Origin of the sequence: Pseudomonas sp. zfem003 (assembly GCF_032621675.1) — a bacterium.
GTDB lineage: Bacteria > Pseudomonadota > Gammaproteobacteria > Pseudomonadales > Pseudomonadaceae > Metapseudomonas > Metapseudomonas otitidis.
Map to the genome: position 1 here is coordinate 112,435 of NZ_JAVYJG010000012.1, position 56,065 is coordinate 168,499.

54 protein-coding genes, 1 other RNA gene and 1 pseudogene (2 of these 56 running past the window's edge) are annotated in these 56,065 nt (G+C 64.9%); 15 read left to right on the top strand and 41 right to left on the bottom strand.

The features are described 5' to 3' along the window. A protein-coding gene (locus RTK35_RS26420) for a mechanosensitive ion channel family protein (RefSeq protein ID WP_253123313.1) crosses the window boundary here: on the bottom strand, positions 1-15 show its 5' end (the start). The gene continues 810 nt to the left of window position 1, outside the view; the window shows 15 of its 825 coding nt (coding positions 1-15); its start codon is at positions 13-15; the stop codon falls past the left edge of the window. Positions 16-119: 104 nt separating this feature from the next. Further along, positions 120-599 (bottom strand): YajQ family cyclic di-GMP-binding protein, encoded by a 480-nt coding sequence (locus RTK35_RS26425; RefSeq protein WP_044409504.1) that lies wholly within the window; start codon positions 597-599, stop codon positions 120-122. Between the two features lie 215 nt (positions 600-814). On the opposite strand from RTK35_RS26425, the pseudogene RTK35_RS26430 reads away from it, so the two are divergent. From RTK35_RS26430 to RTK35_RS26450, 5 genes and pseudogenes are all read left to right on the top strand, one after another. Further along, a pseudogene (locus RTK35_RS26430) lies at positions 815-1,786 on the top strand (response regulator); the annotation flags it as partial. Continuing rightward, the gene (locus tag RTK35_RS26435; protein WP_316909370.1) at positions 1,783-2,694 is read left to right on the top strand and encodes a putative 2-dehydropantoate 2-reductase; all 912 of its coding nucleotides are present in this window, start codon (positions 1,783-1,785) and stop codon (positions 2,692-2,694) included. The pseudogene RTK35_RS26430 and the gene RTK35_RS26435, both read left to right, overlap by 4 nt. A gap of 49 nt (positions 2,695-2,743) precedes the next feature. Beyond that, complete coding sequence (locus RTK35_RS26440; RefSeq protein WP_074971587.1) at positions 2,744-4,756, top strand: ATP-binding protein; 2,013 nt, start codon at positions 2,744-2,746, stop codon at positions 4,754-4,756. 1 nt (position 4,757) lies between these two features. Then, a complete protein-coding gene (locus RTK35_RS26445) occupies positions 4,758-5,333 on the top strand; it encodes a cob(I)yrinic acid a,c-diamide adenosyltransferase (protein ID WP_074971588.1) in 576 nt (191 codons plus the stop codon). Between the two features lie 73 nt (positions 5,334-5,406). Continuing rightward, positions 5,407-5,871 carry an REP-associated tyrosine transposase gene (locus RTK35_RS26450; protein WP_316909371.1) on the top strand — a complete coding sequence of 155 codons (465 nt, stop codon included), beginning with the start codon at positions 5,407-5,409 and terminating at the stop codon, positions 5,869-5,871. A 92-nt stretch (positions 5,872-5,963) separates the two neighbouring features. Here RTK35_RS26450 and RTK35_RS26455 read toward each other — a convergent pair whose 3' ends face one another. The 5 genes from RTK35_RS26455 to RTK35_RS26475 all read right to left on the bottom strand — a co-directional run bounded on the left by RTK35_RS26455 (position 5,964) and on the right by RTK35_RS26475 (position 12,779). Next, the gene (locus RTK35_RS26455; RefSeq protein ID WP_074971590.1) at positions 5,964-6,911 is read right to left on the bottom strand and encodes a Nudix family hydrolase; all 948 of its coding nucleotides are present in this window, start codon (positions 6,909-6,911) and stop codon (positions 5,964-5,966) included. Next, a complete protein-coding gene (locus tag RTK35_RS26460) occupies positions 6,908-7,549 on the bottom strand; it encodes a glutathione S-transferase family protein (protein ID WP_316909372.1) in 642 nt (213 codons plus the stop codon). Before RTK35_RS26460 ends, RTK35_RS26455 begins: the two co-directional genes overlap by 4 nt. Positions 7,550-7,661: 112 nt before the next feature. Next, a complete protein-coding gene (gene argJ, locus RTK35_RS26465; RefSeq protein WP_160480078.1) occupies positions 7,662-8,879 on the bottom strand; it encodes a bifunctional glutamate N-acetyltransferase/amino-acid acetyltransferase ArgJ in 1,218 nt (405 codons plus the stop codon). 117 nt (positions 8,880-8,996) lie between these two features. Continuing rightward, a complete protein-coding gene (gene secA / locus RTK35_RS26470) occupies positions 8,997-11,738 on the bottom strand; it encodes a preprotein translocase subunit SecA (protein WP_316909373.1) in 2,742 nt (913 codons plus the stop codon). Between the two features lie 117 nt (positions 11,739-11,855). Further along, complete coding sequence (locus tag RTK35_RS26475; RefSeq protein ID WP_316909374.1) at positions 11,856-12,779, bottom strand: M23 family metallopeptidase; 924 nt, start codon at positions 12,777-12,779, stop codon at positions 11,856-11,858. 80 nt (positions 12,780-12,859) lie between these two features. Between RTK35_RS26475 and RTK35_RS26480 the strand changes: the two genes are divergently transcribed. After that, on the top strand, positions 12,860-13,315 hold the full coding sequence (locus RTK35_RS26480) for a DciA family protein (protein WP_044409535.1): 456 nt from the start codon (positions 12,860-12,862) through the stop codon (positions 13,313-13,315). An 84-nt stretch (positions 13,316-13,399) separates the two neighbouring features. Here the strand turns inward: RTK35_RS26480 and lpxC are convergent, their stop codons facing one another. The 18 genes from lpxC to rsmI form a co-directional block, all read right to left on the bottom strand. Then, entirely contained in the window at positions 13,400-14,311 is a 912-nt protein-coding gene (gene lpxC, locus RTK35_RS26485) for a UDP-3-O-acyl-N-acetylglucosamine deacetylase (protein ID WP_044409538.1), read from the bottom strand. Positions 14,312-14,423: 112 nt separating this feature from the next. Next, positions 14,424-15,614, bottom strand: a complete 1,191-nt coding sequence (gene ftsZ / locus RTK35_RS26490; protein WP_044409541.1) for a cell division protein FtsZ — start codon at positions 15,612-15,614, stop codon at positions 14,424-14,426. Positions 15,615-15,657: 43 nt separating this feature from the next. Beyond that, positions 15,658-16,905, bottom strand: a complete 1,248-nt coding sequence (gene ftsA / locus RTK35_RS26495; protein ID WP_044409544.1) for a cell division protein FtsA — start codon at positions 16,903-16,905, stop codon at positions 15,658-15,660. 16 nt (positions 16,906-16,921) lie between these two features. Further along, positions 16,922-17,785: a cell division protein FtsQ/DivIB gene (locus RTK35_RS26500; protein WP_044409547.1), complete on the bottom strand. Its 864-nt coding sequence runs from the start codon at positions 17,783-17,785 to the stop codon at positions 16,922-16,924. A gap of 4 nt (positions 17,786-17,789) precedes the next feature. Then, complete coding sequence (locus RTK35_RS26505; protein WP_044409550.1) at positions 17,790-18,737, bottom strand: D-alanine--D-alanine ligase; 948 nt, start codon at positions 18,735-18,737, stop codon at positions 17,790-17,792. Then, the gene (gene murC / locus RTK35_RS26510; RefSeq protein ID WP_316909375.1) at positions 18,734-20,194 is read right to left on the bottom strand and encodes a UDP-N-acetylmuramate--L-alanine ligase; all 1,461 of its coding nucleotides are present in this window, start codon (positions 20,192-20,194) and stop codon (positions 18,734-18,736) included. The genes RTK35_RS26505 and murC overlap by 4 nt, the downstream gene beginning before the upstream one ends. Beyond that, positions 20,187-21,257 carry an undecaprenyldiphospho-muramoylpentapeptide beta-N-acetylglucosaminyltransferase gene (murG, locus tag RTK35_RS26515; protein WP_316909376.1) on the bottom strand — a complete coding sequence of 357 codons (1,071 nt, stop codon included), beginning with the start codon at positions 21,255-21,257 and terminating at the stop codon, positions 20,187-20,189. The genes murC and murG overlap by 8 nt, the downstream gene beginning before the upstream one ends. Continuing rightward, entirely contained in the window at positions 21,254-22,462 is a 1,209-nt protein-coding gene (ftsW, locus tag RTK35_RS26520; RefSeq protein ID WP_208274702.1) for a putative lipid II flippase FtsW, read from the bottom strand. Before ftsW ends, murG begins: the two co-directional genes overlap by 4 nt. Then, a complete protein-coding gene (gene murD, locus RTK35_RS26525) occupies positions 22,462-23,808 on the bottom strand; it encodes a UDP-N-acetylmuramoyl-L-alanine--D-glutamate ligase (protein ID WP_316909377.1) in 1,347 nt (448 codons plus the stop codon). The genes ftsW and murD overlap by 1 nt, the downstream gene beginning before the upstream one ends. 7 nt (positions 23,809-23,815) lie before the next feature. Next, positions 23,816-24,898, bottom strand: coding sequence for a phospho-N-acetylmuramoyl-pentapeptide-transferase (gene mraY / locus RTK35_RS26530; protein WP_044409566.1), 1,083 nt, complete (start codon positions 24,896-24,898; stop codon positions 23,816-23,818). Positions 24,899-24,900: 2 nt separating this feature from the next. Next, positions 24,901-26,265 carry a UDP-N-acetylmuramoyl-tripeptide--D-alanyl-D-alanine ligase gene (locus RTK35_RS26535; RefSeq protein ID WP_316909378.1) on the bottom strand — a complete coding sequence of 455 codons (1,365 nt, stop codon included), beginning with the start codon at positions 26,263-26,265 and terminating at the stop codon, positions 24,901-24,903. Next, a complete protein-coding gene (locus RTK35_RS26540; RefSeq protein WP_316909379.1) occupies positions 26,262-27,722 on the bottom strand; it encodes a UDP-N-acetylmuramoyl-L-alanyl-D-glutamate--2,6-diaminopimelate ligase in 1,461 nt (486 codons plus the stop codon). The genes RTK35_RS26535 and RTK35_RS26540 overlap by 4 nt, the downstream gene beginning before the upstream one ends. Further along, positions 27,722-29,455, bottom strand: a complete 1,734-nt coding sequence (locus tag RTK35_RS26545; RefSeq protein WP_044409573.1) for a peptidoglycan D,D-transpeptidase FtsI family protein — start codon at positions 29,453-29,455, stop codon at positions 27,722-27,724. Before RTK35_RS26545 ends, RTK35_RS26540 begins: the two co-directional genes overlap by 1 nt. Further along, positions 29,452-29,745, bottom strand: a complete 294-nt coding sequence (gene ftsL, locus RTK35_RS26550; protein ID WP_044409576.1) for a cell division protein FtsL — start codon at positions 29,743-29,745, stop codon at positions 29,452-29,454. Before ftsL ends, RTK35_RS26545 begins: the two co-directional genes overlap by 4 nt. After that, a complete protein-coding gene (gene rsmH, locus RTK35_RS26555; protein WP_316909430.1) occupies positions 29,742-30,683 on the bottom strand; it encodes a 16S rRNA (cytosine(1402)-N(4))-methyltransferase RsmH in 942 nt (313 codons plus the stop codon). Before rsmH ends, ftsL begins: the two co-directional genes overlap by 4 nt. Before the next feature lie 2 nt (positions 30,684-30,685). Further along, positions 30,686-31,141, bottom strand: a complete 456-nt coding sequence (gene mraZ, locus RTK35_RS26560) for a division/cell wall cluster transcriptional repressor MraZ (RefSeq protein ID WP_044409580.1) — start codon at positions 31,139-31,141, stop codon at positions 30,686-30,688. A 315-nt stretch (positions 31,142-31,456) separates the two neighbouring features. Further along, an RNA gene (gene rnpB / locus RTK35_RS26565) (RNase P RNA component class A) lies at positions 31,457-31,814 on the bottom strand. 40 nt (positions 31,815-31,854) lie between these two features. Continuing rightward, the gene (rsmI, locus tag RTK35_RS26570) at positions 31,855-32,733 is read right to left on the bottom strand and encodes a 16S rRNA (cytidine(1402)-2'-O)-methyltransferase (RefSeq protein WP_309041603.1); all 879 of its coding nucleotides are present in this window, start codon (positions 32,731-32,733) and stop codon (positions 31,855-31,857) included. Between the two features lie 122 nt (positions 32,734-32,855). Here rsmI and RTK35_RS26575 point away from each other — a divergent pair, with 122 nt between their 5' ends. Genes RTK35_RS26575 through RTK35_RS26590 form a run of 4 tightly spaced genes read left to right on the top strand, consistent with a single transcriptional unit; the run spans position 32,856 to position 36,182 of the window. Continuing rightward, the gene (locus RTK35_RS26575; RefSeq protein ID WP_316909380.1) at positions 32,856-34,667 is read left to right on the top strand and encodes a penicillin-binding protein activator; all 1,812 of its coding nucleotides are present in this window, start codon (positions 32,856-32,858) and stop codon (positions 34,665-34,667) included. Further along, positions 34,664-35,032, top strand: coding sequence for a YraN family protein (locus RTK35_RS26580; protein ID WP_044409589.1), 369 nt, complete (start codon positions 34,664-34,666; stop codon positions 35,030-35,032). Before RTK35_RS26575 ends, RTK35_RS26580 begins: the two co-directional genes overlap by 4 nt. Before the next feature lie 29 nt (positions 35,033-35,061). Then, the gene (locus RTK35_RS26585; RefSeq protein ID WP_044409592.1) at positions 35,062-35,655 is read left to right on the top strand and encodes a phosphoheptose isomerase; all 594 of its coding nucleotides are present in this window, start codon (positions 35,062-35,064) and stop codon (positions 35,653-35,655) included. Beyond that, a complete protein-coding gene (locus RTK35_RS26590; RefSeq protein WP_074971605.1) occupies positions 35,652-36,182 on the top strand; it encodes a BON domain-containing protein in 531 nt (176 codons plus the stop codon). Before RTK35_RS26585 ends, RTK35_RS26590 begins: the two co-directional genes overlap by 4 nt. A 45-nt stretch (positions 36,183-36,227) precedes the next feature. Here RTK35_RS26590 and RTK35_RS26595 read toward each other — a convergent pair whose 3' ends face one another. The 7 genes from RTK35_RS26595 to rplM form a co-directional block, all read right to left on the bottom strand. Then, entirely contained in the window at positions 36,228-36,653 is a 426-nt protein-coding gene (locus tag RTK35_RS26595; RefSeq protein ID WP_074971606.1) for a ClpXP protease specificity-enhancing factor, read from the bottom strand. 9 nt (positions 36,654-36,662) lie between these two features. Beyond that, entirely contained in the window at positions 36,663-37,280 is a 618-nt protein-coding gene (locus tag RTK35_RS26600) for a glutathione S-transferase N-terminal domain-containing protein (protein ID WP_044409601.1), read from the bottom strand. 83 nt (positions 37,281-37,363) lie between these two features. Further along, a complete protein-coding gene (locus RTK35_RS26605; RefSeq protein WP_044409604.1) occupies positions 37,364-38,146 on the bottom strand; it encodes a cytochrome c1 in 783 nt (260 codons plus the stop codon). After that, positions 38,146-39,357, bottom strand: coding sequence for a cytochrome b (locus RTK35_RS26610; RefSeq protein WP_044409607.1), 1,212 nt, complete (start codon positions 39,355-39,357; stop codon positions 38,146-38,148). The genes RTK35_RS26605 and RTK35_RS26610 overlap by 1 nt, the downstream gene beginning before the upstream one ends. Further along, positions 39,357-39,950 (bottom strand): ubiquinol-cytochrome c reductase iron-sulfur subunit, encoded by a 594-nt coding sequence (petA, locus tag RTK35_RS26615; protein ID WP_044409610.1) that lies wholly within the window; start codon positions 39,948-39,950, stop codon positions 39,357-39,359. Before petA ends, RTK35_RS26610 begins: the two co-directional genes overlap by 1 nt. Positions 39,951-40,202: 252 nt before the next feature. After that, positions 40,203-40,595, bottom strand: a complete 393-nt coding sequence (gene rpsI, locus RTK35_RS26620; RefSeq protein ID WP_044409613.1) for a 30S ribosomal protein S9 — start codon at positions 40,593-40,595, stop codon at positions 40,203-40,205. 15 nt (positions 40,596-40,610) lie between these two features. Next, positions 40,611-41,039: a 50S ribosomal protein L13 gene (gene rplM, locus RTK35_RS26625; RefSeq protein ID WP_074971608.1), complete on the bottom strand. Its 429-nt coding sequence runs from the start codon at positions 41,037-41,039 to the stop codon at positions 40,611-40,613. A gap of 272 nt (positions 41,040-41,311) precedes the next feature. Here rplM and RTK35_RS26630 point away from each other — a divergent pair, with 272 nt between their 5' ends. Then, a complete protein-coding gene (locus tag RTK35_RS26630; protein WP_316909381.1) occupies positions 41,312-42,349 on the top strand; it encodes an NADP(H)-dependent aldo-keto reductase in 1,038 nt (345 codons plus the stop codon). Position 42,350: 1 nt separating this feature from the next. Here the strand turns inward: RTK35_RS26630 and nfi are convergent, their stop codons facing one another. Together nfi and RTK35_RS26640 are read right to left on the bottom strand one after the other, a co-directional pair. Then, positions 42,351-43,061: a deoxyribonuclease V gene (nfi, locus tag RTK35_RS26635; protein WP_316909382.1), complete on the bottom strand. Its 711-nt coding sequence runs from the start codon at positions 43,059-43,061 to the stop codon at positions 42,351-42,353. Positions 43,062-43,146: 85 nt separating this feature from the next. Continuing rightward, positions 43,147-44,283, bottom strand: a complete 1,137-nt coding sequence (locus RTK35_RS26640) for an acyl-CoA dehydrogenase family protein (protein ID WP_044409625.1) — start codon at positions 44,281-44,283, stop codon at positions 43,147-43,149. Positions 44,284-44,522: 239 nt separating this feature from the next. Between RTK35_RS26640 and RTK35_RS26645 the strand changes: the two genes are divergently transcribed. Further along, a complete protein-coding gene (locus RTK35_RS26645; RefSeq protein ID WP_172435049.1) occupies positions 44,523-45,422 on the top strand; it encodes a GlxA family transcriptional regulator in 900 nt (299 codons plus the stop codon). A 128-nt stretch (positions 45,423-45,550) separates the two neighbouring features. Beyond that, positions 45,551-46,516: a hypothetical protein gene (locus RTK35_RS26650; RefSeq protein WP_182851912.1), complete on the top strand. Its 966-nt coding sequence runs from the start codon at positions 45,551-45,553 to the stop codon at positions 46,514-46,516. 64 nt (positions 46,517-46,580) lie between these two features. Here the strand turns inward: RTK35_RS26650 and zapE are convergent, their stop codons facing one another. The 3 genes from zapE to RTK35_RS26665 form a co-directional block, all read right to left on the bottom strand. Beyond that, complete coding sequence (gene zapE / locus RTK35_RS26655) at positions 46,581-47,675, bottom strand: cell division protein ZapE (protein WP_044409635.1); 1,095 nt, start codon at positions 47,673-47,675, stop codon at positions 46,581-46,583. Between the two features lie 93 nt (positions 47,676-47,768). After that, on the bottom strand, positions 47,769-49,115 hold the full coding sequence (locus tag RTK35_RS26660) for a tryptophan--tRNA ligase (protein ID WP_316909383.1): 1,347 nt from the start codon (positions 49,113-49,115) through the stop codon (positions 47,769-47,771). Positions 49,116-49,144: 29 nt separating this feature from the next. Next, positions 49,145-49,774 (bottom strand): alpha/beta hydrolase, encoded by a 630-nt coding sequence (locus RTK35_RS26665; protein WP_282886273.1) that lies wholly within the window; start codon positions 49,772-49,774, stop codon positions 49,145-49,147. Between the two features lie 128 nt (positions 49,775-49,902). On the opposite strand from RTK35_RS26665, the gene RTK35_RS26670 reads away from it, so the two are divergent. Then, entirely contained in the window at positions 49,903-50,343 is a 441-nt protein-coding gene (locus RTK35_RS26670) for a YhcB family protein (RefSeq protein WP_044409644.1), read from the top strand. A gap of 116 nt (positions 50,344-50,459) precedes the next feature. Here RTK35_RS26670 and cysN read toward each other — a convergent pair whose 3' ends face one another. From cysN to RTK35_RS26685, 3 genes are all read right to left on the bottom strand, one after another. Beyond that, a complete protein-coding gene (gene cysN, locus RTK35_RS26675) occupies positions 50,460-52,352 on the bottom strand; it encodes a sulfate adenylyltransferase subunit CysN (RefSeq protein ID WP_236210952.1) in 1,893 nt (630 codons plus the stop codon). Between the two features lie 12 nt (positions 52,353-52,364). Continuing rightward, on the bottom strand, positions 52,365-53,282 hold the full coding sequence (gene cysD, locus RTK35_RS26680) for a sulfate adenylyltransferase subunit CysD (protein WP_044409649.1): 918 nt from the start codon (positions 53,280-53,282) through the stop codon (positions 52,365-52,367). Positions 53,283-53,428: 146 nt separating this feature from the next. Continuing rightward, positions 53,429-54,187 carry a Nif3-like dinuclear metal center hexameric protein gene (locus RTK35_RS26685; protein WP_316909384.1) on the bottom strand — a complete coding sequence of 253 codons (759 nt, stop codon included), beginning with the start codon at positions 54,185-54,187 and terminating at the stop codon, positions 53,429-53,431. Positions 54,188-54,300: 113 nt separating this feature from the next. Here RTK35_RS26685 and algW point away from each other — a divergent pair, with 113 nt between their 5' ends. After that, a complete protein-coding gene (gene algW, locus RTK35_RS26690) occupies positions 54,301-55,458 on the top strand; it encodes a Do family serine endopeptidase AlgW (RefSeq protein ID WP_074971617.1) in 1,158 nt (385 codons plus the stop codon). 66 nt (positions 55,459-55,524) lie between these two features. On the opposite strand, the gene hisC is transcribed toward algW, so the two are convergent. Continuing rightward, positions 55,525-56,065, bottom strand: the 3' portion of a protein-coding gene (gene hisC / locus RTK35_RS26695) for a histidinol-phosphate transaminase (protein ID WP_279802553.1). 512 nt of this gene lie beyond the right edge of the window; only the last 541 of its 1,053 coding nucleotides appear in the window; the start codon falls outside the window, past its right edge — the gene reads right to left on this strand; it ends in the stop codon at positions 55,525-55,527.

Here is a 56,065-nt window from a genome sequence, read left to right on the forward strand (position 1 = left end):
GAGGTTCATGTCCATGCGGACCTCCTTCTATCGACTCGAGAAAACCGCAGCCGCCCTGGCAAGCAGGGCGGCAAGCGGGCCTATGTGCGACGCGGGGAGACCGCGAAGGTTCAACCGGGTCAGTCGCGGAAGTTGGTGTACTGCAGCGGCATGCCGAGGGATTCGCCACGCAGCAGGGCGATGGCTTCCTGCAGGTCGTCGCGCTTCTTGCCGGTGACACGCACCTGCTCGCCCTGGATGGCGGCCTGGACCTTGAGCTTCTTGTCCTTGATCAGGGCGACGATCTTCTTCGCCAGCTCCTTGTCGATGCCCTCGCGGAAGTTCACTTCCTGCTTGACCACCTTGCCGGACGGGTACGGGTCCTTGAGCTCCATGCACTGGATGTCGAGTTTCCGCTTGATCAGGCAGCTGCGCAGAATGTCCAGCACCTGCTCCAGCATGAAATCGGCCTCGGCAGTGATGGTGACGGACTTGTCCTTGCACTCCACGCTGCACTTGCCGCGCAGGTCGAAGCGGCGCTCCAGCTCCTTGGTGGCGTTGTCGAGGGCGTTGGTGAGTTCGTGCTTGTCCAGCTCGGACACCACGTCGAACGATGGCATGGGTTTCCTCCAGATAGACGGCGCGACCCACATCACGTAAGGGATGCGCCTGGCTTGACGGGTGAGAATGGGCGCCCATTATAACGATCAGGATTCCCTTTTTTGCGGGAATGCGTGGCAGCGACACATTCAGCGCTAACCGTCGGCATGAAAACCTGCTGAAATAGGCACTGATATCACCGAGCCATCAACCTCCCCTCTTCTGCCTTTCTTGCGAGCCTGCCATGCCCAACCCTCACCTCAGCATCCTGGTGGTGGATGACGCCAAGTTTTCCAGTGCGATGATCGGCCGGGCGCTGAGCCAGGCCGGCTATCAGGACGTCCGCTTCGCCAACAGTGCGGGCGAGGCCCTGCGCCTGCTGGAAGAGCGACCGGCGAACGTGTTGTTGGCGGACTGGCTGATGCCCGAGATCGACGGCCTGGAACTCACCGCGCGGGTGCGCCAGCTCGACGAGATGATCGACCACTACACCTACGTCATCCTGCTGACCGGCAAGGAAGGCGAGAACGTCCTGGGCGAGGCCTTCGACCGCGGCGTGGACGACTTCATCAGCAAGTCCTCGATGAACGAGCAACTGGTGCCGCGCGTCTACGCCGCCGACCGCCTGTGCAACACCCTGCAGCGCCTGCTCCACGAGAACCGGCTGATGACCCAGAACATCGCCAGCCTGGAGCAGCGCAACCTGGTGGACTCCCTCACCGGCCTCGGCAACCCGCGCTACCTGCGGCAGAAACTGGCCGACAGCCTGCGCCAGGTCGAGTCCCGTGGCGGCGCCCTGTGCTACCTGCTGATCGGCCTGCAGGATGCGCCGCAGCTGCGCAACCAGTACGGCCCGGCGTTCTACAACGAACTGCTGCAGGGCGTTTCCCGCCGGCTGCAGCAGCTGGTCCGCCCGCTGGACGTGCTGACCCGGCTGGACGACAACCATTTCGGCCTGATCACCCTGCTGGGCGACCTGCACGAGTGCTCCCCCAGCAGCTTCAAGCGCCTGCATGAAAGCCTGAACCTCAAGGCCTTCAAGACCAGCGAAGGCTTCATCACCCTCAAGGCCGGCATCAGCCTGGTGGGCCTGGACGCCAAGGCCCTGCCGGTGGAGGTCGAGGCCCTGCTCGAACGGGCCGAGCGTCTCCTGCCGGACTCCTACGCCAGCGGCCGGGTCAGCGCGGTACGCCTGCCCAGCGCATGACCTGGTACATCCTCGGCAGCGGCAGCCTCGGCACACTGTGGGCCTGCCGCCTCGCCCAGGCGGGCCTGGACGTGCGCCTGCTGCTGCGTGACGAAGCCCGCCTGGCCGCCTACCACCAGGCGGGCGGGCTGACCCTGGTGACCCAGGGCCAGGCCCGGACCTGCGCCCTGCCAGCCGAACTCGCCAGCGCCCCTGACCCGATCCAGCGCCTGCTCGTCGCCTGCAAGGCCTATGACGCCGAAGCCGCCGTGGCCAGCGTCCGCGCACGGCTGGCTCCCGGTGCCGAGGTGGTGCTGCTGCAGAATGGCCTCGGTAGCCAGCAGGCCGTGGCGGACAGCCTGCCCCAGGCCCGCTGCATCCTCGCCTCCAGCACCGAAGGTGCCTTCCGCGAGGCGGACTTCCGCGTGGTGTTCGCCGGGCAGGGGTTCACCTGGCTGGGCGACCCACTCGCCTCCGCCCCGCCGGCCTGGCTGGGCGAACTGGAGGCAGCCGGCATCCCCCACGGCTGGACCGCCGACATCGAAACCCGGCTCTGGCGCAAGCTGGCGCTCAACTGCGCGATCAACCCGCTGACGGTGCTGCACCATTGCCGCAACGGCGAACTGTCCGCCGAGCCGGAGGCGGTCAACGGCCTGTGCGACGAGCTCGCCCGGCTGCTCCAGGCCTGCGGCCAGACCGACGCCGCGCGCGATCTGCACCAGGAGGTGTGGCGAGTGATCGACGCCACCGCCGCCAACTACTCCTCCATGTACCAGGACGTGGCGCGCGGCCAACGCACCGAGATCCGCTACCTGATCGGCCACGCCAGTGCCGAGGCACGGCGCCTGGGCGTGTCGCTGCCACGCCTGGAACAGCTGCTGGACGCCCTGCGCCAGCACCTGGCCGCCCACGGATTGCCCCAGGACTGAGCCCCGCGCTAACCTGCCGCCTTCCCCGCGCCCTGCCTGGACTCTGCCCGTGAACAGCCTGCGCCAACGCCTCGAGAACCTGTCCGTCGGCCGCAAACTGCTGGCCGCCCTGCTGGTCCTGCTGGCCACCGTGCTGCTGATCGCCAACCTGGCCTTCATCAGCGCCGCCTACTGGATCTCCCAGGAGAGCATGGCGCCCCAAGCCCTGCAGACCCTCGGCCGGCTCATCGCCACCCCGCAACTGGCCGGCGAGGCCTTGTCCTCGGCGAAGGCCGCCGAGCATCTGCTCATCCAGCTGGAGGGCTACGGACCGCTGCGCGCTGCGGCAATCTACGACAGCCAGGGCCAGCGCCTGGCCGAACGGATCAGCGGCAGCGGCCTAAAGCTCCCGCAGCACGCCGACGCCCTGAAGCGCTGGCGCCTGCATGAATTCCGCACCACCCAGGTGGTGGAGCTGCCGCAGCCGGCAGGCCCACCGGGCCACCTGCTGCTGGTGGCCTCCAGCGAACTGCCCGGCGCCTTCTACACCGGCACCCTCAGCGCCAGCCTGGCGATCCTCGCCTGCAGCGTCCTGATGTGGATGCTGGTGGCCCGGCAGATCCGCCGTCTGATCACCCGGCCGATCCACGAACTGGAAGAACTCTCGCGCCAGGTGACCCGGGAAGAGAACTACTCCCTGCGTGCCGAGCGCGGCCACCGCGACGAGATCGGCAGCCTGGCCGACGCCTTCAACACCATGCTCAGCCGCATGGAAGCCCGCGAACAGCAGCTCAAGCGCGCGCGGGACGAGTCCCAGGCGGCCTTCAACCAGGCCCAGGCCCTGGCCGAGGAGACACGCCACTCCAACCGCAAGCTGGAGCTGGAAGTGCAGGTGCGCAGCAAGATCGAAAAGAAGCTGACGGGGTTCCAGAACTACCTCAACAGCATCATCGACTCGATGCCGTCGGCGCTGATCGCCCTCGACGAGCAGCTCTATGTCACCCAATGGAACCAGGAAGCCACCGCCCTCTCCGGCACACCGCTGGACGACGCGCTCAACCAGCCGGTGTTCCTCGCCTTCCCCTCGCTCAAGCCCTTCCTGCCGCAGATCAAGCGCACCGCCGAGTATCACCGGGTGGAGAAGGTCGAGCGGGTCAGCTGGCTGATGGGGGAAGAGGTGCACCACTACGCCCTGACCTTCTACCCGCTGATGGGCGGCACCGGGCGTGGCGTGGTGATCCGCATCGACGACATCACCCAGCGCCTGTCCATGGAGGAGCTGATGGTGCAGTCGGAGAAGATGCTCTCCGTCGGCGGCCTCGCGGCCGGCATGGCCCACGAGATCAACAACCCCCTCGGCGCCATCCTGCACAACGTGCAGAACATCCGCCGCCGCCTCTCCCCCGAGCTGGAGAAGAACCGCGAGCAAGCCGAGGCCACCGGCATACGCCTGGAGGCCGTCAACCAGTACCTGGAGGCACGCGAGGTGCCCAAGCTGCTGGACGGCATCCACCAGGCCGGCAGCCGCGCGGCCAAGATCGTCACCCACATGCTGGCGTTCAGCCGCCGCAGCAACCGTCAGATGGAGCCCTGCCAACTGCCCCAGTTGCTGGACCAGGCCGTGGAAATCGCCAGCAACGACTTCGACCTCACCGAGGGCTTCGACTTCAAGGGCATGCGCATCACCCGCGAGTTCGACCCGAAGCTGGGCCCGGTGCCCGGCACCGCCAACGAACTGGAGCAGGTGCTGCTCAACCTGCTGAAGAACGCCGCCCAGGCCATCCACCAGCGCGAGGACGAGCAGGAAGGCCATATCGCCCTGCGCACCCGCCTAGCGCCGCCCTGGGCTGAAATCCAGGTGGAGGACAATGGCGTGGGCATCCCCGAGAACGTACGCAAGCGCATCTTCGAGCCCTTCTTCACCACCAAGGAGGTGGGCCAGGGCACCGGACTCGGGCTCTCCGTCTCCTACTTCATCATCACCAACAACCACAAAGGCCAGATGGAAGTGCAGTCCAAGCCCGGACAGGGCACCTGCTTCACCCTGCGCCTGCCGTTGAATGCCAGCGCCCCAGGAGCCTGACATGGGAAACCGCCTTTCGAAGATCTACACCCGCACCGGCGACCAGGGGCAGACCGGCCTCTCCGGCAACCGTCGCGTCTCCAAGAACCACCCCCGCATCGAAGCCATCGGCGAGGTGGACAGCCTCAACAGCCAGATCGGGCTGCTGCTGGCCGAGATGGCCGAGCGCCAGGCCGACTGGCCCGGACTGGCCGAGGTGATCGAGGTGCTCGCGCCCTGCCAGCACCGCCTGTTCGACCTGGGTGGTGAACTCTCGATGCCCGAGTACCAGTCGCTGCGCGCCAGCGAAGTGGAGCGGCTGGAAGTGGCCATCGACCGCTGGAACGAGGAGCTCGGCCCCCTGGAGAACTTCATCCTGCCCGGCGGCTCGCGCCTGGTGGCCCAGGCCCACGTCTGCCGCTCCGCCGCCCGCACCGCCGAACGCCGTGCCCAGGCCCTCAACGCCGAGGAGCCCCTGCGTGGGGAATTGCTCGCCTACCTCAACCGCCTCTCCGACCTGCTCTTCGTCGCCGCCCGCCTGATCGCCCGTCGACAGGGGATCGGCGAAGTGCTGTGGCAGGCAGCTGCAAAGGCCTGAAACCACGGCTTCGCGAGCAGAGCTCGCTCCTACGCAGTAGAACGAACCTTGCCGCCAGGAGAGGGAATTCGATGTGCAGCGTTATCAAAGCAGCGCCCTGCGTCGTGGACGCGTGTCCGAAACGGGCCGGATCTACCTGCTAACGACAGTCACTCACGATCGACAGCCGCTTTTCGACAATGTCTACGCCGGGCGAAAGGTAGTCGAGCAACTGCGCGAAACTCAGTCCAGCGGACTGGCTCAGACGCTTTGCTGGGTACTGATGCCGGATCACCTGCACTGGCTGGTGCAACTGGAGCGCGACTCGCTGGTAAGTCTAATGCGACGTTTCAAGTCCCGAAGTGCCAAGGCAGTCAATCAACACCTTGGAACGCACGGACGGGTTTGGCAGAAGGGTTATCACGACCGTGCGCTGCGCAAAGAAGAAGATTTGATCGGTCTGGCCCGCTACGTCGTGGCCAACCCATTACGGGCTGGCCTGGTCAGCCGGCTTGCCGATTACCCGCTCTGGGACGCCATCTGGCTCAAAGCCCCGTAGGAGCGAGCTCTGCTCGCGAACCCGCGATCAATCGGCAGACACGGTCATGCCATCCATGGGTGGGCGCAAAGAATGGCCCCCCCTGCCCCTCTTCAGCCTTGGCAGGGCCAGAAGGCACGGATGCCCGCCACGCCCTGGGCGCCCGCTTTCCATGCCCGCTCACGGTCATCGGGACCGACGCCGCCGAGCAGGTACACCGGCTTGTTGAAGCGGCGGATCATCGATTGCGCGGCCTCCCAGCCCAGGGGCTGCGCATCCGGGTGGGTCTGGGTGGGCTGTACGGGCGACAGGGTGACGAAGTCCACCCCCATCCGGGTCGCCAGCTCCAGTTCCTCTTCGCTGTGGCAGGACGCGGCCAGCCAGCGCGCTTCGGGGAACGGGCGCCCCTTGGCGGCGTACTTGCGCAGTTGCTCGGCGGTCAGGTGCCAACCCGCCGCCGGGAAGTCACCGAGCCACTCCAGCGGCCCCTTGAGCATCAACTGGGCCTTGCGCGCGCAGAGCCCCTGGATGTCCACCGCCAGGTCGCGGTACTGCGGGTCGAACATGTTCGGCGCACGCAGCTGGATGAGCTGAACGCCCTCGGCGACTGCGCGCCGCACGCCTGCCAGCAACTCTGCCGGCTCCAGACCATCCGGGGTGATCAGGTAGCGGTCCGGCAGCCGTGCGGCAGCGATGATCGGCTGGTTGGCGGCGGGAAAGGCGTAGTCGGGCAGGTCGCGGGACTCCACCCAGGCCAGGGGCTGGCCTTCGGCGCCATGAGGCTCGCCGGAGAAGGCGGTGACCTCCCAGACATCCAGCAGCACCTGCTTGTCCGGGTAGTCGTGGTGGATCTGGATCAGCGGGCGGGCGGCTTCGACACGGATGCCCAGCTCTTCCTCCAGCTCACGTGCCAGGGCGGCCTCCACGGCCTCCCCGTCTTCGACCTTACCGCCGGGGAACTCCCACAGGCCGCCCTGGTGCTTCTCCTCCGGGCGCTTGGCAATCAGCACCCGGCCATCGGCACCACGGATCACGGCTGCCGCTACGTGTACTCGCTTCATTCACTGCTCTCCGCTTCCTCCAGGGCCGCCTGATACCAACGCTGGAAGGCAGGCCACTGGTAGAGGGTTTCGACATAGGCGGCGGCCTCGTCCGGCAGCGCCACCGCATAACTGCGCAACCGGCTCGCCACCGGTGCGAAAAAGGCGTCCGCCAGGCTCGGCTGGCCGAACAGGTAGGGCCCGCCCTGGCCGAAGCGGCGACGGCACTCTGCCCACAGCGCCACGACCCGCTGGATGTCCGCCTCCACCTCCGCCGGCACCGTGTCCAGGGCCTGGCGACGCGCCATGTCCATCGGCATGTGGCTGCGCAGGGCCATGAAGCCGCTGTGCATCTCGGCGCATACCGAACGGGCAAGGGCTCGCGCGGCTACATCGAGGGGCCAGAGGCCCGCCTCGGGGAAACGCTCGGCGAGGTATTCGCCGATGGACAGGGAGTCCCAGATGGCGCCATCGGCCTCGGTCAGCAGGACCGGCACCTTGCCCGTGGGGGAGTGGGTCAGCAGACGCTGGCGGCTGTCGGGCTGGAAGAGGGGGATGAGGGTCTCGTCATAGGCGGCGCCGGTCAGCTCGATGGCGAGCCAGGCGCGAAGGGACCACGACGAATAGTTCTTGTTGCCGATCACCAGGTTCAGGGGCATGACGTTCTCCTCAGGGGCTGCTCCAGGGGCCGAACACGCACCCTAGAGGGGCCGCCGAGGCCTGGCAATTCCCATCGCTCATGGGGGCATGAGCGATGGGAATGCCGGGCTGTCAGGTACGGTATTCAGCGTTGATCTTCACGTACTCGTGAGACAGGTCGGTGGTCCAGATGGTCTCGTTGCAGTTGCCACGGCCCAGCTCGATGCGGATACCGATTTCCTCGCGGGCCATCACCTCGGCGCCCTGGGCTTCGGTGTAGGTCGACGCGCGGCCGCCTTTGCTGGCGATGCAGACGTCACCGAGGAACACGTCGATCTTGCTCACGTCCAGGTTCGGCACGCCGGCGCGGCCGACCGCAGCGAGGATGCGGCCCCAGTTGGGGTCGGAGGCGAACAGGGCGGTCTTGATCAGCGGGGAGTGGGCCACGGCGTAGGCCACGTCCAGGCACTCCTGGTGGGTGCCACCGCCGTTGACCTGCACGGTGACGAACTTGGTGGCGCCTTCGCCGTCGCGGACGATGGCCTGGGCCACTTCCATGCACACTTCGAACACCGCCTGCTTCAGGGCGGCGAACAGCTCGCCGGAAGCCTGGGTGATCTCCGGCAGCGCGGCGCGGCCGGTGGCGACCAGCATGCAGCAGTCGTTGGTGGAGGTGTCGCCGTCGATGGTGATGCGGTTGAAGGACTTGTTGGCGGCATCGCGCAGCAGGTCCTGCAGGACGCCCTGGGCAACCTTCGCGTCGGTGGCGATGTAGCCGAGCATGGTGGCCATGTTGGGCTTGATCATCCCGGCGCCCTTGCTGATGCCGGTGACGGTGACGGTGACGCCGTCGTGCACGAACTGGCGGCTGGCGCCCTTGGGCAGGGTGTCGGTGGTCATGATGCCGGTGGCAGCCGCCGCCCAGTTGTTCTCGGAGAGATCCGCCAGGGCATCGCCCAGCACGGCTTCGATCTTCTCGACCGGCAGCGGCTCGCCGATCACGCCGGTGGAGAACGGCAGCACGGCGCTTTCATCCACGCCGGCCAGTTCGGCGAGGCGGGCGCAGGTACGCGCTGCAGCAGCCAGGCCGGGCTCACCGGTGCCGGCGTTGGCGTTGCCGGTGTTGGTGAGCAGGTAGCGCACCGGGCCGAGAACGCGCTTGCGAGCCAGGATCACCGGCGCGGCGCAGAAAGCATTGAGGGTGAACACACCAGCGACAGTGGAGCCTTCCGCGCATCGCATCACCACCACATCCTTTCGCCCGGGTCGCTTGATGCCGGCAGAGGCGATGCCGAGTTCGAAACCGGGAACCGGGTGGAGGGTGGGCAGAGGGCCGAGACCAACAGCCATGGAAGCGCTCCTTGTCGTGAGGTGGACAGGCGGCGGGGTGCCGCTGTTCAGGGGGTCAGTGTGAAAACGCCGCGAGCGGCTCAAGCCGGTCGCGGCGCTGTCGTCATGCCGGGCAGGTCAGCTGATCTGGCCGTGGCAGTGCTTGTACTTCTTGCCGGAACCGCAAGGGCAGGGCTCGTTGCGGCCGATCTTGGGCTCGGCGCGAACCGGAGCCACGGCGGCAGCGGTGGCGACATCGCCCTCCTCCATCGCTTCTTCGGGCTCGTCGAGGCCCGGAGCTTCGGCGTGCTGGAACTGCATGCGCTTGGCCAGTTCCTCGGCCTCGCGGCGCAGGCGGGCTTCTTCCTCGACCGGGTCTTCGCGGCGGACCTGAACGTGGGAGAGGACGCGGATGGTGTCGCGGCGGATGGAGTCCATCAGCTCCTGGAACAGGGCAAAGGACTCGCGCTTGTATTCCTGCTTCGGGTTCTTCTGGGCATAGCCGCGCAGGTGGATGCCGTGGCGCAGGTGATCCATGGTGGACAGGTGGTCCTTCCACAGGTCGTCCAGCACGCGCAACAGCATCTGCTTCTCGAAGGAACGCAGGGCTTCGGCACCGGCCAGCTCTTCCTTCTCGTTGTAGGCGGCCACCAGTTGCTCGAGGATCTTCTCGCGCAGGGTGTCTTCGAACAGCTTGTCGTCTTCGTCGAGCCACTGCTGGACCGGCAGCTTGATGCCGAAGTCGCTGTAGAGCGCCGCTTCCAGACCGGCCACGTCCCACTGCTCCGGCAGCGATTGCGGCGGGATGTGGGCGTCGATGGTGCGGCCCAGCACGTCCTGGCGGAACTCGGCGATGGTGTCGCCGATGTCCTCGGCCGCCAGCAGGCTGTTGCGCATGTGGTAGATCACCTTGCGCTGCTCGTTGGCCACGTCGTCGTATTCGAGCAGTTGCTTGCGGATGTCGAAGTTGCGGCCTTCGACCTTGCGCTGCGCCTTCTCGATGGCGTTGGTCACCATGCGGTGTTCGATGGCCTCGCCCTGTTGCATGCCCAGCGCCTTCATGAAGTTCTTCACCCGGTCGGAGGCGAAGATGCGCATCAGGTTGTCTTCCAGAGACAGGTAGAAGCGGCTGGAACCCGGGTCACCCTGACGACCGGCACGGCCACGCAGCTGGTTGTCGATACGGCGGGATTCGTGGCGCTCGGAGGCGATCACGTGGAGGCCGCCGGCCTCGATCACTTGCTGGTGGCGCTTCTGCCACTCGGCCTTGATCTGGGCGACCTGCTCTTCGGTGGGGTTCTCCAGGGCGGCGACTTCGACCTCCCAGTTACCGCCCAGCAGGATGTCGGTACCACGACCGGCCATGTTGGTGGCGATGGTGACGGCGCCGGGGCGGCCGGCCTGGGCGATGATCTCGGCCTCACGCTCGTGGTACTTGGCGTTCAGCACCTTGTGCTCAATGCCAGCCTTGGTCAGCAGTTGCGAGACGTACTCGGAGCTGTCGATGGAGGCGGTACCCACCAGGATCGGCCGGCCGGTGGCCTGGCATTCCTTGATATCGGTGATGATGGCGGCGTACTTCTCTTCCTGGGTCAGGTAGACCAGGTCGTTGAAGTCCTTACGGGCGATCGGGCGGTGGGTGGGGATGACCACCACTTCGAGGCCGTAGATGCTGTGGAACTCGAACGCCTCGGTGTCGGCCGTACCGGTCATGCCGGCCAGCTTGTTGTAGAGGCGGAAGTAGTTCTGGAAGGTGGTGGAGGCCAGGGTCTGGCTCTCGGCCTGGATCTGCAGGTTTTCCTTCGCCTCGATGGCCTGGTGCAGGCCCTCGGACAGGCGACGGCCGGGCATGGTACGGCCGGTGTGCTCGTCGATCAGCAGGATCTGGCCGTCCTGGACGATGTACTCGACGTTGCGGTGGAACAGGGTGTGGGCGCGCAGGCCGGCATAGACGTGGGTCAGCAGGCCCAGGTTGTGCGCGGAGTAGAGGCTCTCGCCCTCGGCCAGCAGGCCGGCCTGGGTGAGCAGTTCCTCGATGTACTGGTGGCCCTGTTCGTTGAGTTCGACCTGGCGGGTCTTCTCGTCGACGGTGTAGTGGCCTTCCTGGACGACGTTGCCTTCTTCGGGCTCGACGTGCTTCTTCAGGCGCGGGATCAGGGTGTTGATCTGCTGGTACAGGCGGGAGCTGTCCTCGGCCTGGCCGGAGATGATCAGCGGGGTACGCGCTTCGTCGATGAGGATGGAGTCCACTTCGTCGATCACGGCGAAGTTAAGTTCGCGCTGGAACTTGTCTTCCAGGCTGAACGCCATGTTGTCGCGCAGGTAATCGAAGCCGAATTCGTTGTTGGTGCCGTAGGTGATGTCGGCGGCGTAGGCGGCGCGCTTCTCTTCCGGCGGCTGGAAGGGCATCACGATGCCGACGGTGAGGCCGAGGAATTCATACAGCGGACGCATCCAGTTGGCGTCGCGGCGGGCGAGGTAGTCGTTCACCGTCACCACGTGCACGCCCTTGCAGGACATGGCGTTGAGGTAGACCGGCAGGGTGCCCACCAGGGTCTTGCCCTCGCCGGTGCGCATCTCGGCAATCTTGCCTTCGTGGAGGGTCATGCCGCCGATGAGCTGGACGTCGAAGTGGCGCATGCCCATCACACGCTTGCCCGCTTCACGAACGACAGCAAATGCTTCGGGAAGGATCTGGTCCAGGGTTTCGCCCTTGGCCACCCGGGCCTTGAACTCTTCGGTCTTGGCTCTGAGCTGCTCATCGCTCAGCGCGACCATCTGCTCTTCCAGGGCGTTGATTGCCTGGACAGCCTTGGTCATGCGCTTCACTTCGCGCTCGTTCTTGCTTCCAAAGAGTTTCTTCAACAAAGGCGCAAACATATCGAAAGGATCTTCCACATATATGGATGGGGGGCGCTCCCGAAGTCGCCCTTGCAGCCTTCATGGCTGCATGCGAAGGGGGCATTCTACTCGGATTCGTTCTGGAGAAAAGCGGCGTTATTCCGCGCCGGTGGAACGCGCTATATAGAGGGTCGGATTGACGACTTCGCCATCCCGGGTGACCTCGAAATGCACGTGTGCGCCGGTGGATCGGCCACTGCTGCCGACTTTGGCGATGGCCTGTCCACGCTGCACCAGATCCCCCACCTCGACGAGGTTGCGCTGGTTGTGCGCGTAGAGGGTCCGGTACCCGTCGGCATGGCTGATCTCGACCAGGTTGCCGTAGCCGCTCTTGCGGCCTGACCAGGTCACCACACCGGCGCCGACTGCCAGCACATCGCTGCCGGCCTTGGCGGCGAAGTCGACACCCTTGTGGTGGCTGAGCCGACCCGTCAGCGGGTCGCTGCGTACACCGAATGGGGAGGACACGTAGCCCTGGCGGACCGGGCGGCCAGCCGGGCTGGTGGCGTCGTTGAGGCGGCGCTCACCCAGCAGCTGCTCAAGCACCTCCAACTGCTGCTCGCGGCTGTGCAGGCGCTCACCGAGCTGGTCGAGGACCTCCATGAACGGCGGCGGCTGGTAGGCCGGTGCGTCGAGCGCATCCTCCGGCCCGCCCTGTCCGACACCCAGGGAAAAGTCGAATTCGCTGGCATCCAGTTCGGCCAGCTCGGCGACACGCTCGCCCAGGGCATCGAGCCGTGTGAGGCGGGCCTGGAGTTCGGCGATATGGGCGGCGAAGGCATCCAGCTGTCGCTGGGCATCCTCGCGGGCATGGGTCATCTCGCTGCGCTGGGCATCGAGCGCATCGGCCAGGCGAGGATCAGCGGATACCGACTCGCTCGCGTTCATCCACGAGCCCAGGGCAACGCCGGTGCCGAGCACCAGCCCGAGACTCAGCAGGCCACCCAACAGCAGCCAGCGAACGTCCAGGCTGAGCGACCGCGCCGCACCGCGGTCGCGGCTCAGAAAAATGATGTGCATGACTTCCCCATGTGATCCGGCGGGTCGCTGGTGCAGCCTTCTGCTACCATGCCCGCTCTGTATTCTTCAGGCGTCCTGCCATGTCTTTTCGTCCCTTGCCGGCCCGCTCCCCCGTCGCCTTGCTGAAGGAGGAGAAGCCCCTGAGGGCGCTGTTCGACCAGGCCCAGCGCATCGACCATCTGCAACGCGTTCTGGAAGGCCAACTGCAGCCGGCGGCCCGCGAGCACTGCCGGGTGGCATCGTGGCGGGACGGCTGCCTGCTGCTGATCATCAGCGACGGTCACTGGGCGACTCGCCTGCGTTATCAGCAGCGGCGCCTGCAACGTCAGCTGCAGGCACTCGAAGAGTTCGCGAACTTAACGAAAATCATCTTCAAGGTGCAACCTTCCAGAAGCGCTGGGCGCAACCCCTCTCAGGGCGCTGCGTTGTCCGCCTACGCGGCGGAAAGCCTGCAATCCACGGCCGAAGGCATCAGCGACCCGCGACTGCGTGCCGCACTCGAACGCCTGGCCTCCAGAGCTCGTCCGACGGACTGACCCTTTCCTACCCAGGCGACAATAATCCGGAAAAAAAGAGGCCACCCATCGGGTGGCCTCGAAAGAAAGGAAAGGTATTGTTGCTTACACGGCCGCTACCGGGCGCATGTAGGAGATCGGTGCGGTACTGGCATCCTCGAAGGTCACCACTTCCCAGGCATCCTTGTCGGCGATCAATGCGCGCAGCAGGCGGTTGTTGAGCGCATGGCCCGACTTGTAGCCACGGAACTCGCCGATCAGGCTGTTGCCGAGCAGGTACAGGTCGCCGATGGCGTCGAGGATCTTGTGCTTGACGAACTCGTCCTCGTAACGGAGGCCGTCTTCGTTCAGCACGCTGTCCTCGTCCACCACGATGGCGTTGTCGACGCTGCCGCCGAGTGCCAGGTTGTGGGACCGCAGGAACTCCAGGTCGCGCACGAAACCGAAGGTACGCGCACGGCTGACTTCCTTGACGAAGGTGGTGCTGGAGAAGTCCACCGACGCTTTCTGGGTGCGACCGTTGACCACAGGGTGGTCGAAGTCGATCTCGAAAGTGACCTTGAAGCCATCGAAGGGAACGAAGGTGGCGCGCTTGTCGCCATCCTGCACACTCACTTCACGCTTGATACGGATGAAACGCTTGGGTGCGTCCTGCTCTTCCAGGCCAGCGGACTGGATCAGGAAGACGAACGGACCGGCGCTGCCATCCATGATCGGCACTTCGGCGGCGGACAGTTCGACGTAGGCGTTGTCGATACCCAGGCCGGCCATGGCCGAGAGCAGGTGTTCAACCGTGCCGACCTTGACATCGCCGTTGAAAAGATTGGTGGACATGGTCGTCTCGCCAACATTTTCGGCATAGGCGGCAATCTGGACCATCGGGTCCAGGTCGGTACGGCAGAACACGATGCCGGTGTCCACGGGAGCGGGCTTGAGGGTCAGGTAGACCTTTTCCCCGGAGTGCAGCCCGACACCTGTGGCACGGATGACGTTCTTGAGAGTGCGTTGTTTGATCATGGCTGTGGCCGCTTTCGCGCTAGTTGCGAACTGTTTTCAACAATGGCCGGGGATAATAGCAGAACCGGCCTTTGCTGAACACCAATCACAGACATAGCGCTGATTGACTCCATCAATCGGCCTGACGGCGCAGGAACGCGGGGATATCCAGGTAATCCAGGTCATCCTGCGGGTTCAGCTTCGCCGCGGCTGCGGTGTTGCCATGGGACTGGTTGCGCATCACGGTCGGACGGTCCAGGTCGCGGTAGTTGACCGACGGTTGCTCGGCACGCTGGGGAGCAGCCGGGGCAGCCACGGCTGCAGCGGCCTGGACGGTGTTGTCCACAACCTTGACCGGCTTCTCCAGGCGCGCGCCCAGGCCAGTGGCAACCACAGTGACGTGCAGTTCGTCGCGCATGTCCGGATCGATCACGGTGCCCACCTTGACGGTGGCGTTCTCGGAAGCGAACTGCTCGATGATGCTGCCCACGTCGGAGTACTCACCCAGGGACAGGTCCGGACCGGCGGTGATGTTGACCAGGATGCCGCGGGCGCCCTGCAGGTTGACATCATCCAGCAGCGGGTTACGGATGGCCGCCTCGGTGGCCTCGCGAGCGCGATTCGGACCGCTGGCGCAGCCGGTGCCCATCATCGCCATGCCCATTTCGCTCATGACGGTCTTCACGTCGGCGAAGTCGACGTTGATCATGCCCGGACGCTTGATGATGTCGGAGATGCCACGTACGGCGCCGGCCAGCACGTCGTCCGCCTTGGAGAAGGCCGACAGCAGGCTCGCATCCTTGCCCAGGATGGTCAGCAGCTTCTCGTTGGGGATGGTGATCAGCGAGTCGACGTTCTCGGCCAGCGCGCGGATGCCTTCATCGGCGATCTGCATGCGCTTGCGACCTTCGAACGGGAACGGGCGGGTGACCACGGCCACGGTCAGGATGCCCAGGTCCTTGGCCACCTCGGCGATGATCGGCGCTGCACCGGTACCGGTACCGCCACCCATGCCGGTGGTGATGAAGACCATGTCGGTGCCCTGCAGGACTTCGGCGATGCGGTCGCGGTCTTCCAGCGCGGCCTGACGACCGACTTCCGGATTGGCACCCGCTCCCAGGCCCTTGGTGACGCCCGGGCCGAGCTGCAGAACGGTGCGCGCACCGATGTTCTTCAGCGCCTGCGCATCGGTGTTGGCGCAGATGAATTCCACGCCTTCGATGTTGGTCTTGGCCATGTGGTTCACGGCGTTGCCACCGCCACCACCGACGCCGATAACCTTGATGACCGCTGTTTGCGGAACGTTATCTACGAGTTCGAACATTTTCCCCTCTCCTTCCTTTCTAGTTGTATCGCCTACTGCAAACTCAGAAATTGCCCTGGATCCAGCGTTTGAAACGTTCCAGGACAGGTGCCTTCGGTTCGTCGCTGAAGCTGTTCCCCACGGAGAGGGACAGGCCATCGGACTGCTTCTGCAGACCGTACATCAGCAAGCCCACGCCCGTGGAGTAGATCGGGTTGCGCACCACGTCGCTCAGCCCCTTGACGCTATGCGGCACGCCCAGGCGCACCGGCATGTGGAAAATCTCTTCGGCCAGCTCGACCGCCCCTTCCATCTTCGCCGTACCGCCGGTCAGCACGATGCCGGCAGGGATCAGGTCCTCGTAGCCGCTGCGGCGCAGCTCGGCCTGGATCAGGGTGAACAGCTCGTCGTAACGCGGCTCGACCACCTCGGCCAAGGCCTGGCGGGACAGCTCGCGCGGAGGACGATCACCCACGCTGGGAACCTTGATTGTCTCGCCGGCACCGGCCAGCTTGGCCAGCGCGCAGGCGTAACGGATCTTGATCTCCTCGGCGTACTGGGTCGGCGTACGCAGGGCCATGGCGATGTCGTTGGTCACTTGGTCGCCGGCGATCGGGATCACCGCCGTATGGCGGATCGCGCCTTCGGTGAAGATCGCGATGTCGGTGGTGCCACCGCCGATGTCCACCAGGCACACGCCCAGTTCCTTCTCGTCGTCGGTCAGCACCGAATAGGCCGACGCCAGTTGCTCGAGGATGATGTCGTCCACTTCGAGGCCGCAGCGACGGACGCACTTCTCGATGTTCTGCGCCGCATTCACCGCACAGGTCACCACGTGCACCTTGGCTTCCAGGCGTACGCCGGACATGCCCAGGGGCTCGCGCACGCCTTCCTGGTTATCGATCACGTAGTCCTGCGCCAAGGTGTGCAGCACCCGCTGGTCGGCGGGGATGGCCACGGCCTGGGCGGCGTCCAGCACGCGCTCGATGTCCGCCGGGCTGACTTCGCGATCACGGATCGCGACGATGCCGTGGGAGTTCAGGCTGCGGATATGGTTGCCCGCCACACCGACGAAGGCGGAGTGGATGCGGCAGCCCGCCATCATCTGGGCTTCCTCGACCGCGCGCTGGATCGATTGCACGGTGGACTCGATGTTCACCACCACGCCTTTCTTCAGCCCGCGGGACGGATGGGTCCCGATGCCCACGATTTCCAGCTGCCCGTCGGCCGCGATCTCGCCCACCAGCGCCACCACCTTGGAGGTGCCGATATCCAGGCCGACGATCATCTTGCCGCTCTGCACGCTTGCCATGTTCCTAACCTTCTCCTCAATTCGCGCGGCTGGCCACAGCCGCCGCGGGGGCCTCGACCGGGGTGCGCCACGCTACCGCCAGCCCGTTGGGGTAACGCAGGTCGACACGCTCGATGTTGGCGATCTGATCTTTCAGCGTCTTGTCGTAGATCGAGATGAACCGACGCATCTTTTCCACAAGGTGATCCCTACCCAGCAGTATCTCCACGCCCTGCCCCGTCGACAGGAACCAGCTCCCACGTTCGCGAAGCTCCAGCCGGGCGATGGAAAAACCCAGCGGGCGAAGCATCTGGCTGAGCATCTGGTATTGCTGCATCACCTGTTCCTGGGCCCGCTGTGGCCCCCACAGCTGCGGCAGTTGTTCGTAATGGGCCAGCTCACGCGGGGTGAACGCCTGGCCCTTGTTGTTCAGCAGTGCCTCATCACCCCAGCGGGCGATGGGCAGTTGCTCGTCGAGCCGGATCATCACCTGGTCCGGCCACACCCGACGAACCTCCGCGTGGGCGATCCAGGGCATCTGCTCCAGCTCGTGACGCATGCCGGCGAGATCGATGCTGAAGAAACTCGCCGCGATATAAGGCGCGATCCGCTGCTGCACCGCCTGCTGGCTGATGTAGCTGAGGTCGCCCTGCACGCTGACCTTGGCAATCGGCCGGTCCGCGTAAGGCAACAGCCGTTGCGCACCCTCGTAGGCACCAAAACCCAGCACCACCAGCATCACCGGCCAGGTCAGCCGACGCAGGAAACCGAAGCTCGGCTTGGGCAGCCGGACGCTCAGCGGTTCCTTGGCCACCAACCGGCTGGCACCCCGCGGCACATCCTTGCGCTGGGGCGCACGGATGGGGCCGGGCTGCGGGTGACGGAGGGAGGCGCCACGCATGGTCTTAACCTCGCGCCTCGACGCTGTCGGCAAGGACGGCCAGCACCAGTTGCTGGTAATCCAGGCCCACGGCGCGCGCGGCCATCGGCACCAGGCTGTGGTCGGTCATGCCGGGCACGGTGTTGACCTCCAGCAGCCAGAAGCGCCCCTCGGCATCCTGCATCACATCGGCACGGGCCCAGCCCTGGGTACCCACGGCTTCGCAGGCACGGGCAGTCAGGGACTTCAGCTCGGCTTCCTTCTCGGCGTCCAGCCCACAGGGGATCTGGTAGCGGGTGTCGCTGGCCAGGTACTTGGCCTCGTAGTCATAGAAGGTGTGCGGAGTCCCCAGCCGGATGGGCGGCAGCACCTCGCCACGCAGCACGGCGATGGTGAACTCGGGGCCGTGGATCCATTGCTCCACCAGCACCTGGGGGTCGTAGCGGCTGGCGTCACGCCAGGCGTTCACCAGCGCGTCGACGTCTTCTACCTTGGCCATGCCGATACTCGAACCTTCATGGGCCGGTTTGACGATCAACGGGAAGCCCAGTTCCCTCGCAGCGCGCTCACAATCCTCGACGCTTGCCAGCACGGCGTGACGCGGCGTGGGCAGGCCAAGGCTGTGCCAGACCTGCTTGGTGCGCAGCTTGTCCATCGCCAGTGCCGACGCCAGTACGCCACTGCCGGTATACGGAATACCCAGGCACTCCAGCAGGCCCTGCATACTGCCATCCTCGCCGCCCCGCCCATGTAGGACGATGAACGCACGATCGATGCGCTCGCTCGACAGGCGTTGCAGGAAGTCGTCGCCGACGTCGATCCCGAAGGCATCGACGCCTGCCGACAGCAAGGCCTCCAGCACCATGGAGCCGGACTTCAGGGACACCTCACGCTCCGCGCTGCGGCCCCCGTAGAGCACCGCCACACGGCCGAACGCGCTCGGCGGAACGGTGGATTTCAGATGGTCGGTCATGCGTCCTTCCTCGCGGCGCCCGCATCGCCGGTGCCACTGAACAGCGGGTTCTGGATCAATTGGGGCGCCAGTGCGCCGATATCGCCCGCACCCTGGCAGAGCAGGATGTCGCCGGGTCGCAGCAGCGGCTTGACCAGCGGCGCCAGGTCGACACCGCGATCGATGTAGATCGGGTCGAGCTGGCCGCGCTGGCGGATGCTGTGGCACAGCTGGCGGCTGTCGGCACCGGGGATCGGCTCTTCGCCTGCCGGGTAGACCTCCATCAGCAGCAGCACGTTGGACTCGCCCAGCACCTGCACGAAGTCGTCGTAGAGGTCCCGGGTACGGCTGTAGCGGTGCGGCTGGTAGACCATCACCAGGCGGCGCTCCGGCCAGCCACCACGTACAGCCTTGATCACAGCCGCGACCTCGCGGGGGTGGTGGCCGTAGTCATCCACCAGCATCACGCTGCCGCCCTCGACCTGAAGCTCGCCGTAGACCTGGAAGCGGCGGCCGACGCCCTGGAAGCCCGAGAGGCCCTGGACGATGGCGGCATCGTCGATGCCTTCGTCGGTTGCGATGGCGATGGTGGCCAGCGCGTTGAGCACGTTGTGGTTGCCGGGCATGTTCACCGACACCTCCAACGGCTCGCGGTCGCGGCGCAGCACGGTAAACCAGGTGCGCATGCCCTCCTGACGCACATTGATGGCGCGCAGGTCGGCATCTTCGGAGAAGCCGTAGGTCACGGTCGGGCGCGCGACCTGGGGCAGGATTTCGCGAACTACCGGGTCGTCCACACACATCACCGCCAGCCCGTAGAACGGCAGGTTGTGCAGGAACTCGACGAAGGTCTTCTTCAGTTTGTTGAAGTCGCCGCCATAGGTGCTCATGTGGTCGGCGTCGATGTTGGTCACCACGGCCACCATCGGCTGCAGGTGCAGGAAGCTGGCATCGCTCTCGTCGGCCTCGGCCACCAGGTAGCGGCTGGTGCCCAGCTGCGCGTTGGTGCCGGCGGCGTTCAGGCGCCCGCCGATGACGAAGGTCGGGTCCAGGCCGCCCGCGGCGAAAACCGAGGCGATCAGGCTGGTGGTGGTGGTCTTGCCATGGGTGCCGGCGACGGCGATGCCGTGGCGATAGCGCATCAGCTCGGCGAGCATCTCGGCACGCGGGACCACGGGAATGCGGCGCTCCAGCGCGACGGCCACCTCGGGGTTGGCCTTGTTCACGGCGCTGGATACCACCAGCACATCAGCGTTCTCGGCATTCTCGGCACGGTGGCCGATGAAGACCTGGGCACCGAAGCTCTCCAGGCGAGCAGTGACAGCCGAGGCCTTCAGGTCGGAACCGGAGACCTGGTAGCCCAGGTTCAGCAGCACTTCAGCGATGCCGCACATGCCCACGCCACCGATGCCCACGAAGTGGATGCGGCGAATGCGGCGCATTTCCGGCTGGGGAGCGGCTTTCTGGCTCTCAACCATGGGCCACCTCCAGGCAGATATCGACAACGGTGCGGGTAGCAGCAGGCTTGGCCAGACGGCGGGCAATGGCGCCCATGGCCTCGAGTCGTTCGGGTTGCATCAGTACCTCGGTCAACCGCGCGGCCAGGGTCGCCGCGTCGGTGGCATGTTGCGGCAGAAGGAAGGCTGCGCCCTCCTTCGCCAGATAATCGGCATTGCGCGACTGGTGGTCATCGATCGCATGGGGCAGCGGCACCAGGAGCGAGGGCAGCCCGGCGGCGGCCAGCTCGCTCACTGTCAGCGCACCAGAACGGCACACCACCATGTCCGCCCAGGCGTAGGCCCGGGCCATGTCCTTGATGAAGGGGCCGACCTCGGCCTCTACCCCTGCCGCGCGGTAACGCTCGGCAGTGACTTGATCGTGATTCTTCCCGGCCTGATGGAACACCTGCGGGCGGATGTCCGCCGACACAAGCGCCAGGGCTTCGGGCAACAACTTGTTCAGCGGCTCGGCACCCAGGCTCCCGCCCAACACCAACAGGCGCGGCTGACGGCCTTCCAGCGCATCACGCGGGGTTTCCAGAAACAGCTCCTCACGTACCGGATTGCCGGTGGTGCGGCGCTTGTCGCTGGCCGCGAAGGTGTCGGGGAATGCCTCGCAGATGCGCTTCGCCAGAGGCGCCAGGCTGCGGTTGGCCGTACCGGCCACCGCGTTCTGCTCGTGGATCACCAGCGGTACGCCGGCCAGGCGCGCGGCCAGGCCGCCGGGACCGGTGACATAGCCGCCCATGCCCAGCACGCAGACGGGCTTGAGCTCACGCACCACGCGGCGGGCCTGGAACAGCGAACGCAGCAACTCGAACGGTGCCTTGAGCAGGGACTTAATACCTTTGCCGCGAAGGCCGCTTACCTGGATCAGGTGAAGCGGCAGGCCGGCCTGGGGCACCAGTTCGTTCTCGATGCCGCGGGGCGTACCCAACCAGTGCACGCTGTAGCCGCGTGCCTGGAATTCGCGGGCACAGGCCAGCGCCGGGAAGACGTGTCCGCCGGTGCCGCCGGCCATGATCAGCACATTGCCGGTCATGTGCGCACCTCCTCTTCCGCGAAGTCGCTCTCGTCGAACTCCACGTCTTCGTTACCCAGGTAGGTCCTGCGCTCCCACTCGATCCGGAGCAGCAGGCCCATGCAGACGCAGCAGATCACCAGGGAGCTGCCGCCGTAGCTGAGGAACGGCAGCGTCAGGCCCTTGGTGGGCAGCAGGCCGACGTTCACACCGATGTTGATGAGCACCTGGCCGATCCACTGGAACGCCAGGCCATAGGCCACGTAGGCCGAGAAATATTGCCGGGCCTTCTCCGCCCAGAGCCCGATGTACAGCGCGCGCACGCTGACGAACACGAACAGCGCGACGGTGGCCAGGGCGCCGACCATGCCCAGCTCCTCGGCCAGCACGGCGAACACGAAGTCGGTGTGGGCTTCCGGCAGGTAGAACTGCTTCTGGATGCTGTTGCCCAGGCCGACGCCGAACCACTCACCACGGCCGAAGGCGATCAACGCCTGGCTCAACTGGTAGCCGGCACCGTACTGGTCGGCCCAGGGGTCGATGAAGTTGGTCAGGCGCTGCATCCGGTAGCTCTGGCTGGTCATCACCAGCACGCCGGCGCCCAGCACACCAGCGGCCAGGGGAATGAAGCGCACCAGGTTGATGCCACCGAGGAACAGCATGGCGATGCAGGAGCCGACCAACACCACGGTGGCCCCGAAGTCCGGTTCCGCCAGCAGCAACACGGCCATGGGGCCGAGCACCAGCATGGGCTTGATGAAGCCGGTGAGCTTGGAACGCACCTCGTCCTGTCGGCGCACCAGGTAGCCAGCGATGAACATCACGGTGAACAGCTTGGCCAGCTCCGAGGGCTGTAGGTTGAACAGGCCAAAGCCGATCCAGCGCTTGGCACCGTTCACCTCGCGGCCGATACCTGGCAGCAGCACCATGATCAGCAGCACGAAGGCCAGCAGCATCAGGCGCGCACCATGACGCTGCCAGAAGGCCATGGGCACCTGCAGCGTGATGATGCAGGCCGCACCGCCGATGGCCAAGTAAATGAGATGACGAATGCTGTGATAGAGCGGGTTGCCGGACAGGGCCGAGGCCACTTCCGAAGAAGCAGAGGTGACCATCACCAGCCCGAGGCCGAGCAGCGCCAGACACCCCGCCAGGAGCGGGAAGTCCAGATCGATGCCGCGGCGGTTGCGCAGCGGCGACTGCTGGGCGAACAGGCGGGCGAGCATCAGGACAGCCCCTCCGCAGCCTGGGCGAAGAGACGCCCGCGTTCTTCGAAATTCTTGAACATGTCGAGGCTGGCGCAGGCGGGCGACAACAGCACCGCATCCCCTTCCCGGGCCAGCTCGGCGCAACGCTGCACGGCCTCACCGAGGGTCTTCACGCGGACCAGCGGCACTGCATCACCCAGGGCGGCCGCGATCAACTCGGCATCGCGCCCCAGCAGGACCACGGCGCGGCAATAGCGTGCAACCGGAGCGGTCAGGCCGGAGAAGTCGGCACCCTTGCCGTCACCGCCGGCAATCAGCACCAGCTTGCCGTCGATGTCGGCCCCCAGGCCTTCGATGGCAGCCAGGGCCGCACCGACATTGGTGGCCTTGGAGTCGTCGTAGTAGGCCACGCCACGCAGCTCGCGAACCCACTGGCAACGGTGAGCGAGGCCGGTGAACGCCCGCAGCGCAGCCAGCATCGGTCCGAACGGCAGGCCGACGGCATGGCCCAGCGCCAGGGCTGCCAGGGCGTTTGCCTGGTTATGGGCGCCACGGACCTTGAGCTCACGCACCGACATGAGCTTCTCGAACTGGTAGGCCAGGTACTTTTCGCCGTCTTCCTCGATGAGGCCGAAGGCTTTGAAATCCGGCTTGTTCAGGCCAAAGCTCCAGCACGGCAGCTGGTCGGCCACCAGCGGGCGGGACAGCGCATCGCCACGGTTCACCACCACCTGGCGGGCGCCACGGAAGATGCGGTGCTTGGCGAGGTGATAGGCCTGCATGTCGGCGTAGCGGTCCATGTGGTCTTCGCTGACATTGAGCACCGTAGCCACCTCGGCATTCAGCCGCTCGGTGGTTTCCAGCTGGAAGCTGGACAGCTCCATCACGTACAGCTCGATGTCGTCGGCCAGCAGGTCCAGCGCCGGCGTACCGAGGTTGCCGCCCACCGCAACCCGCTTGCCAGCCGCGCGCGCCATGTCCCCGACGAGGGTAGTGACGGTGCTCTTGGCGTTGGAGCCGGTGATCGCGACGATGGGCGCCTTGGCATGGCGGGCGAACAGTTCGATGTCGCCCGACAACTTCACACCGCGCTTGGCCGCTTCCTGCAGGGCCGGCGTGGCGAGGGCCAGTCCGGGGCTCACGTACAGCTCCTGCGCGCGGCAGAGGAACTCCACGTCCAGCTCGCCGCAACGCACTTCGACCTGCGGGAACTGGAGGCGCAGCGTCGCCAGCTCCGGCGGGTTCTCGCGGGTGTCGGCGACCGCGAACGGCACGCCCTGGCGCGCCAGGAAGCGCACCAGGGACATGCCGCTCTTGCCGAGGCCGACAACGATGCGGAAGTGGTCGGAAGCGATCAGGCTCATGCTGTCCTCAACGCAGTTTCAGGGTGGCCAGGCCGATCAGCACGAGGATCACGGTGATGATCCAGAAGCGCACGATCACGCGGGGCTCGGGCCAGCCCTTGAGTTCGAAATGGTGGTGAATGGGCGCCATGCGGAACACGCGGCGGCCGGTGAGCTTGAACGAGGCGACCTGGATCATCACGGACAGGGTTTCCATGACGAACACGCCCCCCATGATGAACAGCACCACTTCCTGGCGCACGATCACGGCGATGGTGCCCAGAGCGGCACCCAGCGCCAGGGCGCCGACGTCGCCCATGAAGACCTGGGCCGGGTAGGTGTTGAACCAGAGGAAGCCGAGGCCGGCACCCACCAGGGCGGCACAGAACACGATCAGCTCGCCCGCACCCGGTACGTAGGGGATCAGCAGGTATTCGGCGAATTTGATGTTGCCGGAGAGGTAGCAGAAGATCCCCAGCGCACCGCCGACCATCACGGTCGGCATGATCGCCAGGCCATCCAGGCCGTCGGTGAGGTTCACCGCGTTGCTGGAGCCGACGATCACGAAATAGGTCAGGACGATGAAGCCGACACCCAGCGGGATGCCCACATCCTTCACCAGCGGCAGGATCAGGGTGGTCTCGGCCGGCGTGGTGGCGGTCATATAAAGGAAGACGGCTGCAGCGATGCCGAACACCGACTGCCAGAAGTACTTCCAGCGGCTCGGCAGGCCACGGGAGTTCTTCTCGATCACCTTGCGGTAGTCATCCACCCAGCCAATGGCACCGAACAGCAGGGTGACGGCGAGCACCACCCAGACGTAGCGGTTCGACAGGTCGGCCCACAGCAGCGTGCTGATGCCGATGGCCGTGAGGATCAGCGCGCCGCCCATGGTGGGGGTACCGGACTTGGACAGGTGCGATTGCGGGCCGTCATTGCGCACGGATTGGCCGATCTGGCGGATCTGCAAGGTGCGGATCATCCAGGGACCGAGCCAGAGCGACAGCGACAGGGCCGTCAGGACGCCGAGAATCCCGCGCAGGGTCAGGTACTGGAATACGCCGAACCCTTTGTAGAACTGTTGCAGGTACTCAGCGAGCAGCAGCAGCATGATTAGTGAGCCTCCCCCGTCCCGCAGAAGGCCGCGACGACCTTGTCCATCGCCGCGCTACGGGAACCTTTGATCAGAATGGTGGTGTTTGCGTCCTGCTCGCCGGACAGCGCCTCGATCAGGCTGGCCTGGTCGGCGAAATGACGGCCGCCTGCGCCGAACGCCTCGACGGCGTGGCGCATCAGGGGGCCAACGGCGTAGAGCGAGCTGACCTTGCCCCGCGCGTGGAGCCCCACGTCGCGGTGACCCTGTTCGGCCCATTCGCCCAGTTCACCCATGTCCCCCAGCACCAGGACGGTGCGGCCGGAAAAGCCGGCGAGTATATCAACGGCGGCCATCATCGACGCGGGGTTGGCGTTGTAGCTGTCGTCGATCACCCGCATGCCGCTCGTCGCCAACTGCGCTACGGTGCGGCCCTTGACCGGTTGCAGGTTCTGCAGCCCCTCGCGGATGCCGACCAGCGGCACACCCAGGGCGTGGGCAGCGGCAGTGGCAGCCAGGGCGTTGGCCACGTTGTGCAGGCCCAGCAGGTTGAGCTGGATGTCCGCCTCGCCAGCCACGCCCACCAGGTGGAAGCCCATGCAGCCGCGGGCGTCGCGTACGATGGACTCGGCCCGCAGGTCGGCACGGGCGTCGTTCAGGGCAAAACTCAGTACCGGGCGGCCGGCAGCACGCTCGCGCCAGCTCTCGAAGGCCTTGTCGTCACGGTTGAGCACGGCGGTGCCGTCGCTCGCCAGGCCTTCGAGGATTTCCCCCTTGGCCAGGACGATCTTTTCCGGCCCGCCGAACTCGCCAACATGGGCGTTACCGGCGTTGTTGATGATCGCCACGTGCGGACGGGTGAGGCCAACGGTGTAAGCGATCTCGCCCACGCGGGAAGCGCCCAGCTCGATGACGGCGCTGCGGTGCTCGAGAGCGAGCTCCAGCAGGGTCAGCGGTGCGCCGAGGTCATTGTTCAGGTTGCCCCGGGTGGCCAGTACCGGCCCCTGGGTACGCAGGATGCTGGCGAGCATCTCCTTGACGGTGGTCTTGCCGCTGGAGCCGGTCACCGCAGCGACACGGCCGGTAAAGGCGTCACGATTGAGCGCACCCAGTCGCCCGAGGGCCTCGCGGGCATCGGCCACCACCAACTGCGGCAGGCCGACACCGTCGACCACACGCTCCACCAACGCAGCGACGGCGCCCTTGGCGGCCACGTCAGCCAGATAGTCATGGCCGTCGAACTTCGGCCCGGTCAGGGCGATGAACAGCTGGCCTGCCTCGACACGTCGGCTGTCGGTGGACACCGAAGTGAACGTGGCGTCTTCGCCAACGAGCCGCCCCGCCAAGGGGGACTGCAGGCTGCTGAGGCGGAAGGCTTCGATCATGGGCGCTCCCAGGTGGACAAGGCGTGTTCGGCTTCGACGAGATCGGAGAACGGCAGGCGCTCACCCTGGATCTCCTGGTAATCCTCATGCCCCTTGCCTGCCAGCAGGACGACATCGTCGACACCGGCCGATGCGATCAACTGCGCAATGGCAGTGCCACGGCCATGGACGAACTCGACATTGGCCGGCTCGGCAAAGCCAGGGCGGATGTCATCGAAGATGCGGGCCGGGTCTTCTGTGCGCGGGTTGTCGTCGGTAACCAGCACGGCATCGGCCAGACGCTCGGCCACCGCAGCCATCAGCGGGCGCTTGCCACGGTCCCGGTCACCGCCACAGCCGAACAGGCAGAGCAGGCGGCCGCGCGCGTGGGGGCGCAGGGCTTCGAGCACCTTCTCAAGGGCATCGGGGGTGTGGGCGTAGTCGACCACCACCAGTGGTTTTTCACCGCCGCCCAGGCGCTGCATCCGGCCTTCCGGCCCTTGCAGTTCGGGCAGCACGGCCAGTACATCACCCAGGGGGTAGCCCATGCCCAGCAGGGCACCGACCACGGCCAGCAGGTTGCTCAGGTTGAAGCGACCCAGCAGCGGGCTGCGCAGCAGGCCTTCTCCCTGGGGCGTGATGATGTGGGCGCGGACGCCATCGTCGTCGAATGTGGCTTCGCGGCAATAAAGGAACGCTTCCGGATCGATCTGGCTGTAACCGATGAGGCGAGCATCGTGCTCGCGACCAGCCAGTTCACGGCCGAACGCGTCGTCCAGGTTGATCACCCGGCAACGCAGGTCCGGCCAGTCGAACAGGCGGGCCTTGGCGGCGCCGTAGGCTTCCATCGAGCCGTGATAGTCCAGGTGATCGCGGGACAGGTTGGTGAACACCGCCACGTCGAACGCGAGCGCTGCCACCCTCCCCTGCTCCAGGCCATGGGAAGACACCTCCATCGCCACTGCACGGGCACCGGCCTGCTTGAGGCGAGCCAGGGTGGCCTGGACGGCAAGGGGATCCGGCGTGGTGTGACGGCCGCTCTCCAGCTCTCCGTGGAAGCCGGTACCGAGGGTGCCGACGATGCCACACCGCTCGCCCAGTCGATCCAGGGCCTGAGCCACGAGCTGGCTGACGCTGGTCTTGCCGTTGGTGCCGGTCACGCCGACCAGGTCCAGCGCACGGCTGGGCTCGCCATAGAAGCGACCGGCAATGGCCGAAAGCTGGCCAGCCAGCCCCTTGATGGGAATCAGTTCGGCCTGGGCAAACACGGGCAGATCAGGGGCGGACTCGCTTTCATACGCGACCGCCGCCGCGCCCCGGGCGAGGGCATCGGCGATGTGCAGGCGGCCATCGTGCTGGCCGCCGGGGACGGCCAGGAACAGGTCGCCGGGGAGCACCTTGCGGCTATCCAGGGTGAGTTCACGGATCAGCGCAGCACCCTGCGCCTGGGGAAGCAGTTGATTCAATGGCATGGGCATCAGGTGCGCCCTCCTTTGCCGCTGGCCGCGTTGGCAGTCTGTTGTTCCTCGGTGGGCAGGTTGTCCGGGGCGATGTTCATCAGGCGCAGCGCGCCGGCCATGACCCTGCCGAATACGGGTGCCGATACCAGGCCGCCGAAGTAGCCGGCCTTGCTGGGCTCGTCGATCACCACCACCATCGCCAGGCGCGGGTTGGTGGACGGCCCGAAGCCCGCGAAGAGCGAGCGGTAGGCGTTCTGGGTGTAGCCCTTGGTGCCCACGCTGGCCTTGCGCGCGGTACCGCTCTTGCCGGAGACGTGATAGCCGGGGACCTGGGCGCGGAACACGCCGCGCGGCGCCTCGACCACCTGCTGCAGCATGCCCTGCAGGGTCTTGGCGACCTCGGGCGGGATGGCCTGGGAGCCGCTCGGCAGGTTGTCGACACGGGTCATCGACAACGGGACCGCCAAGCCGTTGTTGGCCAGGGTGGCGTAGGCATGGACCATCTGCACGGCAGTGACCGACAGGCCGTAGCCATAGGACAGGGTCGCGGTCTCGGCCTTGCGCCACTCGCGGTGGTTGGGCAGGTTGCCGACGCGCTCGCCGGGGAAGCCGAGGCCGGTGTCCTGGCCGAGCCCGAGCCGGCGCATGGTGTCGTAGATGTTCTCGCCACCGATGTCGAAGGCGATCTTGCTCATGCCGACGTTGCTGGAGTTGATAAGGATGCCGGTCAGGTCGAGGATCGGGCCCTCGGTCTTGGACACGTCCTTGATGGTGTAACGCCCGATCTGCAGGGAACCGGGGTATACCTCGACCTTGTCTTCCGGCTTCCAGCGGCCGCTCTGTAGAGCGGCGGCCATGGAGATCGGCTTGACCGTGGAGCCTGGCTCGAAGACGTCGATCATGGCGCGGTTGCGCATGGCCGCTGGCAGCAGGTTGCGGCGGTTGTTCGGGTTGTAGGTGGGCTGGTTGGCCATGGCCAGCACTTCGCCGGTCTTCACGTCGACGATGACCAGGCTGCCCGCCTTGGCGCCGTTCTCCACCAGCGCGTTGCGCAGCTCGCGGTGGGCGAGGTACTGCAGGCGAAGGTCGATGGACAGCGCGAGGGTCTTGCCAGGCTTGGCGTTACGGGTGACCTGGACGTCCTTGATCAGGCGTCCGCGACGGTCCTTGAGGACCTGGCGCTTGCCGGGAACACCGGCCAGCCACTGATCGAAGGACAGCTCGACGCCCTCGCGACCACGGTCATCCACGTCGGTGAAGCCGACCACATGGGCAGTGACTTCGCCGGCGGGGTAGAAACGACGAAACTCCTCGATGGCGTATACGCCCGGGAGTTTGCGATCGAGGATCACCTGCCCCTGCTCGGGCGTGAGGCCACGTGCCAGGTAGAGGAACTCGCGGTTGGCATTCTGCTCGATGCGCTCGGCGAAGATGCGTGGGTCCTGCCCCAGCGCCCCGGCGATCACCGGCCACTGGTCACGGAACGCCATGAGGTCCTTGGGGTTGGTCCACAAGGTCGTCACCGGGGTACTGACGGCCAGGGGCTCGCCATTGCGATCGGTGATCAGGCCGCGGTGGGCAGGGATCGGGATGTGGCGGACGCTGCGCGCATCGCCCTGTTCCTTAAGGAAATCGTGGTCGATGACATGCAGGTCGACGATGCGCCAGGAAATCGCAGCGACCATGAGGCCAAGCAGCCCGAGGACGATCCGGAAGCGCCACGGATAGAGCGCGCCTTCCAGGTTCATCATGGAGCCACCATGCGGATTTCCGCCGGCTCGGGAATACGCATCTTGAGCTGTTCGGTGGCCAGGGACTCGATGCGGTTATGGGCCGTCCAGGTGCTCTGTTCGAGGATCAAGCGCCCCCACTCCGCCTGGGCCTTGTCGCGGACGCTGAGCTCGGCGTACAGCTTGTTGAGCAGTTGCCGGTTCCAGTAGGCGCTGTAGGACACCGAAATGGCGGACAGCAGTACGCCAACGAACAGCAGCAACATGATGAAGCTGCCGCGCGGCAGGGGCTTGGAGAAAAGGCGGCTCATCGCAGTTTCTCCGCCACGCGCATCACTGCGCTGCGGGAGCGGGGGTTGGCCTTGAGTTCCGCCTCGGAGGCGTACTGAGGCTTGCCGAGCAGTCGCAGACGCGGCTCGAACAAGGCCTGGCGCACGGGCAGGTCGCGGGGCAGGTTGTCCGCCTCGCCCTTTACCTGGCGGCGCATGAATTGTTTGACGATGCGGTCTTCCAGCGAGTGGAAGCTGATCACCACCAGGCGACCGCCGATGGCGAGGCTGTCCAGCGCAGCCTGCAGGCCGCGCTCGAGGTCACCCAACTCGTTGTTGATGTGGATTCGGATGCCCTGGAAGGCACGGGTCGCAGGGTTCTTGCCCTTCTCCCAGGCCGGGTTGGCAGCGGCGATCACAGCCGCCAGGTCGGCGGTACGTTCGAAGGGGCGCTCGGCACGCCGTTGCACGATGGCACGTGCCATGCGGCGGGCGAAGCGCTCCTCACCGTACTCCTTGAGCACGTGGCTGATCTCGTCTTCGCTCGCCGTGGCGATCCACTGCGCTGCGCTCTGGCCACACTCGGGATCCATGCGCATGTCCAGCGGGCCATCGTTGAGGAAGCTGAAGCCGCGCTCGGCATCATCCAGCTGCGGAGACGAGACCCCGAGGTCCAGCAGCACACCATCGACCTGACCGACCAGCCCGCGCTCGGCGAGCTCCTCGCCAAGCTCGGCAAAGCTGCGCTGCACAATGACAAAGCGGCCGTCTTCGGCCGCCAGCGCTTGCCCCGTGGAGATGGCTTGGGGGTCTTTGTCGAATCCGAGAAGCCGCCCCTCGCTACCGAGATGCCGAAGGATGAGCCGACTGTGCCCGCCACGCCCGAAGGTGCCATCGAGGTAGCAGCCGTCCGCACGCACGGCGAGGCTTTCAACGGCCTCGTCGAGCAGGACAGTGATGTGGCGGAAGCTGCTTTCAATGCTCACAGGATAAGGTCACGCAGTTCGTCCGGCAGGCCGCCGGGTTGTTTTATGGCCAGGAGATCAGCGTCGGAAACGGCGTTCCAGGCGTCTTCATCCCAGATCTGGAATTTGTTCAGTTGCCCCACCAGCATCGCTTTCTTGTCCAGCCCGGCGTACTCACGCAGACGGGGCGGAACCAGGAAACGGCCGTTGCCATCCAGTTCGAGATCAACCGCGTTGCCGATCAGCAAACGCTGCAGGCGGCGCGTTTCTTCACGCAGGGAAGGCAACTCGCGAAGCTTGGCTTCAATGATTTCCCACTCGGGGAGGGGGTAGAGGGTCAAGCAACGGTCAACCGCATCGATAGTCACGATGAGCTGCCCAGCACAACGCGAAAGAAGCTCGTCGCGATACCGACTCGGCATCGCGATGCGCCCCTTGGCATCGAGACTGATGGCATTTGCTCCGCGAAACACGGCTGCGCTTCCCCTGAATTAGGCTATCCGTACCAATTAATCCCACTTCTACCCACTTTCCACCACTCGCGCACACTATAGAAATGGCTCCGCCCCACCGTCAAGGCGCGCCAGAACGGAAAATTCCTTATGGGACGGTGATTTAGAGAACTTTTTGGCGAAGCGGAGGGAGTTTTTCAGTGTGTTTCGTAATGAAAAATCAGCGCCAACAACGACCCTGATATGCAAACTTAAAGTAGTTTCTTAAGAGTTGGGATTTCTGAAATTTCAGACAGGAGGCAAGGCGGGGTATTTCTGAGGGGAAAGTGGGGAAAAGTGGAGAGTCGATCTGTAAGCCGGGTTCTGTCGTGGACAGTCATTCATCTACGGCTGCCATCACTGACAGCCTTTAGCAACCTACCCGAATCCGACGCGGGCCACGCCAAGGATTCCTATTTGGTCTTGCTCCGAGTGGGGTTTACCTAGCCACGAACTGTTACCAGTCGTGCGGTGCGCTCTTACCGCACCTTTTCACCCTTACCGGCGCTTGCGCGCTTAGGCGGTTATTTTCTGCGGCACTTTCCGTAGGCTCTCGCCTCCCAGGCGTTACCTGGCACTCTGCCCTATGGAGCCCGGACTTTCCTCCCTCCCGAAATCGCGAACGAAACGGGACAGCGACTGTCCGATCGACTCTCCGGCGCGAAGGTTAGCGGCAGACCGCCCAGGACACAAGCTCAGGAATCAGCCTGGCGCTCCAGAGCAGCCTGATAAAGGAGGTTCTTGCGCACGCCGGTGATCTCCGCGGCCAAGGCTGCCGCACGCTTCACCGGGAGTTCGCCCAGCAGAAGATCCAGTACGCGCAACGCCTCGCCACTGATCGCATCTTCTCCTTCAGGAGCCTGCCAACCGGTTACAAGCAGCACGCATTCACCTCGCTGCTGGTTACTGTCGGCAGCGATCCATTCGGCCAGCTCACCGAGTGGCGCCCCCTTCAGCGTCTCGAACGTCTTGGTGAGTTCACGGGCAAGTACGGCATGGCGATCCTTGCCAAACAGAGACGCCATGTCCTGGACCGACTCCAGAACACGATGAGGCGCCTCATAGAAGATGAGCGTACGCGGCTCTTCCTTTAATAGATCCAGCCGCCCCCTTCGCGCTGCCGCCTTCGCCGGCAGGAAACCCTCGAAGATGAAACGATCGGATGGCAGACCAGCAGCCGATAGCGCTGCGATCAGCGCACTGGGCCCGGGTACCGGTACCACCTCGATACCAGCCGCGCGTACCTGCCGTACCAGGTGGTAGCCCGGGTCTGAGATCAGGGGCGTTCCCGCATCCGAAATCAGTGCGACGTCATCTCCCGCCAGCAACCGAGCCACGAAGCGGCCGCCCTGCTCACGTTCGTTATGGTCATGACAGGCCGCCAGGACCGTGGTGATTCCGAAATGCTGCAAGAGGCGGATCGAGTGACGCGTATCCTCCGCTGCGATCAGGGCCACTTCCCGCAGGGTGCGCAAGGCTCTAGGGCTGATGTCATCGAGGTTACCGATGGGTGTGGCGACCACGTAGAGCTTGCCGGGCTGAGCGGCAGCAACGGAAGACGTGGAAAGAGTCACAGGTCACCTCGGAATAAACTGAAAGGCGCGCATTGTAGCCCGTTTCCAGCCACCGACATCGCACCCCGCCCGCCCCTCCGGTACAATCGCGGGCTTCGTTGATCTAGTACCGGGATCGTTAAATGATCGCTCGTCTGCGCCCGCTCTCCGCCCTCTGCCTCGCCGGCCTCCTTGTCGCCTGTGGCAGCTCGCCCACGTCCAGCCTCGGCGAACTGCCCCGCACTCCCCAGGCCAGTATCGAGCAGCTCCTGCAAAAGGCCGGAGAGAGCAAACCCGAGCAAGCCGCCCTGCTGCGACTTTCGGCTGCGGACCTGGCTTATCGTCAGCAGGACATCGGTCGTGCAGCCCGCATTCTCGAACAAGTCCCGATGGACGGCCTGAAGCCCGCGCAACAGGTGTTCGCCAGCACGCTCGCAGCCGAATTGGCGATGGCTCGCAACCAGCCCAAGAGCGCCCTGAAAGCACTGAGTCATCCCAGCCTCGATCGCCTGGCGGAGCTCCCGGTCGATCAACAGGTACGCACCCAACTCGTACGCGCGCGCGCCCTGGAAGCGGACGGGCAGAACCTTGCCGCCGCACGCGAGCGCGTCTTCATCGCTCCGCTGCTCAATGGCGAAGCTGAGAAGCAGAACCATGAGGCCATCTGGGCACTGATCTCCGGCCTGCCCATGGAGCAATTGCAATCGACCGGCGATGCCGACCTGGCAGGATGGATGGAGCTCGCCCGCGCGATTCGCAGTGCCGGCACCCTTTCCCAGCAGCAGGCAGCCATCGAAGCCTGGCGCAGCCAGCATCCGCAGCACCCGGCAGCCGAACAGCTGCCGGCACCGCTGGCCAAGCTGAAGGAGCTCGCCAACCAGCCCCTGACCAAGATAGCCCTGCTGCTGCCGCAGGAGGGGCCGCTGGCCTCTGTAGCCCGTGCGTTGCGCGATGGCTTCCTCGCCGCCCACTACCAGGCGCAGCAAGCGGGCCAGAACCCGCCCGCCATCCAGATCTACGACAGCGCCCATCTGACGTCGCTCGACGACTTCTATCGCCAGGCCCAGGCCGATGGCGTGCAACTGGTGGTCGGCCCGCTGGAGAAGCCGCTGGTCAAGCAGATGAACGAGCGTCAGCAGCTGCCCATCACCACCCTGGCCCTGAACTACAGCGATGCCGGACAGGAAGGCCCAGCGCAGCTCTTCCAGTTCGGTCTCGCGGCCGAGGATGAAGCACGCGAAGTGGCACGCCGCGCCTGGGCGGACGGCATGCGCCGTGCCGTCGCCATGGTGCCACGGGGCGAATGGGGTGACCGCGTCCTGGCCGCCTTCCGCCAGAGCTGGCAGGAGGCCGGCGGCAGCCTGATAGCGGCCGAGCACGTGGACCAGCCGGTCCAGCTGGCACAGCAGATCGCTGACCTGTTCCAGCTTCGCCAGAGCGAAGCACGCGCCAAGCGCCTACAAAGCACCCTCGGCACCTCCATCGCCACCCAGCCGACCCGCCGCCAGGACGTTGACTTCATTTTCCTCGCCGCTACACCGCAACAAGCCCAGCAGATCAAGCCCACTCTGGCCTTCCAATACGCCGGGGATGTGCCGGTCTACGCCACGTCCCACCTCTATTCCGGTGGCAGCGATGTGGCCCAGTACCAGGATCTGAGCGGTATCCGCTTCTGCGAAACCCCCTGGCTGCTGAACCGCGACGACCCACTTCGCCAGCAGGTCGACCGCCAGTGGCCCCAGGCCGGCGGCAGTCTCGGTCGCCTGTACGCCATGGGCGTTGACGCCTACCGGCTGGCGCCTCGCCTCGCAGAGCTGAAGGCCCTGCCGGAAAGCCGCGTCGACGGCCTCTCCGGCCGACTCAGCCTGACGCCATCCCAGCGCGTCGAGCGCCAGCTGCCGTGGGCAGAATTCCGCGACGGCCAGGTCCAGCGCCTGCCCGACAGCGACTCTTGACCGCGAGCGGAGACAGCGGGCGAAAAGCGGAAGCCGCCGCCCGCCAACACCTTCAAAAGCACGGCCTGCGATTGCTCGCCAGCAACTGGCGCTGCCCTCGTGGCGAGCTCGATCTGGTCATGCTGGACGGCGATACAGTAGTATTCGCCGAAGTCCGCTACAGGCGGCACAGAGCCTGGGGCGGAGCACTGGAAAGCGTGGACGCGCGCAAGCGCGCAAAACTCATCAGTGCGGCGCAGTACTTCCTGCAGAAGGAATCCCGCTGGGCCAATCACCCTTGCCGATTTGACGTGATCGCCATCGACTCGATGGATGGCGACTCACCCGTGCGACTGACCTGGCTGAAAAACGCCTTCGAAACCTGAACAGTCGCTTTCCACTGAAGGTCATACCGATGGACATGCAACCCCGAATCCGCCAGCTGTTCCAGGCCAGCATCGACACCAAGCTGCTCGCCATGGAAGTTGTGGCCCCCCACATCGAGCATGCCAGCATGGTGATGGTCAATGCGCTACTGAACGAGGGCAAGATCCTCGCCTGCGGCAACGGCGGTTCCGCTGGCGATGCCCAGCACTTTTCCTCCGAGCTGCTCAACCGCTTCGAGCGGGAGCGCCCCAGCCTGCCAGCCCTGGCACTGACCACGGACAGCTCCACCATCACCTCGATCGCCAACGACTACAGCTACAACGAAATCTTCTCGAAGCAGATCCGCGCACTTGGTCAACCGGGCGACGTGCTGCTCGCCATCTCCACCAGCGGCAACTCGGCCAACGTTATCCAGGCCATCCAGGCTGCGCACGACCGCGAGATGACCATCGTGGCCCTGACCGGCCGCGACGGCGGCGGCATGGCGTCCCTGCTTCTGCCAGAAGATGTCGAGATTCGCGTGCCCTCCAAAGTCACCGCACGCATCCAGGAGGTGCACCTCCTGGCCATCCACTGCCTCTGCGACCTGATCGACCGTCAATTGTTTGGGAGTGAAGAATGACCCGTTCCCCCCTGATCCTGGCCCTGCTGGCTTTCACCCTCGTGCTGGGCGGCTGCGGTGGCCGAACCATCGGCAAGACCATCGATGACCAATCCACACCCTCGAAAGTGCGCGCCAAGATCGACGCCGCAAGCCCGGAGCTCAAGACCAACTCGCACATCGTGGTCACCAGCTTCAACGGCGTGGTGCTGCTGGCTGGGCAGACCCCCAACCAGAACCTGAAGGCACTCGCCGAGCAGGCTGCGCGTACCGCGCAGGGCGTCAAGAAGGTTCATAACGAACTGCAGGTCGGAGCGAACTCGTCGGCCCTGGCGCGCATGAACGACAGCGCCATCACCACCAAGATCACCACCCAACTGCTCGCCAACAGCCAGATCCCCAGCTCCAACATCAAGGTGGTGACCGAAAATGGGATCGTCTACCTGCTGGGTCTGGTCAGCCGCCAGGAAGCAGGGTTGGCCACCAGCGTGGTACAGGGAGTTTCCGGCGTGCAGAAGATAATCAAGCTCTTCGAATACACCAACTGAACCCGCCAGCCATTAAAAAAGGCGATCCAATCGGATCGCCTTTTTTTATTTCACCACTTTCAGGCTGGGCCGCCCGGCCGGTCGACCACCGCCTGCCGAAGGCGGCGCGCCGTCACCAGAGGGGCCGTCATCTTCAGGTCCATCACCTTCATCCATTACCGGCGACTCCAGGTCGAAGACCATTCCCTGCCCGTTCTCACGTGCATAGATGGCCATGACCGCGGCGCTCGGAATGTAGAGACTGTGGGCAACGCCTCCGAAGCGACCTTCGAAGCTGACCGCCTCGTTGTCCATGTGCAGATGACGGACAGCGCTGGGCGACACGTTCAACACGATCTGGCCGTCGCTCGCATAACCCGGCGGCACACGAACGCCTGCGTGCTCCGCATTGACGAGCAGGTGGGGCGTGCAATCGTTGTCGACGATCCACTCATACAGGGCCCGAACCAGATAGGGACGACTGGATTTCATCGATTCACCTCAACGCATATCGCGCTCAACGTCCGAAAGACTCGCCTGGAAAGCCGGCCGCGAGAAATGGCGATCCATATACTCGAGAAGCGGCTTGGCCGGACGAGGCAGTTCGATACCCAACTTCGGCAAACGCCAGAGGATGGGCAACAGGCAGCAGTCTACAAGACTCATCTCTTCACTGAGAAAGAAAGGCTTGTCGGCAAACAACGGGGATACACCGGTAAGGCTTTCCCGAAGCTCCTTTCGGGCCTGCGCCTTGGCAGCGTCCTTGGCCTTCGGATCCAGCACAAGGTCAACCAGCGAACACCAATCGCGCTGAACCCGGTGCATGAGCAGCCGGGTATTACCCCGCGCAACGGGATAGACCGGCATCAGCGGCGGGTGCGGATAGCGCTCTTCCAGGTACTCCATCACCACCGTCGGCTCATAGAGCGCCAGATCACGATCCAGAAGCGTAGGCACGGTGCCGTAGGGGTTCGACTCGATCAGCTTCGGTGGGCACTGGCCGTTGAGGACATCGATGATGTCCACGGCAACGCCTTTCTCGGCAAGGACGATACGTACACGATGGGAGTAGTGGTCCGCGGGGTCGGAGTAACAGGTCAGCTTGGTGATAGCCGCCATGGCGCCCTCCTCGCTTGAAGTTATGCGGGGTCAAAAAAAGCGCGCGCCCATCAGGGCGCGCGCGTTACAGCATCAGCGTTCGATCAGTGAACGTCTTTCCAGTACTCACGCTTGAGCAGGTAGGCGAACACGAAGAAGAAGGCCAGGTACAGCAGAACGTAGGTCCCGATGCGCTGCATGTGCAGCTTGTTCGGGTCAGCGGAGTAGGCCAGGAAGGTCACCAGGTTCTGGATCTTCTGGTCGAACTCGGCCTCGGTCAGCTTGCCGGTCTTCGGAACGATGGTCAGTTGGTCACACGCTTCATGGGTGATCGGCGCACCGGTCAGCGGGTCGAACTGCTTCTTGCCATGCTCGACGACCTGAACCTGCTTGCAGCCAACAACCTGGCGCCCCTGGAGGCCAACCAGTACGTTGGGCATGCCCACGTTCGGGAAGACCTTGTTGTTGACACCCCACGGACGGGCCGGGTCTTCGTAGAAGGCACGCAGGTAGCTGTACAGCCAGTCAGTGCCACGGACGCGAGCCACCAGGGTCAGGTCCGGCGGAGCTGCACCGAACCACACCTTGGCGTCGTTCGGCTTCATGGCGCTCTGCATGTGATCACCGATCTTCGCACCGGTGAACACCAGGTTTTGCATCATCAGCTCTTCGGAAATGCCCAGGTCCTTGGCTACACGCTCATAGCGCTGGAACTTGGCACCGTGGCAGCCCATGCAGTAGTTGGCGAAGGTACGCGCACCGTCCTGCATGGCAGCCTTGTCGGTCAGGTCGATTTCGACATGATCCAGTTCAACCTCTTCGCCGCCGGAAGCGAATACGGCAACCGGCAGGAGAGCGATAACAAATGCAGCAAATAGCTTTTTCATCAGCCTGTCACCCTTTCCGGAACCGGTTTGGTTTTTTCCATCCTGGTGTAGAACGGCATCAGGATGAAGTACGCGAAGTACAGGATGGTGCACACCTGCGATACCAGCGTACGGCCCGGGGTCGGCGCCAGAACACCCAGCACGCCGAGGATGATGAAGGAAACGCAGAATACCAGCAGCCAGATCTTGCTCAGCCAGCCCTTGTAGCGCATGGAGCGCACCGGGCTGCGATCCAGCCATGGCAGGACGAAGAGAATCGCAATGGCTGCACCCATGGCGATGACGCCCATGAGCTTGTCAGGTACCGCACGCAGAATCGCGTAGAACGGGGTGAAGTACCAGACCGGAGCAATGTGTGCCGGCGTCTTGAACGGGTTGGCCTGTTCGAAGTTCGGCTTCTCGAGGAAGTACCCACCCATTTCCGGGAAGAAGAACACCACGAAGCAGAACACGAAGAGGAACACCACCACACCGACAATGTCCTTCACGGTGTAGTAGGGGTGGAAGGCGATACCGTCCAGCGGAATGCCGTTCTCGTCCTTCTTCTTCTTGATATCCACGCCATCCGGGTTGTTGGAGCCCACTTCGTGGAGCGCCAGGATGTGCAGGACCACCAGACCCAGGATCACGATCGGCAGAGCGATCACGTGCAGGGCGAAGAAGCGGTTCAGGGTGATGCCGGAGATCAGGTAGTCACCACGGATCCACTGGGTGAGGTCGTCACCAATGACCGGGATCGCGCCGAACAGCGAGATGATCACCTGTGCACCCCAGTAGGACATCTGGCCCCAGGGCAGCAGGTAGCCCATGAAGGCCTCGGCCATCAGGGCGAGGTAGATCAGCATGCCGAAGATCCACACCAGCTCACGGGGCTTCTGATAGGAGCCGTAGAGCAGGCCGCGGAACATGTGCAGGTAGACCACGATGAAGAACGCGGACGCACCCGTGGAGTGGAGGTAACGGATGATCACCCCGTATTCCACGTCGCGCATGATGTATTCGACGGAGGCGAAGGCTTCTTCCGCAGACGGAGTGAAGCTCATGGTCAGCCAGACGCCGGTCAGGATCTGGTTGACCAGAACCAGCAGAGCCAGCGAGCCGAAGAAATAGAAGAAGTTGAAGTTCTTGGGAGCGTAGTACTTGCTCAGATGGTCTTCCCACATCTTGGTGGCGGGGAAGCGCGCATCGATCCATTCCATGAATTTGCTCATCATGCCTTCTCCTGGTCCACGCCGATGATGATGACATCATCCGACTCGTAGGAGTGGGGTGGCACCGGCAGGTTCAAGGGGGCAGGCTGCGCTTTGTAGACGCGGCCAGCGAGGTCGTAGCGGGAACCGTGGCACGGGCAGAAGTAACCACCGACCCACTCGGCACCCAGGTCAGCCGGGGCGACCTCGGGACGGAAGGAGGGCGAGCAGCCCAGGTGGGTGCACAGACCGACCAGCACCAGGATTTCCGGCTTGATCGAACGCTTCTGCGGATCGACGTAGGTCGGTTGCACGGATGCCTTGGACTCCGGGTCAGCCATGCGGTCATGGATCTTGGCCAGATTGCCGAGGATTTCCTCCGTGCGGCGCACGATGAACACGGGCTGACCGCGCCATTCGGCGACAATCTGCTGGCCCGCGTCGATCTTGCCGATGTTCACCTTCACAGGTGCACCTGCGGCCTTGGCCTTGGCACTGGGTTGCCATGACCCCACAAACGGGATCGCAGCACCCACCGCTCCTGCAGCACCCACCACGGATGTGGCTGCCACAAGGAAGCGACGCCGGCCTGCATTCACGCCGTCATTGCTCATTCAGTCGTCTCCCATCAGCTTTGCGGCCTGTTGTTCAGGCCTCTACTAAGTAAAAATCGAGCCGCGCAAAAAATTCGCCAAATGGTAAAGAAAACCCCCTCTGATGACAAGGTAATAGCCGGATACAAAACAGCTGAAAGCCTTGAACCACTAGGGATTCGGGAGTGCGACAAGCTGTCGCAGCTCACTTTTCCACAGGCATAAAAAAACGCCCAGGCCAAAAGGAACCTGGGCGTTTCTTGCAGCGCCGTATTAGCGCTTGGAGTACTGCGGACGCTTACGCGCTTTACGCAGACCGACCTTCTTACGCTCGACTTCGCGGGCATCGCGAGTCACGTAGCCGGCCTTGCGCAGCGGGCTGCGCAGGGACTCGTCGTAGCTGATCAGGGCGCGGGTGATCCCATGACGGATGGCACCGGCCTGACCGCTGACACCGCCACCGAGAACGGTGACATAGATGTCGAACTTCTCGACGGTCTCGGTCAGCTCCAGCGGCTGACGCACGACCATGCGAGCGGTTTCGCGGCCGAAGAACTGCTCCAGGCTGCGATTGTTGATGGAGATCTTGCCAGTACCCGGGCGCAGGAAGACGCGCGCGGTTGCAGTCTTGCGACGGCCAGTGCCGTAATTTTGAGTCGCCGACATAATGAATCTATCCCGTTAAATCTTCAGTTCTTGGGGCTGCTGAGCGGTGTGCGGGTGGACGGCACCCTTGTACACCTTCAGCTTGCGATACATGTCGCGACCCAGCGGGTTCTTCGGCAGCATGCCTTTGACCGCGGTCTCGATCACGCGCTCAGGCGCCTTGGCGATCAGCTTCTCGAAGTTGATCTCCTTGATGCCACCCGGGAAACCGGAGTGCGAGTAGTACTTCTTGTCGGTGGTTTTGGAACCAGTGACACGAATCTGCTCGGCGTTGATGACGACGATGTAGTCGCCGGTGTCAACGTGCGGAGTGTATTCCGGCTTGTGCTTGCCGCGCAGACGGCTTGCAATTTCGGTGGCCAGACGACCCAGGGTCTGACCGGCAGCGTCGACGACATACCAGTCGCGCTTAACAGTTTCCGGTTTTGCAGTAAAAGTCTTCATTCGCTATAGCCTCAGGGGCCGCCCTGAAAATAAGACGGCGGATCTTACTGAATAGTGCTCGCCCTGGCAACACAGGGCAGCCGGAAACAGACGCTATCGGGGGCTCGGGTCAGCGCGTCCGCTACGGCAAAAGGTTTTCGGCAGGCTAGGCATCCCCGCCTTCCTTCTCGGCAGGCTAGGCATCCCCGCAAAGAAAGCCGCGGAATTATGCCGATTGCAGGAAAAATTTCAACCTGATTTGATAACGATCTTTCGCCCGACGAGGAGCCACCATGCAATACCGTCAACTCGGCCGCACGGATGTGAAGGTCAGCAGCCTCTGCCTCGGCACCATGACCTGGGGCGAGCAGAACTCCCAGACCGAGGCATTCGCCCAGATCGAACGCGCCAAGGCCTACGGCATCAACTTCATGGACGTGGCGGAGATGTACCCCGTCCCTCCTCGCCCCGAGACCTACGGTGCCACCGAAACCATCATCGGCAACTGGTTCTCCGCCAGGCGGGACCGGGCTGACTGGGTCCTGGCGAGCAAGGTCGCGGGGCCGGGCAACGGCATCACCCACATCCGCGACGGCAACCTGAAGCACAACCGGCACCACATCGCCGCTGCGCTCGACGCCAGCCTCAAGCGCCTGCAGACCGACTGGATCGACATCTACCAGCTGCACTGGCCCGAACGCAGCACCAACTACTTCGGCCAACTGGGCTATCGCCACCAGGACGAAGACTTCACGCCCCTGCAGGAGACCCTCGGAGCACTCGCCGAGCAGGTCAAGGCCGGCAAGATCCGCTACGTCGGCCTGTCCAACGAGACGCCCTGGGGAACCATGACCTTCCTGCAACTGGCCGACCGTCTCGGGCTCCCCCGCGCCGTATCCATCCAGAATCCCTACAACCTGCTGAATCGCACCTTTGAGGTGGGCCTGGCGGAAGTCGCCATCCGCGAACAGTGCGGCCTGCTGGCGTATTCACCCCTGGCCTTCGGCATGCTCTCCGGCAAATACGAGAACGGCGCACAACCGCCCCAGGCACGCATCACCCGGTTCAGCCGCTTCACCCGCTACACCAACCCGCAAGCGAAGGCGGCCTGCTCGCGCTATGTCGCCCTGGCCCGTGAGCACGGACTGGACCCGGCGCAGATGGCCCTCGCCTTCGTCACCGCCCAGCCGTTCGTCACCAGCAACATCATCGGCGCGACCGACCTCGAACAGCTGGAAAGCAACCTCGCCAGCAGCGAACTGAAGCTGCCCGATGCCGTACTGGAGGGGATTGCCGAGATTCATCGCGACCAGCCGAACCCCGCCCCCTGATCTAGCCGAACAAGCCCGGCAGCGTGTCCGTTCCAGCAGCGGGCATGTCGCCCCGCCGGGATGCCAGCCGATCCGCAAGCCGGGTCGGCTCTGGCAGCCGATAACCTCGGCAGCCACGTAAGACCAGCTCCAGCGCGCTGTTCATCGACACCCGGTGCCCGGGCGACACCACCAGCGGCGCCACGCGGTCCCGACTGCGCAGCATCCAGCCGATCTGTTCGCCCTCGTGCTCCAGCGGCACATGCTCGCCACGGGCAAGGCCTGGCTCAGCGTGATGCCCCACCAGCACCTTCTTCGCCACGCCGATGGTCGGCAACCCGGTCACCACGCCAAGGTGCGACGCAATGCCGAGCCGGCGCGGATGGGCGATCCCCTGCCCGTCGCAGAACACCAAGTCCGGCCGCTGCGGCAATCCAGCGAGCGCCTTCAACAGCGCCGGCAGTTCACGGAAGGACAACAGCCCGGGCACGTAGGGCATGGACGTCGGCACCCGCGCCACCACCTGGCCCAGCAGGCGGTAGTCATCGGCATCCAGCAACACCGCAGCGGCCCGGGTGATCTGTCCACCCACCTCGAAACCGACGTCGACACCTGCCACCACCTTAAGCGGCGCGAAGTCATCCACCAGCACCACCCGCGCAGCCAGTTCGCCCTGCAGGCGCTTGGCGTGGCGGGCGCTGCCGTCCCAGTCATCGAAGGGGGAAGTACTCATGAACGGACTCCGGAAAATCGACACAGGGTAGACACGGAGCCAGCGGGAAGGGTCCGCCGCACTGCCCGGCGGCGGACCCGGTGCCTTACAGCGAACGGGCAATGATCTCCTTCATGATCTCGTTGGTGCCCGCATAGATGCGCTGCACGCGAGCATCCGCCCAGGCGCGTGCTACCGGGTACTCCCACATGAACCCATAGCCACCGTGCAGCTGCACGCACTCGTCCAGCACCTTGCACTGCAGGTCCGTGCCCCAGTACTTGAGCATCGCGGCTGTCGGAACGTCGAGCTTGCGCTGCAGGTGCAGCTCCAGGCAGCGGTCGACGAAGACCCGGCCGATCTGGATCTCGGTGGCCATCTCCGCCAGCTTGAAGCGGGTGTTCTGGAACTCCGCGATGGCCTTGCCGAACGCTTTGCGGTCGCGGGTGTAGTCGAGGGTCCACTTCAGCGCCGCCTCCGCCGAAGCCAGCGCCCCGATGCCCACCGTCAGGCGCTCCTGGGGCAGCTCCTGCATCAGGTAGGCGAAGCCCATGCCTGCCTGGCCCAGCAGGTTCTCCTTGGGCACCCGGACGTCCTGGAAGAACAGCTCGGAGGTGTCCTGGGCCTTCATCCCCACCTTTTCCAGGCGCTTGCCCTTGGAAAAGCCGGGCGTATCCGCCTCCACCAGGAACAGGCTGGTGCCCTTGGCCCCCGCCTTGGGATCGGTCTTGGCAACCACGATGACCAGATCGGCCAGGAACCCGTTGGTGATGAAGGTCTTGGAGCCGTTGATCACGTAGTGGTCGCCATCCAGCACCGCCGTGGTCTTCACCCCCTGCAGGTCGGACCCCGCCCCGGGCTCGGTCATGGCGATGGCCGTCACCAGCTCACCGCTGACCAGGCGCGGCAGGTACTTCTCCTTCTGCGCCTCGCTGCCGTAATGAAGGATGTAGGGCGCCACGATGTCCGAATGCAACGAGAAGCCGATGCCGGTGAGACCCAGGCGACCGATCTCCTCGATCACCACCGTGCTGTAGAGGAAGTCGGCCCCGACGCCGCCATAGGCCTCGGGAATGTGGGAGCAGAGCAGCCCCGCCTCCCCCGCCTTGTTCCACAAGGCCCGGTCCACGTGCCCATCCTTCTCCCACTGGTGATGGAAGGGCACGGCCTCCTCTTCGAGGAAGCGGCGCACGCTGTCACGGAAGAGTTCATGTTCGGGGCTGAAGAGCGTTCTGGGGATCATCGCGTCACCTTCACGGGCAGTCGGTCGAAGAAGGCCCCGACTGTAGGACAGGCCTGCGCTGGCACACACTGGACACTTGCGACAAAAAATAAGACGATCCAGCCGCCTAATGACCGCTTTCCCCTAATAAGAACAAGACCATGACCATTCAGCAGTCCCCCACCCTAAGGCGGGTGAGCATCCTCGCCACCGACGGCGTCTTCGCCTCCACCCTCATGCAGGCCAAGGACTTCTTCCACATGGCCAGCCTGCGCTACAGCAAGCTGCAGGGCCAGGGGCTGAGGCCCGCGTTCCAGATCAACCTGGTCAGCCCGGATGGGCAGCCGGTGCGCAGTTTCAGCGAAGTGACCATGCCGGTGGACGGCCCCCTGGATGCCGCCGACGTCATCATCCTCCCCGCGTTCTGGGACGACTTCGACGCCCAGTGCGCGCGCTACCCCCAGATACTGCCCTGGCTGCGCGAGCGGCACGGCGCCGGCAGCATGATCTGCGGCGAAGCGACCGGCGTGTTCTGGATGGCCCAGGCCGGGCTGCTGGACGGCAAGGAGGCGACCACCTACTGGCGCTTCTTCCGTGAGTTCGCCGAGCGCTTCCCCAAGGTCCAGCTCAACCAGGACAAGCACCTCTCCGACGCCGACAACCTCTATTGCGCCGGCGGCGTCACCTCCGCCTGCGACCTGTACATCTACATGATCGAGCGTTTCTGCGGCGCCTCCATCGCCCAGGCGGTCTCCCGCGACATCCTCTACGAGGTCCAGCGCAGCTACTCGCCCGGGCGCATCGGCTTCGGCGGACAGAAGCTGCACCAGGACGTCACCATCCTGCAGATCCAGCATTGGCTCGAGGAGCACTACGCCGACAAGTTCCGCTTCGAGGACGTGGCCCGGGATCACGGCATGAGCATCCGCAACTTCATGCGGCGCTTCCAGGCCGCCACCGGTGACAAACCGCTGCACTACCTGCAACGGTTACGCATCGAAACAGCCAAGGGCCTGCTCTCCGCCACCCGCAAGAGCATCAAGACCATCAGCTACGAAGTGGGCTACGACGACGCCAGCTTCTTCGCCCGACTGTTCCGCCAGCACACGACCCTGTCGCCCAACCAGTACCGCCGGCAGTTCCAGCACAAAGGCGACTGACGCGGCCATCCCAAGGATGGGTTGGCCCCCGGGGTGAGCATCTTATGATCCGCGCCAGGCCCTAGCGGGCTCTCGACCCTTCGCCGCCCGAGGGCGGATGCGCAGAACAACAAGAAAGGTACCCTCCCATGCGCCGCTACCTGCTCGCCCTGCTGGCCGCCGCCAGCCTTCATGCCACTGCCGACGACAGCTGGAAACCCTTCCCCTACGACCAGTCCGCCTACGACTATTCCGGCGACAAGCTGCGCCAGGCCTGGCCCCAGCTGACGCGTGGCTTCGGCCCCGACTACCCGTTCCCCGATGCCGACTGGGTAGTGACCATGGCCACCCAGAACCCCAAGGCACTGGAGATGACCGTAGCTGGCAACACCGGCTTCACCGGCAAGCCCGAGGAAGCAGAGGCCTACGCCGCGCGCCTGCAGGACGTCTGGCGACTGATGTTCCGTGGCGATTTCGAACAGGCGAAGAAGAAGGGCCTGGAACTGGGCGTGGGCGGCCAGGTGCCGGCGATGTTCGCCCAGGTGATCTACGCGATGTTCCTCGCCCCCGACCAGGCCGAGAAACACCGCCTGCTGGAGGAAGTCATCACGTACACCGACGAGGCCGGCGAGCTGGTCCAGGCCGACACCGTGGCCCAGTTCGGCCGCGTCTACGCCAAGGCACGCCTGGGCGAGGAGCTGTCGGTGCCGGTGGTGCTCAAGCGCGGCTACACCAGCCAGATCCCCGAGGAACTGGACGCCCTGCTGAAGAAGCAGCCTCGCCAGCCCTTCGCCCTCGCCCTCTATGGCGGCTATGAAGCCGGGGTGATCCGCAAGGTCGGCAAGCTGGTGGGCAAGATGACCTACGGGGTCAGCGCGGACAAGATGGAGCAGTACTTCACCCGCTCCTTCACCGCCAAGGACGACCTGCCCATCGGCCACTACGAATACGCCAACGCCCTGGTCTACGTGTACGGCGAAGACGAGCAGGAAAAGGTGCTGGAACATCTGCGCAAGGCGGTGGCCATCAAGCCCATCAACGCCATGGAGGCGCTCGAAGTGGCCCACGCGCAGCAACTGCTCAAGCAATACGAGAAGGAAGTGGCCCAACGCTGAGCGCGAAAGGCGGAAATGAAAAAAGGGCAGGTCCGAGACCTGCCCTTTTTCATGCCTGCACGCCTCAGGGCTTGTGCGGGCGGGAGAGGAACTCGTGGGACTGCATCTCCAGCAGGCGGCTCAGGGTGCGCTGGAACTCGAAGTTCAGGCGGCCACCGCTGTAGAGGTCCTTCAGCTCCACCTCGGCGGAAATGATCAGCTTCACGTTGCGGTCGTAGAACTCGTCCACCAGGTTGATGAAGCGACGCGCCATGTCGTCCTTGGCCACCCCCATCTGCTCCACGTTGGCCAGGATGATCGCGTGGAAGATCTTGCCCAGCTCGATGTAGTCGTTCTGGCTGCGCGGGCCATCGCACAGCTCGCGGAACTCGAACCAGGCGACGTCTTCGCAGACGCGCACGGCACGGATCTCGCGGTTCTCCACCATCAGCACCTCGCCCTCCTGGGCATGGGTGCAGTCCGGCAGCAGGCTCTTGAAGCTGGCCTTCAGGCTGGCCTCGGAGGCCGGGCCCAGCGGCCAGTGGTAGAGCTCCGCCTGCTCCAGGGCGCGCAAGCGGTAGTCCACGCCGCTGTCGACGTTGACGATCTCGGTGTGCTCCTTGAGCAGCGCAATGGCCGGCAGGAAGCGCGCGCGCTGCAGGCCGTCCTTGTAGAGGCCGTCCGGGACGATGTTGGAAGTGGCCACCAGCGAAACGCCGTTCTTGAACAGCTCTTCCAGCAGCGTGGCAAGGATCATCGCGTCGGTGATGTCGGAGACGAAGAACTCATCGAAGCAGATGACCCGGGCCTCATCGGCAAAGCGTTTGCCGATGATGGTCAGCGGGTTCTTCTCGCCCTTGAGGGTCTTCATTTCCTCGTGGACGCGCTTCATGAAACGGTGGAAGTGTGTGCGCATCTTCTGCTTGAAGGGCAGCGCATCGAAGAAGGTGTCCACCAGGTAGGTCTTGCCACGGCCGACCCCACCCCAGAAGTAGAGGCCCTTCACCGGTCCCTGGCGTTTCTTGCCGAACAGGCCGCCGAACAGCCCGGGCTTGGCTCGCTCATCGGCGATCAGGTCGTCGTAGAGCCGCTGCAGATGACGCACGGCATTTTCCTGCGCCGCGTCGTGGAAGAAGTCCGGCCGCTTGAGGTCGGCCTGATAGCGCTCGAGGGGGGTCATGATCGATAGCAAGGCAAGGAAAAACGGGGCCGTCACTTTAGCGACGGCCCCGTTGATTGGCAATCAGCCGGAATGCGGGCTTGCGCCGGGCATTCAGTCTTGCGGTGCAAGCGCCTCGCGCAGCCGCTCGATGGCCTGCTCGCAGGCCTGAAGGTCGGCGAAGGCCGGGCTCTGTGCCACGGCCGCGCCGTCCAGCCAGACCGCGAAGGCATTGTCGTCCACGCGAATATCCAGGGTCTCGCCGGCCTGCAGGCGCTTGGTCACCTGGCCCGCTGCCTTGCCGTCGGCAAAGGCGCTGGAGAGCAGCAGTTGCTCGCCCGCGGCATCCAGCAGGCGGAAGCGGAAGCTGCCGTCGTCCTCGCGGAAGCTGACGAAGCGCGCGCTCTTGGTCGCCTTCTTCTTGCCGCCTTCATTGCCCTGCACCGCTCTGCGGAAGGAACGCAGGCCGACCGCTTCACGCAGTTCGTTGAGGAAGGGCGTCGCGGTCTTGCGGGCCTTGGCGGCACCGGCCAGGAGGATGTCCTCCAGATCCGCCGGGCGCTCGATCAGTGCGTGGTAACGCTCGCGGGCCTCGCCCAGCTCGTTGTCCAGCAACTGGAACAGGCGCTGCTTGGCCTCGCCCCAGGCCAGGCCGTCGAGCAGTTCGGCACGGAACGCGGCCAGCTGCTCCGGCGTGGCGAAGGCCTGGTAGAGGGTGAACAGGTGAGCGCTGTCCGGGTCCTTCGGCTCGCCCGGCGCGCGGGAGTCGGTGACGATGCGGGCAATCGCATCCTTGAGCTGCTTGGCGCTGCCGAACAACGGGATGGTGTTGTCGTAGCTCTTGGACATCTTGCGGCCATCGAGGCCGGGCAGCGTGGCCACATCTTCCTCGATCACCGCCTCGGGCAGGGTGAACAGCTCGCGACCGGCGCCGAACAGGTGGTTGAAGCGCTGGCCGATGTCGCGTGCCATCTCCACGTGCTGGATCTGGTCGCGGCCGACCGGCACCTTGTGGGCGTTGAACATGAGGATGTCCGCCGCCATCAGCACCGGGTAGCTGTACAGGCCCATGGTGACGCCGGCGTCCGGGTCTTCGCCGGCCTCGACGTTCTTGTCCACCGAGGCCTTGTAGGCATGGGCACGGTTCAGCAGGCCCTTGGCGCTGACGCAGGTGAGCAGCCAGGTGAGTTCGGGGATCTCGGGAATGTCGGACTGGCGGTAGAAAGTCGCCTTGTCGGTATCCAGCCCGCAGGCCAGCCAGGTGGCGGCGATCTCCAGGCGGGAACGCTGGATGCGCGCGGGGTCGTCGCACTTGATCAGCGCATGGTAGTCGGCCAGGAAGTAGAACGAATCCACATCGCTGGCGCGGCTGGCGACGATGGCGGGACGGATGGCGCCGGCGTAGTTGCCCAGGTGGGGCGTGCCGGTGGTGGTGATACCGGTGAGGATACGAGTGGTCATGGTTTTCGCTTGTCGGACTTCGTTCGGAATCAGAGACGCGGCAGGACCAGGTCCTTAAGATCTGTCAGCTTGCCGTGGAAGAAGTGGCCGCATTCTGCCACTTTCAGCAACTCGTGGGGGCGTGTCAGGCTCGCGCACCAGTCATACACCGCCTGGGGTGGAACCACCTCGTCGGCCTCGGGCTGGATCACCGTCAGCGCCGCGCGCTCGGGCAGCTCGGCCGGATCGGCAAGGCGCATCACCGCCGGGGCCACCATCACCAATCGAGGTACTTCGACACCCTCGCGTTCCAGCCGCCCTGCCAGGCTCGCCGCCACGAAACCGCCGAAGGAGAAGCCCAGCAGCGTCAACGGCTGGCTGGGATGCTGCTCGATGAACCAGCGGGCAGCCGCCTCGGCATCGTCCACCTCGCCGGTGATCATGTCGTGGCTGCCGGCGCTGGCGCCTACGCCCCGGTAGTTGAAGCGCAACGTGGCGTAGCCTGCATCACGCGCGGTGCGCTGGAGGGTGGAGACCACCTTGTTGAGCATGGTCCCGCCCTGCACGGGGTTCGGGTGGCAGATCAGCGCCAGCCCACGGGCGTCGGGCAGGTCGAGGTGAAGTGCCTCCAGCGACCCGCAAGGCCCCTGGAGCAGGATGGGATTTTCACGATTGGACAACGGGAACTCCGTGACCCCAGGCCGGGTCGACTCGTCTTGGTTAGGCACCACATAGGGCTTGCGTCGCGGTATACAGCGCAGATTCGAGCCGTTAACGTAAAGCAAAGCCGCTTATAGAGGAAGGACTCGTGGAACAGTCGCTCACGGCCTGGTTGTTACCGGCCCTCGCCCTGCTCGCCGGCATCGGCATCGGTTTCCTGGTGGCCCGCGTGCTGCCGGGCACCTCCCCCAATCGCACCCAGCGCCAGCTGGACGACCTGCAGGCCCGCTTCGACACCTACCAGAGCGAAGTGGTCACCCACTTCAACACCACCGCCAGCCTGGTCAAGAAACTCACCCAGAGCTATCAGGAGGTCCAGGAACACCTGTCCGAAGGCGCCAACCGCCTTGCCCTCGACGAGCTGACCCGCCAGCGCCTGCTGGCTGCCCTGCACGCCGACGACGCCCCCGGCACCCGCGAGCGCCTGACACCACCGCGCAGCAACGAAGCGCCCAAGGACTACGCCCCGAAAGCCCCGGACTCACCCGGTACGCTGGACGAGAGCTTCGGTCTCAAAGGCAAGTACTGATCCAACGCGCAGCAAACAGAAGGCCCCGCACATGCGGGGCCTTCTTCATGGGGCAAAGCTCAACCCGCTCCAAAGAAAATGCCCCGCCTGAGCGGGGCATTTTCGTGGAGCGGCGCTTAGATCAGGCCACGACCACGCAGCAGGTCGAGGACTGCCTTGGCTCCCTCCTCCACCGACAGGCTCTGGGTGTCGACCACCAGGTCGGCATTCAGCGGGATGTCGTAGGGGAAGGACTCGCCCGGGATGTTGTCCTGGCCGGCCGCGTAGAGCCCCTGGGGATCACGCTCGCGGCATGCCTGCGGCGAGGCCTGCACGTAGACGGTGATCAGCCGCTCGGGACCGATGAGCGACTTGGCCTGCTCGCGGCCTTCGGCATCCGGCGCGACGAAGGCGGCCAGGGTGAGCAGGCCGGCTTCGTTGAACTGACGCGCCACATGGGCGGCACGACGCCAGTTCTCGGTGCGGCCCGCACGATCCTGCGGCAACCCCTTGTTCAGGTCGTGGCGCAGGTTCTGACCATCCAGCACATAGACGGCGCGCCCCGCATCGAACAGCTTGCGTTCCACGGCATAGGCCAGGGTGCTCTTGCCCGCGCCGGAAAGGCCGGTGAACAGCACGGTGGCCGGCTGCTGGCCGAAGCGCGCGGCGCGCTCCTCGCTGCTGACGTGGCCAAGGGGATCACGATGGCCCGCGCCGGACTGAGGCTCGGCGATGATCATGCCGGCGCCGACGGTGCCGTTGGTAAGGCGGTCGATGACGATGAAGGCACCGGTGGTGCGGTTCTGCTCGTAGCCATCGAGGGCGATGGGGGCGTCGAGGCTGACCTTGACCCGGGCAATCTCGTTCAGCTGCAGGCTGCTGGCAGCGGCCTGCTCCAGGGTATTCACGTCCACCTTGTGGGTGATGCTGGGGATGGAGCCCGGCACGTAGCTGGTGGCGCGCTTGATGTCGTACTTCTTGCCCGGGAGCATCGGCTCCTCGGACATCCACACCAGCATCGCGTCGAACGCATCGCTGACCAGCGGGCGATTGTCGGCATGCACCAGCATGTCGCCACGGGACACGTCGATCTCGTCTTCCAGGGTCAGGGTGATCGCCTGGCCCGGGCCAGCCTGCTCCAGCTCGCCTTCGAAGGTGACGATGGACTTGACGCGGCTGCCCTTGCCCGACGGCAGCGCCACCACTTCGTCGCCCTTGTGCACCACACCACTGGCGAGGGTGCCGGAGAAGCCACGGAAGTTCAGGTTGGGGCGGTTCACGTACTGCACGGGGAAGCGCATGTCGTCGAGGTTGCGGTCACCACTGATCTCGACGCTCTCGAGGATCTCCATCAGCGGCTGGCCGGTGTACCAGGGCGAACGCTCGCTGCGGTTGACCACGTTGTCGCCCTTCAGCGCCGACATCGGCACGAAGTGCAAGGAGCTGGGCTTGAGGCCGATGCGCTCGGCGAACTGCAGGTAGTCCGCCTTGATCGACTCGAACACACCCTGGTCGAAGTCCTTGAGGTCCATCTTGTTGATCGCCACGACGATGTGGCGGATACCCAGCAGGGACGCGATGTAGCTGTGGCGGCGGGTCTGGGTCTGCACGCCGTAGCGGGCATCCACCAGGATGATCGCCAGGTCGCAGGTGGAGGCCCCGGTGGCCATGTTGCGGGTGTACTGCTCGTGGCCGGGGGTGTCGGCGATGATGAACTTGCGCTTGGCGGTGCTGAAGTAGCGGTAGGCCACGTCGATGGTGATGCCCTGCTCGCGCTCGGCCTGGAGGCCATCCACCAGCAGGGCGAGGTCGACGTCGTCACCGGTGGTGCCGACCTTCTTGGAATCACGGGTGATGGCTTCGAGGTGGTCCTCGTAGATCATCTTGGAGTCATGCAGCAGGCGCCCGATCAGGGTGCTCTTGCCGTCGTCGACGTTGCCGCAGGTGAGGAAGCGCAGCAGTTCCTTGCGCTCGTGCTGGGCCAGGTAGGCGAGGATGTCCTGGCTGATCAGATCGGATTGGTGGCTCATGGTGCGGAATCCTTAGAAGTAGCCCTGACGTTTCTTCTCTTCCATCGAACCGGCCTGGTCATGGTCGATGACACGGCCCTGGCGTTCGGAGGTACGGGTCAGGAGCATTTCCTGGATGATTTCCGGCAGCGACTGGGCGGTGGACTCCACCGCACCGGTGAGCGGGTAGCAGCCCAGGGTGCGGAAACGCACCATCTTCTTCTGGATGCTGGCCTTCTGCTCGGGCGTCAGGTGCTCGAGGATGCGCTCGTCGTCGATCATGATCAGCGCGCCGTTCATCTCGATCACTTCGCGCTCGGCGGCGAAGTACAGCGGGACGATCGGGATCTGCTCAAGGTAGATGTATTGCCAGATGTCCAGCTCGGTCCAGTTGGACAGCGGGAACACGCGGATCGACTCGCCCTTCTTCACCTTGCCGTTGTAGACGTTCCACAGCTCGGGGCGCTGGTTCTTCGGGTCCCAACGGTGCTTGCTGTCGCGGAAGGAATACACGCGCTCCTTGGCGCGGGATTTCTCCTCGTCACGGCGGGCGCCACCGAAGGCGGCATCGAAGCCGTACTTGTCGAGCGCCTGCTTGAGGCCCTCGGTCTTCATGATGTCGGTGTGCTTGGCACTGCCGTGGGTGAAGGGGTTGATGCCCTGGGCCTTGCCCTCGGGGTTCACGTGGGTAATCAGCTCGAGCCCCAGTTCGCTGACCATCTTGTCGCGGAACCGGTACATCTCCTGGAACTTCCACTGGGTGTCCACATGCATCACCGGGAACGGCAGCTTGCCCGGGAAGAAGGCCTTGCGTGCCAGGTGGAGCATCACGGCAGAGTCCTTGCCGATGGAGTAGAGCATCACCGGGTTGTCGAATTCGGCGGCCACCTCACGAATGATGTGGATACTTTCCGCCTCCAGCTGTTTCAGGTGCGTCAGTTTATCGAGCATGGCTACTCACGGATTTCGGTCTTATACGACGGCCTTCGGGCCGTGGACGAGCGCGCACTCTAGCACAGCACCTCCTTATATTGAGGCGCCCTGTTAGAACGAAACGATCTAGTTATATAGCCGCGGAAATGGGCGCCGAAAGCGCCTCAAACCGGGTTGGGACAGTCGATGAACAGGTGCTCGATGGCGAAGCGCCGAGCCAGGTATTCGCCCAGCGCCTGCACGCCGTAGCGCTCGGTGGCGTGGTGGCCGGCCGCGATGAAACCGACATCGTTTTCCCGCGCGCTGTGGAAGGTCTGCTCGGATGCCTCGCCGGTGAGGTAGAGATCGACGCCTGCCGCGATGGCCGTGTCGATGTAGCCCTGGCCGCCGCCGGTGCACCAGCCGATGCGCTGGATCGACCGCGATCCCTCCACCAGCAGCGGTTCGCGGCCGAGCACGTCGCGCACGCGCCGGGCGAAGTCCAGCGCCGCCATCGGCTCGGACAACGAGCCGACCAGGCCGACCACCTTGACATCGTTCGGGTCGAGAGGGCCCTCCACGGTGATGTCGAGCTGCCGTGCCAGCTGCACGTTGTTGCCCACCTCGGGGTGGACATCGAGCGGCAGGTGATAGGCCAGCAGGCTGATGTCGTGGGTGAGCAGTGTCTTCAATCGGCGTTGCTTGATGCCGGTGACACAGGGGCTCTCGCCCTTCCAGAAATAGCCGTGGTGGACCAGCACCACGTCCGCATCGGCCTCCACCGCCGCATCCAGCAGGGCCTGGCTGGCCGTGACGCCGCTGACGATGCGCCGTACCTGGGGGCGCCCCTCCACCTGCAGCCCGTTGGGGCAGTAGTCGCTGATGCGCGACGCGCCCAGGTAACGATCCGCTTCTTCCACCAGGGTGGTCAGTGCGATGGCCATCCGCCTCTCCTCACAAGCTGTTTCGCGCGGCTATTTTCTTCGTCGCCGCCCCGTATAATGGCCGCCACCTTAAGGGGGCCTCTCCCCCCTCGCAACCCTCAGGATTCCCCTCGATGTCCAAGGCCCTGCGTTTCTTCGGCTGGCCCCTGCTTGTCGGCGTACTGGTCGCCCTGTTGATCATCCAGCAGTACCCCGAGCTGGTGGGCCTGCCCCGCCAGGAAGTCCACCTTCAGGAAGCACCCCGCTACAGCGTCTCGCGCCCCGGCCCCGAGTCCTACGCCGAGGCGGTGGACAGCGCGTCGCCCGCCGTGGTCAACCTCTACACCACCAAAGTGGTGAGCAAGCCGGCGCACCCGCTGTTCGACGACCCGCAGTTCCGGCGCTTCTTCGGTGACAACCTGCCCCGCCAGCGCCGCATGGAGTCCAGCCTGGGCTCGGCGGTGATCATGAGCCCCGAGGGCTACCTGCTGACCAACAACCACGTCACCGCCGGTGCCGAGCAGATCGTCGTCGCCCTCAAGGATGGCCGCGAAACCCTGGCCCGCCTGGTGGGCAGCGACCCGGAAACGGACCTGGCGGTCCTCAAGATCGACCTCGACAACCTGCCGGCCATCACCCTCGGGCGTTCCGACGCCATCCGCATCGGCGACGTCGCCCTGGCCATCGGCAACCCGTTCGGGGTCGGTCAGACGGTGACCATGGGCATCATCAGCGCCACGGGCCGCAACCAGCTGGGCCTGAACACCTACGAGGACTTCATCCAGACCGACGCCGCCATCAACCCGGGCAACTCGGGGGGCGCGCTGGTGGATGCCGCCGGCAACCTGGTGGGTATCAACACCGCGATCTTCTCCCGCACCGGCGGCTCCCAGGGCATCGGTTTCGCCATCCCCACCAAGCTGGCCCTGGAGGTGATGAAGGCAATCATTGAGCACGGCCAGGTGATCCGTGGCTGGCTGGGCATCGAGGTGCAGCCGCTGACACCGGAGCTGGCGGAGTCCTTCGGCCTCACCGGCCGCCCCGGCATCGTGGTTGCCGGCATCTACCGAGACAGCCCGGCCCAGCGCGCCAACCTGCTGCCGGGGGACATCATCCTCGCCATCGACGGTGAGCCGGCAGGCGATGGCCGCCGCTCGATGAACCAGGTGGCCCGCACCAAGCCCGGCGAGAAGGTCAGCATCCAGGTGATGCGCAACGGCAAGTTGCTGGAACTGGTGGCGGAGGTGGGCCTGCGCCCGCCCCAGCAGGTGGCACCGGCGGAGAACGACTGAGGCCGCCAGCGTCCGCCCATGAAAAAGCCGAGGTCATGCCTCGGCTTTTTCGTTACCGCTTCGCGATCAGCTCGCGTCCAGGGCATCCAGCAGCGCCTGGTTCTGCTCCGGCGTACCGATGGTGATGCGCAGGAACTGAGCGATGCGCGCCTGCTTGAAATGGCGCACGATCACGCCCTTTTCCCGCAGCCCCGCCGCAATGCCCGCGGCATCCTTGCCCGGGTGACGGGCGAAGACGAAGTTCGCTGCTGACGGCAGCACCTCGAAGCCACGGGCTTCGAGCGCCGCTACCAGTTGCTCGCGGCTGTGGATGACGCGCTGGCGGGTTTCATCGAACCAGGCGCGGTCATCGAAGGCCGCCGCCGCACCGGCAATCGCCATGCGATCCAGCGGGTAGGAGTTGAAGCTGTTCTTGATCCGCTCCAGGGCCTCAATCAGGTCCGGGTGCCCCACCGCCAGGCCCACACGCAGGCCGGCCAGGGAGCGGGACTTGGACAGGGTCTGGGTCACCAGCAGGTTCGGGTAGCGGTCGACCAAGGCGATGGCGCTCTCTCCACCGAAGTCGATGTAGGCCTCATCGACCACCACCACCGAGTCCGGGCTGCCG

What these genes read in the sequence shown, in the direction of transcription:
- RTK35_RS26630 (WP_316909381.1), top strand. Translation starts at nt 41,312, where the DNA reads ATGCAATACCGTCAACTCGGCCGCACGGATGTGAAGGTCAGCAGCCTC.
- nfi (WP_316909382.1), bottom strand. Translation starts at nt 43,061, where the DNA reads ATGAGTACTTCCCCCTTCGATGACTGGGACGGCAGCGCCCGCCACGCC.
- ftsA (WP_044409544.1), bottom strand. Translation starts at nt 16,905, where the DNA reads ATGGCAAGCGTGCAGAGCGGCAAGATGATCGTCGGCCTGGATATCGGC.
- RTK35_RS26540 (WP_316909379.1), bottom strand. Translation starts at nt 27,722, where the DNA reads ATGCCCATGCCATTGAATCAACTGCTTCCCCAGGCGCAGGGTGCTGCG.
- RTK35_RS26645 (WP_172435049.1), top strand. Translation starts at nt 44,523, where the DNA reads ATGGCCAGCCTGCGCTACAGCAAGCTGCAGGGCCAGGGGCTGAGGCCC.
- RTK35_RS26650 (WP_182851912.1), top strand. Translation starts at nt 45,551, where the DNA reads ATGCGCCGCTACCTGCTCGCCCTGCTGGCCGCCGCCAGCCTTCATGCC.
- RTK35_RS26435 (WP_316909370.1), top strand. Translation starts at nt 1,783, where the DNA reads ATGACCTGGTACATCCTCGGCAGCGGCAGCCTCGGCACACTGTGGGCC.
- RTK35_RS26460 (WP_316909372.1), bottom strand. Translation starts at nt 7,549, where the DNA reads ATGCCCCTGAACCTGGTGATCGGCAACAAGAACTATTCGTCGTGGTCC.
- RTK35_RS26480 (WP_044409535.1), top strand. Translation starts at nt 12,860, where the DNA reads ATGTCTTTTCGTCCCTTGCCGGCCCGCTCCCCCGTCGCCTTGCTGAAG.
- RTK35_RS26505 (WP_044409550.1), bottom strand. Translation starts at nt 18,737, where the DNA reads ATGACCGACCATCTGAAATCCACCGTTCCGCCGAGCGCGTTCGGCCGT.
- RTK35_RS26595 (WP_074971606.1), bottom strand. Translation starts at nt 36,653, where the DNA reads ATGAAATCCAGTCGTCCCTATCTGGTTCGGGCCCTGTATGAGTGGATC.
- petA (WP_044409610.1), bottom strand. Translation starts at nt 39,950, where the DNA reads ATGAGCAATGACGGCGTGAATGCAGGCCGGCGTCGCTTCCTTGTGGCA.
- RTK35_RS26585 (WP_044409592.1), top strand. Translation starts at nt 35,062, where the DNA reads ATGGACATGCAACCCCGAATCCGCCAGCTGTTCCAGGCCAGCATCGAC.
- RTK35_RS26610 (WP_044409607.1), bottom strand. Translation starts at nt 39,357, where the DNA reads ATGAGCAAATTCATGGAATGGATCGATGCGCGCTTCCCCGCCACCAAG.
- rpsI (WP_044409613.1), bottom strand. Translation starts at nt 40,595, where the DNA reads ATGTCGGCGACTCAAAATTACGGCACTGGCCGTCGCAAGACTGCAACC.
- RTK35_RS26475 (WP_316909374.1), bottom strand. Translation starts at nt 12,779, where the DNA reads ATGCACATCATTTTTCTGAGCCGCGACCGCGGTGCGGCGCGGTCGCTC.
- murD (WP_316909377.1), bottom strand. Translation starts at nt 23,808, where the DNA reads ATGAGCCTGATCGCTTCCGACCACTTCCGCATCGTTGTCGGCCTCGGC.
- ftsW (WP_208274702.1), bottom strand. Translation starts at nt 22,462, where the DNA reads ATGCTCGCCCGCCTGTTCGCCCAGCAGTCGCCGCTGCGCAACCGCCGC.
- algW (WP_074971617.1), top strand. Translation starts at nt 54,301, where the DNA reads ATGTCCAAGGCCCTGCGTTTCTTCGGCTGGCCCCTGCTTGTCGGCGTA.
- ftsZ (WP_044409541.1), bottom strand. Translation starts at nt 15,614, where the DNA reads ATGTTCGAACTCGTAGATAACGTTCCGCAAACAGCGGTCATCAAGGTT.
- RTK35_RS26535 (WP_316909378.1), bottom strand. Translation starts at nt 26,265, where the DNA reads ATGATCGAAGCCTTCCGCCTCAGCAGCCTGCAGTCCCCCTTGGCGGGG.
- RTK35_RS26660 (WP_316909383.1), bottom strand. Translation starts at nt 49,115, where the DNA reads ATGACCACTCGTATCCTCACCGGTATCACCACCACCGGCACGCCCCAC.
- zapE (WP_044409635.1), bottom strand. Translation starts at nt 47,675, where the DNA reads ATGACCCCCCTCGAGCGCTATCAGGCCGACCTCAAGCGGCCGGACTTC.
- rplM (WP_074971608.1), bottom strand. Translation starts at nt 41,039, where the DNA reads ATGAAGACTTTTACTGCAAAACCGGAAACTGTTAAGCGCGACTGGTAT.
- secA (WP_316909373.1), bottom strand. Translation starts at nt 11,738, where the DNA reads ATGTTTGCGCCTTTGTTGAAGAAACTCTTTGGAAGCAAGAACGAGCGC.
- RTK35_RS26455 (WP_074971590.1), bottom strand. Translation starts at nt 6,911, where the DNA reads ATGAAGCGAGTACACGTAGCGGCAGCCGTGATCCGTGGTGCCGATGGC.
- mraY (WP_044409566.1), bottom strand. Translation starts at nt 24,898, where the DNA reads ATGCTGCTGCTGCTCGCTGAGTACCTGCAACAGTTCTACAAAGGGTTC.
- cysD (WP_044409649.1), bottom strand. Translation starts at nt 53,282, where the DNA reads ATGCTCGATAAACTGACGCACCTGAAACAGCTGGAGGCGGAAAGTATC.
- RTK35_RS26445 (WP_074971588.1), top strand. Translation starts at nt 4,758, where the DNA reads ATGGGAAACCGCCTTTCGAAGATCTACACCCGCACCGGCGACCAGGGG.
- murC (WP_316909375.1), bottom strand. Translation starts at nt 20,194, where the DNA reads ATGGTTGAGAGCCAGAAAGCCGCTCCCCAGCCGGAAATGCGCCGCATT.
- argJ (WP_160480078.1), bottom strand. Translation starts at nt 8,879, where the DNA reads ATGGCTGTTGGTCTCGGCCCTCTGCCCACCCTCCACCCGGTTCCCGGT.
- RTK35_RS26575 (WP_316909380.1), top strand. Translation starts at nt 32,856, where the DNA reads ATGATCGCTCGTCTGCGCCCGCTCTCCGCCCTCTGCCTCGCCGGCCTC.
- RTK35_RS26640 (WP_044409625.1), bottom strand. Translation starts at nt 44,283, where the DNA reads ATGATCCCCAGAACGCTCTTCAGCCCCGAACATGAACTCTTCCGTGAC.
- cysN (WP_236210952.1), bottom strand. Translation starts at nt 52,352, where the DNA reads ATGAGCCACCAATCCGATCTGATCAGCCAGGACATCCTCGCCTACCTG.
- RTK35_RS26425 (WP_044409504.1), bottom strand. Translation starts at nt 599, where the DNA reads ATGCCATCGTTCGACGTGGTGTCCGAGCTGGACAAGCACGAACTCACC.
- RTK35_RS26600 (WP_044409601.1), bottom strand. Translation starts at nt 37,280, where the DNA reads ATGGCGGCTATCACCAAGCTGACCTGTTACTCCGACCCCGCGGACCAC.
- RTK35_RS26545 (WP_044409573.1), bottom strand. Translation starts at nt 29,455, where the DNA reads ATGATGAACCTGGAAGGCGCGCTCTATCCGTGGCGCTTCCGGATCGTC.
- RTK35_RS26685 (WP_316909384.1), bottom strand. Translation starts at nt 54,187, where the DNA reads ATGGCCATCGCACTGACCACCCTGGTGGAAGAAGCGGATCGTTACCTG.
- RTK35_RS26590 (WP_074971605.1), top strand. Translation starts at nt 35,652, where the DNA reads ATGACCCGTTCCCCCCTGATCCTGGCCCTGCTGGCTTTCACCCTCGTG.
- RTK35_RS26605 (WP_044409604.1), bottom strand. Translation starts at nt 38,146, where the DNA reads ATGAAAAAGCTATTTGCTGCATTTGTTATCGCTCTCCTGCCGGTTGCC.
- RTK35_RS26500 (WP_044409547.1), bottom strand. Translation starts at nt 17,785, where the DNA reads ATGCGTGGCGCCTCCCTCCGTCACCCGCAGCCCGGCCCCATCCGTGCG.
- lpxC (WP_044409538.1), bottom strand. Translation starts at nt 14,311, where the DNA reads ATGATCAAACAACGCACTCTCAAGAACGTCATCCGTGCCACAGGTGTC.
- murG (WP_316909376.1), bottom strand. Translation starts at nt 21,257, where the DNA reads ATGACCGGCAATGTGCTGATCATGGCCGGCGGCACCGGCGGACACGTC.
- ftsL (WP_044409576.1), bottom strand. Translation starts at nt 29,745, where the DNA reads ATGAGCCGCCTTTTCTCCAAGCCCCTGCCGCGCGGCAGCTTCATCATG.